Genomic DNA, 44,914 nt, shown 5'->3' on the forward strand with positions numbered 1-44,914 from the left:
AGGTTTAGAAATATCGTAATAAAACGGGAAGAAATGCCCAGCAATAAAAATTGCCAAACTTAAAACCTGCCAGACAAACATATGTTTGTTTTTGTTTCTCTTGATTAAAAGTACGAGGGAGACAACCATACTGGTTATTGGCGGGAAAAAATAAAGGAGATATGATATTACATTATTTCCGGTGAATAATCTTATATTAAAGAATTCGAATACAAGATAGATGAAAGATACGATCAGTGAATAAATATAAACGCCCTTCTCGAAGGAGGGTGAAAAGAAAGTATCTATGCCGCGGATATTTAACTTTTTCATATTCTACACTATTATCCTGGGCAGCAGGGGGTTGATCCTGGTGACCACCTCGTAATTGATGGTGCCGATCCATTGTGCCAGCTGTTCGGCGCTGATTTGCTCCTTGCCCTGCCTGCCCAGCAGTATCACTTCATCCTCCAGCCTAACGCCGGGGATATCGGTGATGTCGGCCAGGCAGAGGTTCATGCAGACCCGGCCCCTGATGGGCGCCCTTTTGCCCTTTATCAGCACATGGGCGGTGTTGGAGAGCTTGCGGTCATATCCGTCGTAATAACCCACCGGCAGGACCGCCAGCCTGGTCTTTCGGGTGGTGCGGTAGGTGCAGCCGTAGCTGACGAAGGAGCCGGAGGGAACGGTCTTGACCTGGGCCACCCGGGTCTTCCATGACAGCACCGGTTCCAGCCTGAACCCGGGATCGCGGTCCCGGACGGCCAGCATGGTCTCCCGGGAGGGCCACAGCCCGTAAAGACCGATGCCGATCCGGGCCAGGTTCTTGTGGGTATCGGGGAATATCAGGGCGGCAGCAGTGCAGGCCACATGGTTCACCGGGGCGGAATGCCCCAGCTTTTCCAGCCTGGCGATCATCTTGAGATATCTATCCTTTTGGCTGTCCGGGTAGCTGCGGTCGGTGGTATCTTCGATGTTGGCAAAGTGGGTGGAGTAGCCCTCCAGGAAAAGATGGGGATATTTTTTTATCAGGGCCGCCAGGTTTATGGCTTCAGGCAGGTCAATTCCTTGGCGGTTGGTGCCGGTCTCCAGTTTTATATGGAGGCGGATCTTTTTTTGAACTTTTATTTTAGCCAGGGCCAGGACGGTCTCTTTGTTGTATACCGTCAGCCGGATGTCGTCCCGGGCCGCTTCGCCCAGGCGGACCAAGGGCACATAGCCCAGCAGCAACAACGGTTTCCTGATGCCCTGTTTTCTTAAGGCCACCGCCTCATCCAAAGAATTCAGGCCCAGCCAATCCACCAGTTTCGATCTGGCCAGTATTGACGCCACTTCCGGCAAGCCGTGGCCGTAGGCGTTGGATTTTATCACCGGCATGAATTTGGCCTGCGGTTCCAGCAGCTTTCGGAAGGCCCGGACATTACTGATCAACGCTGGCCGGTCGATCTCGATCCAGTTGATATTTTTATTCATATAACCGTATCCTATTGGCAAGTTTATGTTATTCTACTACTAATCGCACATGGGTTGCAAGTTTTTTTAAAAAAAATATTGCTTTTTGGGTAAAAATATGGTAAAAGTATAAGTATAGTATAAAGGTAAAGCATTATGGCTGATGAAATTAAACAACCGTTGCCGCCGGCCAGCATAGAATCCCTTTTCTATATGCTGGGCACATCGGCGATGGTAAATTTGGGACTGGTGCCAGACCCCACAAATCAGAAGACCACAACCAACCTGGAGCTGGCCAAGCACAATATCGACACCTTGGGGATAATGCAGAAAAAGACCGCCGGAAACCTTACTTCGGATGAATCCAGGCTGCTGGACGAGCTGCTGTACGATCTGCGCATGAAGTACGTCCGGGCGACATCCCAGAACGAGAAAAAATAAACTTTTTTGGAAAAGGAGCGGAGCATGTTTAAGAACAGGTCACTGTTGGCGTTGATGGTTATAGCCGGATTTCTTTTCAGCGCGGGGATCATTTCCGCCCAACAGGGCAACGTGGTCCATAAAGTTGTGGAGGGCGAAACCCTGTGGGAGCTGGCCGGGAGATATATGCAAAATTCCTTCTCCTGGCCCCTGATCTGGGAGGCCAACAAGGAGATCATCGCCGATCCCCACTGGATCTATCCCGGCCAGGATCTGGTGATCCCTCCCCAGACCCTTTCGGAGCAGGTGACCGCGCCCGACACTGCAGTCGCTCAACCCGAGATGCAAGCCGAGGTCCCGGTCGAGGAGATGGTCTATGAACCGGAGCCCATGGAGGAGACCCCGGCTGTCTCGGTAAGAAAAACCCAGGCTATGGGATATGTTAAAAGACCGACCCCGGTGGTATCGGAGCTGATGGCCTTCGAGGCCGGCTTCATCAGCGATGAACTGGACAAGCCCACCGGCCATATCATCGGCAGCGACCGCAAGGACATCGAGGCTCTGATGTCAAACGATCCGGTGTATATCAACCTGGGCTCGCGGGACGGCGCCAAGCCGGGCGATAAGCACGCCCTGTACCGGGTGGGCCAGAAAGTGAAGCATCCCCAGAACGGAAAGAACCTCGGCAGGATCATCAATATAGTAGGCGTTCTGGAGGTAACCGATATCGAGGAGAAAACCTCCCGGGCCAAACTGATAAAGACCTTTGACGGCATATCCCGCAAGGAGGCCTTCAGGCCTTACGTCCAGATAATAGTCCCCAAGGATGTGTCCCCGCTGCCGGTGCAAAAATCCAACGAGGGATGTATCGTGGCTTTCAAACAGACCAACACTTCGGCCACCGAGTATAAGACGGTGTATATCGACAAGGGCCTGGCCAACGGGATCATGCCGGGCGACGTTTTCGAGATTTACCGCACCGGAACCAAGGCCAGCGATCCCGACCGGGGCGGCAAAAATGTTCTTCCCGAGCTTATAATCGGACGGCTGCAGGTGTTATCGGCCAGGAACAATACCGCGGCTGCGGTCATCACCAATTCCAAGGTCGAGGATATTGTGGTGGGGGAGAAGATCAGGCTCATCAAACAGGTCCCCACCAGGTGACCATTGTTGAACTGACGCAGGATAGTTGAAGAAAATGGGTCGGAAAAAATTGATCGGAGAAATAATGGTTTCTCTGGGCCATGTCTCGCTGGAGCAGATCAATCAGGCCAGAAGAAGCCAGATGGACAATTCCGCCAAGCGATTGGGGGAGTGTCTGGTCGATCTGGGGTATATCTCCAACGATGATGTCAACCGGGCGCTGGATATCCAGAAGATGGAATGATTTGCCCTGACGGGCGGGAAGGCAGCAACATGGGAGCATCCAATAAAAACCCCGATCTGCTCAAAAAAGTTTACCTGTTCAACGATCTGACCCAGCCGGAGCTGGAGAAGATCCTGACTTTGGCCTATGAGAAAACATATGAAAAAGAGACGGCCGTCTTCCAGGAGGGCGAGATAGGAGACGCCTTCTATATCGTCGACCAGGGTCAGGTTCGGATATCCACCATGGTCCCGGGGGTTGGGGAGGAGGCCCTGAAGATCCTGCGGCCGGGGGATTATTTCGGGGAGATGGCCCTGATCGACGACTTTCCCCGTTCGGCGGCCGCTATCGCCCACGAGGGCGAAGTCAAGCTGTTGGCCATCTACAAGCGGGATTTCAAAAAGCTGATGGCCGAGGACAAAGAGATGGCCTACAAGCTGATGGCGGTCTTCATAAAAACCCTCTCCACCCGCCTGCGGGACACCAACGACAAACTGAAGAACATCTTTGCCATAGCCAAGTCTTTTTAATTGGCCCTGCCGGAACGAGGTTGGATATTCCAACCTCGTTCGTCTGTTTTTCGGAGTGGATCTCAATTTCATTAATCGGGAGAAAATGATGTCTAAAATCACAGGCTTTGTAGCCATCTTGTTCGTGCTATCCGCTGCTTCATGCTGTCACCAGAAAACTGTTGTTCCGGTGGGAACGTCTCTCAAGATTGAAGTTGAAGTGATTGCCAAAGATCCCGGCAAATTTTCGGATCGGCTGCTGGAAACCGAAGGGGTCCTGAAAAATGCTGGCGGCAATTATTTCACGGATCTTAGGCTGGTGCTGACTGGAAATAAGGGGGGGGAGATCGAGGTGACTGCCTGGGCTCCTCAGGGGGTTCCACCGCCCAGGCCGGGCCCCAACCAGCCCCGCCGGCCCAAAGTGATGTCCGATTTTCTGGGGAAGAAAATGAATCTTACCGGGCGGCTGGAGGTCCAGTCCGGAAAAATAATCCTCCGGGTGGAGAAGGCCGAAGAAGTTATTGACCGGGAGGGGAGGGATAAGAACTAAAATTTGCTTCTGTTTGCTGTTGGCTCCATGCTGTAGGCGGTCAGGAAGATCGACCCCCTGTTCACGGTGGCTGATGTCAACACTTCCGAGGGGCAGTCCGAACTGCTGATGAAGATCGAGAGCCTGGGGTCAACGATATAACATTGTGGTCTTATCCCCTTGGGTTTTCAATTGACTATGGCGGGCAATTATTGTATCATAGCTTCTGACGGAGGGCACTATGGATATCCGATATTCCGCGGCCATTCTTCTGGGTGTTGTGATGCTGGCCGTCTCCGGTTGCTCTTCATCGGCCGATGATAACAATCGAACGACTTTACGGAAGGCCAAAGACCTGGGGCGGGTGGAGATAAAAAAATACCAGGGCCAGAGGCTGACCGATTTCGAGAAACTGCGGGACAACTCCATTCAGGGGCCGCAGGAGGTGGATACCGCTAAATACCGCCTGACCATCGACGGCCTGGTGTCGGTCAAACAGGAATTGAGTTATCGCCAGGTGCTGGGGATGGATCAATATCAAAAACTGATTACCCTGCACTGTGTCGAAGGATGGAGCGCCAAGGGGCTTTTCGAGGGGGCGCTGGTGGGGGACATTTTAAAACTGGCGGTTGTCAAGCCGGGGGCCAATACCCTGATATTCCATGCCGCTGACGGGTACACCTCTTCCCTGCCGCTGAAAGCCGTGCTGGACAAAAAGATCCTGCTGGCCTATAAGGTAAACAATAAAACCCTTACCGCCAGGTCGGGCTTTCCCTTTCAGCTGATAGCCGAGGATAAGCTGGGATATAAGTGGGTAAAATGGCTGCGGCGGATAGAGGTCTCCAGCGATTCCACCTACAGGGGTTTCTGGGAGAGCCGGGGCTACGACAATAAGGCGGATTATTGAAAAGGAAAAAGATATGAAAATCACAAAAAAAGCCATGCCCAAAGCCCTGCAGGCCGCCCTGAAGCTGGAACGCAAGGGCACCGCTTTCTACCTGAAGATGTCGGAGAAGACCGGCAACATTCTGGCCAAGCGGCTGTTCGACCAGCTGGCCATGCAGGAGGTGGAGCATATCGGCCGGATAAACGAGATCTATTCGGCCATCACCCAGGGGCAGAGCTGGCCCGAACCCAAGGGAAAGAAGATCGGCTATCTGGAGGCCGAGATGAAGAAGGTCTTCGCCCGGATCAACCACAGCAAGTCCCGGGAGAAACCGGACAATATCTCGGGCATGAAGGTGGCCATGGATATGGAATGGTACAGTTATAAGATGTACCAGAAATTCTTCGCCGCCGCGGTGGACGGCCCGGAGAAGGAATTCTTCAAGCGGATGCTGGAGGAGGAGACCAAACATTACGAAGCGCTGTCCAACGTCTATGCCTACCTGACCAGCAGCGGGGACTGGCTGGAGCGCTCCGAGAGCAATACCTGGAACTGGATGAACTCATAAATGCAAACGGGGAAGATATAATGCAACATCTGGCAGTGGAGAAAAAACAGGTTACGGTCACCATGCGATGCCGGGATCAGCAGGTGATCAAAGGTGATCTTTTTTTGAGCCTGATGGCCAAGAACCATATCGGTCAGGAGACGGTGCTGGACTTCATGAACGAGCCGGAGGAATTCTTCGTGCTCAAGGTGGCCACCGCCCCAGCCATCAACATCATCAACAAGGCCAGGATCATGGAGGTGGCGGTGGCCCTTGAGGTGGAGGCCGCCGATCTGGACCGGGAGGCTATGGGCATCAAGGAGGAGCCGATGACGGTGGTATTCAACGACAACTTCAAGCTGAGCGGAAAGGCCTATATCGACCTGCCGCCGGAGAAATCCCGGGCCATAGATTTTTTAAACCAGAGCGAGAGGTTCTTTTTGCTGGTCACCGATCAAACCGCCCACATAGTCAACCGCAGACACATCAGTTATGTAATACCAGGGAGATAAGAATGGCAAAGATAGACGTATTTTTCAAGGCAATGAACGATTACCGGGCCACCGAATTTTACCTGGCCAGCGAATCGGAGCCGCAGTTCAAAACACCATCCGGCATCCAGGCCGTCTCCAAGCAGAAGTTTTCCAACCAGGAGGTGATGGGGCTGCTGTCGGAGATCATGTCCCCGGCCGAACGGGAGAAGCTGATGGACCAGCCGACGGTGGAATTCACCTATAAGAGCCCGGGGTTGGGAGAATACCAGGGAACGGTCAGCATGCAGGGCCAAAGCATCAAGGCGGTGTTCCTACCGGCCAGCGCCGCGGCGCCTCATCAGGAGCAGTCCGCCGCAGCGGCCGCTCCGGGGAACCCGGCCCCCTCGGCCACAGCAGACTCCCCGGCTTTCACTGCGGCCCACAAGGAGGCAGAGATAGACAAACTGCTGAGACTGCTGGTGGAGCGCAAGGGCTCGGATCTGCATCTTTCGGCCGCCGAGAGGCCCTGCTTCCGGATAGACGGCGAGATCAAGAAACTGATGGAATTCCCGGTGATGTCCCCGGAGGACACCAAAAAAATGCTGAAAGAGATCGCCGGGCCCCGCTACCGCCAGCAGTTTGAGGAACGTAACGATACCGATTTCGCCTACGAGATACCCGGGTTGGCCCGTTTCCGGGTCAACTTCTTTTCCGATCGCAAGGGGATGGGCGGCGTGTTCCGGGTGATCCCCACCAAGACAGTGACAGTAGAGGACCTGAAGCTCTCCCCGGCCATCCAGAACCTGTGCTACCTTTCCAAGGGGCTGGTGCTGGTGACCGGGCCGACCGGGTCCGGCAAATCCACCACCCTGTGCGCCCTGGTGGATCTGATCAACCGCACCCGGTGCGACCATATTATCACCCTGGAGGATCCCATCGAGTTCGTCCATGAGAACAAAAAGTGCTTAGTCAATCAGCGGGAGATCGGCAGCCACACCGATTCCTTCAAGAACGCCCTGAGGGCGGCCCTGCGCGAGGATCCGGACATCGTTCTGGTGGGCGAGATGCGCGACCTGGAGACCATCTCCATCGCCATCGAGACCGCCGAGACCGGGCATCTGGTGTTCGGCACCCTGCATACCTCCACCGCCGCCAGCACGGTGGACCGGGTGATAGAGCAGTTCCCGCCCGATCGCCAGGAACAGATCCGGATGATGCTGTCTGAATCGCTAAAGGGCGTCCTATCCCAAACCCTGTGCAAGAAGATCGGCGGTGGACGGGTGGCCGCCATGGAGGTGCTGTTTGGGATTCCGGCGGTCTCCAACCTGATCCGGGAGGGCAAGACCTACCAGCTGCCGTCCATCATCCAGACCAACCGCAAGATGGGGATGGTGATGTTGAACGACGCCCTGATGGAGATCGTCAAAAAGAAAATGGTGGAGCCCAAGGATGCCTACATAAAATCCATGGACAAGATAGATTTGCTTAATCAGCTGAAGCGCGACGGCTTTGATACATCGTTTATTGATGAGGTAAAATAGGGACCTCCCATTATCAGATTGACCTCACCCCACTTCGAAGATTTAGCTTCGGGGCCATTCTCAGTGCATGCTTTGTCCCCTCTCCTGGTAAACCAGGAGAGGGATTTTTGTATGCCCGGCGGTCCGACCCCTCCCCGCCATTAGCAAGCAGCCCATATAGGTAGGCAGGCCTTAATCCCCCCCCAAAAAAAAAATGGGAGAGGGATTGTCAGGCCTGCACTTCATTGCATTCAGTATAGACTCCGGCAGGAATTCAGAATTCCCTGCTTTGCCGCATATTATTGGGGCGATTCAGACCGGCTGACAGCCGAGCTCCCATGATAATTCCGGCCAATACGGCACCGGGGGAACGAACCATTTTCTGATCAACTCTCTTGACAACCATCCTCCAATGCTATACAATAAAATAAATGAAATTAACCTTAACGGGGAGGATCAGCCATGACGGGAACAATAGAAAAAATCATCACCCTGGGTCTGGGCACCATCGCCGTCACCAAGGGAAAGGCCGAGGAGGTGGTCAAGGAGTTGATGAAAGAGGGCCAGATCAACAAAAAGGATGCCGACCTGATGGTGAAGAAGCTGATGAAAAAGGGCGAGGCCAGCAAGAAGGAGCTTAATACCATGGTGGAGAATGCCATCCATACCGTGATGAAGAAACTGAACGTGCCCACTCGCTCCGAGATGAACAAACTGCGGGCCGAGATCGCCCAGCTTAAGAAGGCCAAGCTGGCCAAGCGCAAATAGGTTTTCGGAAGTGACGACCGGGCCGGAATATCATCGCCGATATCCGGCCTTTGCGTTCCTTCGATCATGAGAACAAAGCGACATGAATTATAAGAACATCAAACGCCTGCGCCAGATATTGCGGGTGCTGGCCAAGCACGGCTTCGGCTATCTGGTGGACAAGCTGAACGCCGAGCAGAGGGTGCTGGGCCGTCTGCTGACGAGCTTCCAGCCCATCAAGAAACGCCAATTCCTTCATATGGTGGAGCCGGTGCGATTAAGAACAGCCCTGGAGCAACTGGGTCCGACCTTCATCAAATTCGGCCAGGTGCTGTCCACCAGGCCTGACCTGCTGCCGCCGGAATTCTGCCGGGAGATGGAAAAGCTTCAGGACAACGTCCCGGCCTGCCATTTCTGCGACATGGAGGGACAGGTGGAGGCCGAGCTGAAGCGCCCGATAGGCGATATTTTCTCCAGCTTCTCCAGCGGGCCGATGGCCGCGGCCTCGCTGGCCCAGGTGCACCGGGCCAGGCTTAAGGACGGCCGGAGGGCGGTGGTCAAGGTACAGCGTCCGGGCATTGAGCAGATGGTGGAGAACGATTTGGAGATACTGGCCTTTCTGGCGGCCAAGATCGAGCAGTATGTGGAGGAAAGCCGGGCCTACAATCTGATCGGCATGGTGCGGGAGCTAAAAAAGTCCCTGGCCCGGGAGCTGGATTTCAACATCGAGGCGGCCAACGCCCAGAGGTTCAGGGAGATGTTCGCCGACGACCCCACGGTCTACATTCCCCAGGTCTTCCTGGAGCAGTCCGGCGCCAGGGTGCTGACCATGGAGGAGATCCAGGGCATTAAGATTACCGACATGGAGGCGTTGGAGGCGGCGGGACTGGACCGCCCCACCATCGCCGTCAATGGGGCCAACGCCTATCTTAAACAGATATTCGGGAAAGGCTTCTTTCATGCCGACCCCCATCCCGGGAACCTGTTCGTTTTGAAAGAGAACAGGGTGGTTTTTCTGGATTTCGGGATGACCGGCCGGCTGCACCCCCACATTAAATCGCAGATCATCAAGATCCTGCAGGGCATAATTCATGGCGACATGGCCATGATGAGCGAGGCGGCGGCTGCCCTGGGCACCACCGATGAGCACACCGACTTCCGATCCCTGGAGCTGGAGCTTTCGGACTTCGTGGACCGCAACTATGTCACCTCGCTGAAGGACGTCAGGGTGGGCGAGAACTTCGCCCAGCTGATGAACATCCTCACCGGGAACAAGGTGAAGCTGGCCCCGGAACTGTTTCTGCTGGCCAGGACCCTGATGACCATTGAGGGGGTGGGGAAAAAGTTGGACCCGGATTTCAACCTGATAGAACTGCTGGAGCCTTACATCAAGCAGCTTTTAAGGGAGCGGCGCAGCCCCCGCAAGATAGCCCAGGACCTGATGAAGTTCCTGGGCTGGGCTTATAATTTCGTGATCGCCCTGCCCCGGGACATGCGGGAGATCGTCACCAAGCTCAAGAAGGGGAAGCTGCACATCGAATTCGAGCACAAGGGGCTGGAGGATCTGATAGCCGAGCTGGACCGGGTGTCCAACCGCATCGCCTTCAGCCTGATCATCGCCGCCCTGATCGTGGGTTCGTCCATCATCATGCACGCCGACAAGGGGGTCAAGATTTTGGGCCACCCGGTGCTGGGGGTGCTGGGTTATCTGCTGGCCGGGTTTCTGGGGTTGTGGCTGGCCTGGTCGATATTCCGGTCGGGGAAGCTGTAGGGACCTACCGGGACGATCGGCGCATATACGGCATAATATTGCAGGGGCACGGCATGTCGTGCCCCGACCGCCTCATGCGGGGCGACCCCTCCCAACCTTCCACCAAACTGGAGAGGGGTTTTTTTATTGCTAAAATCATCTGTTTGATGTATCATTAATTATATTATACTCATTAATAAGATATGAAAAATCTGGATATAAAGTACATCCAAAAGAACCTGAAGACCCGGGAATTCGGCCGGAAGCTTTTCTATTTCGAGCAGCTGGATTCCACCAGCAGCCACCTGGCAGAGCTATCAAAGGGTTCCGCCGGGCAGGGCACCGTGGTGATCGCCGAACAGCAGACCGCAGGGCGGGGCCGGCAGGGCAACAGCTGGCACTCGCCGCCGGGCCCGGGGCTGTATTTCTCCCTGCTGCTGAAGCCGGAACTGCCGTCCATCAAACTTTCCGGCCTGACCCTGGCCCTGGGCTGTTCGGCCGCGGAGACCATCGAGGGGATCACCAATTGTCCGGTGACGGTTAAATGGCCCAACGACCTGTACTGCAATAATCGCAAGGTGGGGGGCATGCTCACCGAGATGCAGTCCCACGGCGGACTGATAGATAACGCGGTCATCGGGATCGGCTTGAACGTCAACAACGAGGCGGTCCCGCTGGAACTATGCGATACGGCCTCCTCGCTTTTTCTAGAGACCGGAAAGGCCACCTCCCGGGAGGACCTGCTGGTGGGGCTGCTGTCCGGGCTGGAGGACGATTACCGGCTTTTCCGGGAGCAGGGTTTTAAGTCCTTTGCCGGCCGGCTCACCGCCAGGTTCTTTCTCCAGGGCAAACAGGCCTCGGTCCAGGACGGGCTGGGCATCAGGCTGAGGGGAGTGGTAAGCGGGTTCGACAGCGACGGCTGCCTGTTGCTGACCGACCAGCAGGGCCGGACCGTAAAATGCTGTTCCGGAACCGTCACGGAGATGGAGCCATGAACCTATGCCTGGACATCGGCAACAGCAAGATCAGGGCCGGAGTATTCTCACAAAAGCGATTGTTGGCTGAGGGGGTCATTTATTATGAGCGGGATATCAGCGCATTAAAGATCAGGGCCTTTATCGGTAAATTTGCCAGCCGCTATCCCATAGACCAGGCTGGACTGATCTCGGTCTCTCCGCCGCTTACGGCAAGGGTTCGAAAAGCTTTCAAAGAACTGCCGGATATTCGGTTTAAGGTGATCAACTACTCGGATTTCAAAATAATGAATATCCGCTATCGCAATCCTGGGAAGCTGGGGATTGACCGCCTGATCAATGTTTATGCCGCTTTCAGCATCTATGACGGCCCGGCACTGGTGGTGGACATCGGGACCGCCGTCACCTGGGATGCGGTCACCGCCAAGGGAGAATATATGGGCGGGGCCATCGCCCCCGGCCCGGGCACCATGGCCGAGGCCCTGCATCAATATACTGCAGCCCTGCCGCTGGTCAAGCTAAAAAGGAAGCCCCGGTTCGTGGGGCGGGATACAGGGGAATGCATTCAGGCGGGCCTTTACTGGGGGACCGTGGGGATGATCAAAGAACTGATCGGCGGAATATCCCGGGACACCAAGCGCAACCCCCGGGTGATCTTCACTGGCGGGTTGGGTACGCTCTTCGCCCGGGAATTCAGGGGATGCCTGGCTGATGAACTGCTGACGCTGAAGGGAATCGACCGGCTCCTAAAGGAAATGAAAAACCAAAAATAAAAAAGCAAAAAACATCGGTTGCTTTCAAACACCATTGAATCCGGCCGATATCAAATTATAAGAAATGGAAGAAAATTATGGCAACAGATATTATTATCAACACTACTAGCCACGAAACCAGGATCGCTCTGATGGAGGAGGGCAAACTGGTCGAACTATGGCTGGAGCGCACCGCCGAACAGCGGATGGTGGGCGACATCTACAAGGGCCGGGTGGAGAAGGTCCTGCCGGGACTGCAGGCGGCCTTCGTGGACATCGGCTTCGGCAAGAGCGGATTCCTGGCTTTCTCGGATACCGCTTTCGATCTGGGCGATTTCGAGACGGAGGATGGGCCCAAAGCCAAACCCGCCCGGCGGATCGAGGACGCTTTGAAGAACGGCCAGGAGGTGATGGTCCAGGTGTCCAAGGAGCCCATCGGCAGCAAGGGCCCCCGGCTTACCTCCCATGTCTCCTTTGCCGGGCGTTTCTGCGTGCTGGTGCCCAATGAGGAGAGGGTGGGCGTCTCCCGCCGGGTGGAGGACCGGGCCGAGCGCCGCCGGCTCAAGGAGGAATTCTTGAAACACCTGCCCCAGGGCTACGGCCTGGTGATCCGAACCGCCGCCGAGGGCGAGGATGAAAAGGGCTTTGGCCGGGATCTTAAAATTTTACTTAAAACCTGGCAGCAGGTCAAGCGTGATTACCGTAAGGCCAAGATATCATCCCGGGTTTATTCGGAGCCACCAATGGTTATCAGTTTCCTGAGGGAGCTGGCGGCCATGGAGATCGGCAGCCTGGTGGTGGACGACAAAAGGACTCATGACCAGATAGCCGAATACGTCAAAAACCTGGACCCGGCCCTTAAGAAGCGCCTGCTGTTGTACCGGGAGGACATTCCGCTGTTCGAGGCCTATGATATAGAGGCCCAGATCGAGAAAGCCCTGCAGCAGAAGGTATGGCTGAAAAGCGGCGGACGGATAGTGATCGAGCAGACCGAGGCCCTGGTGACCATAGATGTCAACTCCGGCCGGTACACCGGCAAGCGGGATGCCGAGGGCACCATCACCCGGGTCAATATCGAGGCCGCCCGGGAGGTAGCCCGCCAGCTGAGACTGCGGGATATCGGGGGCATCATCGTGATAGATTTCATCGACATGGACCGGGAGGCCAACCGCCGCAAGGTGCTGGCCGAGCTGAAGGAGGCCCTCAAGGACGACCGATCCAAGCCCAAGGTCTACGAGATCTCCCCGTTGGGATTGGTGGAGATGAGCCGCAAACGGGTTCGGCCCAGCCTGTGGCAGGCCTTCTCCCACAGCTGCCCCACCTGCCATGGCACCGGGCGGGTGCTGTCGCCCGAGACCATGGCCGCCAGGCTGGAGCGTTGGTTCCTGCAGGCCGACCGGAATATCCGGAACCGCCGGCTGGAGGTGTCGGCCCACCCCCTGTTCATAGACTACCTGGAGCGGCAGGGCCGGAAGCTTGCCGACGACGTCAAAAAGCGGTATAAGGTCGACCTCCGCCTGAAGCGGGACAACCTGGATAATGTCTCCCAATTCAAGATAACCGATATCGCCAACGGCCGGGACATCACCCGGGAATTTTCTGTTGACAGATGGGTCGATTTAGATTAAAATAACAGCTTGCCGACAAAAGCGGAACTATAATCGGCATATTGCCTTAGTCAGCAAAATAGCCGGGATGGTGGAACTGGTAGACACGTACGTTTGAGGTGCGTATGGCGCAAGCTGTGGGGGTTCAACTCCCCCTCCCGGCACCAGATAATCAATCTTTTCCTTTCCCTTCTATCAACCCACGTTTAAAAATCAATAGAGCAGGTGCGGTATGGCTTTTGTCCGGGAGATTTTAGATCAACATTGCCTGAACCAGTTCCTTAAACTGGCGTTGAAATCATTCAACGAGGGCAATTATCACCAGACCATCGAATCGCTGGAGATGATCCGTCAGCACAACGAAACGGTGGGCCATAAATGCAGCGACGTGGTCACCTTCTACCTGATCGAGGCCAGGGTGGCCCTGGCCAAGCTCTACTGGAAACAGGGCAACGCCATTGCGGCCATCGAGGAATACCAGGAGGCCATCAAGCTAGCCCCCAAATACGCCGATCTCTACCTGTCTCTGGGCCGCATCTATGCCGGGCGGCATGAATACCCGCTGGCCGAAAACTCCTTTAAAAAAGCCCTGGAGATCAATCCCAATTATATTGAGGCCATTCTTTCCCTGGCTTATCTGGCCGCCGAGCAGAGCCTGCACGAAAAAGCCGTGGAACTTTTCATCGGGCTATCTGCCAAGACCAATTTTTACAAGCAGGAGCTGTACGACAAAGCCCTGGCCGAGGTCAACAAGGGAAATCTAGGCAAGGCTGTAAAGGATTTCAACCTGGCTTTCAAAACATCGCCCGACCGGGCCGAGGCTCTGTGCGCCCTGGGACAGGATGCATTGCGGGACAACAGCTGCCAGGAGGCGGTCAAATATTTTCTACAGGCTAAAAAATTAAAACCGGGCTATGCCGATATCTACAACCTGCTGGGGGTTTGTTACACCCATGCCGGGGAGTGGAGCAAGGCCGCCAGGTCCCTGAAGCAGGCGGTAAAGTTGGCCCCCCATTTCACCCGGGCCTGGCTGAACCTGTGCATAGTCAACGAGCAGCTGGGCCGGAATGCCCAGGCGCTGGCCGCCTGTAAAAAGGCCGCCAAGCTGGAGCCGAAGAATATCCTGGCGGCCGAGACCCTGGAAAGACTTTCCCTGAAAGCCCCCCTAAAAAAAGCAAGGAAGAAATAAAAAATGACCCAACTGAAGGATTATTATTCTATTTTAGGGGTGGACCGCCTGGTCAGCGAGGCCGAGATAAAACAGGCCTACCGGAAGCTGGCCATGCAACACCATCCCGACAAGAATCCCGCAGAATCCAAGGATGGGCTGGCCAATTCCGCCTTTCAGGACATCAACGAGGCCTACCATACATTGATAGATAAGAACCGGCGGGCCCAGTACAACAAGATGCTGTCCGAAAGGGCTTCCGGGGTCCAGGCCCACTCGGTTCAGGACAATCAGGCGGATATGGCCTACCGCCATGGGGTGGAGGCCTATAAGGCCAATGAATTCAAACGGGCGGTGGAGTACTTCCGGGCGGCTGCCAAGCTCAAACCCAAGAAGGCCATCTATTACGACCGGCTGGGAATAGCCGTTATCAAGGCCGGCGGCCCGCTGGAGGAGGCCAAAATGTACTGCGACAAGGCCATTCAAATGGAGATATACAACGCCGAGCATTACCTGAGCCTGGGCATAATCTACCAACTGGCCGGAATGGCAGAGAAAGCCAAGGAGCAGTTCAAGGAAGCCCTCAAATGGGACCCCAACAACAGCCAGGCCAAGCAGCGGTACGCCATCGTGGAAAAGGAGACCAAAAAGGGCCTGTTCGGCAAGCTGTTCAAAAAATAGATCCGTCTCTTGTCCGGTTCAGTTTAAAAATTTAGGGAGGGAGAGCAGACCATGACCCAGGGATACGAACAAAGGATAAAGGAGCTGGTGGATAATATCCCGGGGGCCTTGGGCGCCAGCCTTACCGGGACCGACGGCATCGGGATAACATTCTATCAGTCCGGGCTGGACCTGGACCCCACCCTGGCCGACGCCGAGTTTGCCACCATGCTGTCCGCCTCCCGGCGGGCGGCCGAGAGCCTCTCGCTGGGGAGTATCTCCGAGCAGACCATAGCCACCGAGAAACTGACCGTCCTGATCAAGTTGGTGGGGACGGATTTCTATCTGAGCGTGATTATGCAGCAGGGCGCCGGAAACCTGGGCATGGCCCGGCTGCTGCTGAGAAGGGCCTCCGAAGAATTCAAAAACATTTTATATTAAACGGGAGCAGATTGTGTCATCGGAAAAGCATAATGATCACCAGGATCAGGCACAACAGATAATCCGCAGCCTGGCACACAGGGAGCAGGAACTTCAGAAGAAAACGGAAGAAGCCAAAGCGGAGGCCGATGGGATAATAGAGAAGGCCAAAGCCGAGGCTTTCTCTATTATGGGCGATGCCCGTTCCCGCATAGAGGAGAGAACCCTGGTTGGCAAGAAGGATATTGCCCAAAAATCCCTCCAGCTGATCGAACAAAAGAAAAAAGAGGCCGTCGCTCAGGCCGGCCAGCTGGAGAAACAGGCCGCGGCCAAACAGGGCCAGGCCGTGGACCTGATCATCCAAAAGGTTTTTCCGGAGAACCGATAGATGATCGTTTCCATGAGCCGGGTGCTGATCGTGGGCCCGAAGATAATAAGCGCCGAGGTTATCCGCTTGCTCCATAAAATGGGCCGGCTGCATATTGCCCCGGTAAAGAATCAGGGGACACTTCATCCTGCCGTGCTGGACAGCGGGGAAGCCGACGTTAAACACACCATGGAAAGGCTGCAGCAGGAGTTGGACGGCCTGCTGACCATTCTGGAGTTTCACGGCCGCCAGGCCCAGGCGGTCATGCCAGCCGATTGGGAAAAGCTGCTGGCCGATCTGTTGGTTCAGCGGGTCGAAATCAACCAGCTGGTCAAACAAAAGCTGGATTTTAGCGACGAGCTGGCGCTGATCGAGAACTACCGGGCGGCCTTCGAGGCCCTATCCCCGCTGATGTCAAAATTGGAGCCCAGCCGGAGGATCAAGGCCTTTGGTTTTATGGCCAAGATCCAGGAATCGGCGGCGGTGGATGCCCTGCAAAAGGAATTGCGAAAACTGACGGAAGGGCGGGTTGAATTCTACCGCCACCAGATCGATGAGAAAAAATTAGCCGTCCTGGCGGTCTTCCATATAGACGACGAAGAAAAAATAAAAGGCTTCTTTACCAAGGCCGGGGTCAACGAGCTGAAGCTGCCCTCGGCGGTGGCCTCGCTTAATATGGCGGAGGCGGTCAGTCAGCTTAAGGGAAAAAGCCGCCAACTGCCGGAGATGATCTCCGAAATAAGCAAAAGAATTTCGGATATCTCGCGTCAGCAGGGACCGGTGTTGGAGGCCTACCGCCTGATGGTGGGGGACGAGCTGGCCCGGCTGCAGGCCAAGGAGGAACTGCCGGAGGGGCGGTTCACCTTCTATCTTCAGGGATACCTGCCGGCCGAGGATCTGCCCGGTCTGAAAGAGATGCTGTTTAAAAAATTCGGCGACAAGGTCACGGTCCAGGTTTTAGAAATTGACCACCACGACGCTCCCAATGTCCCGGTGATCCTGAAGAACCGCAAAATGATCAGACCCTTCGAATTGGCACTTTCCATTTTCAATCCGCCCCAATACGGCACGGTGGATCCCACCCCATTCATCGCCTTTTTCTTCCCACTGTTCTTCGGTTTCATCGTGGGCGATATCGGTTATGGTATCGTACTTTTAATCATCAGTATATTGATGTTGGTGCAGAAAAGCAGATTTTTCTTATTCAAACCAGTTGAAATACTCTTCAAGGTAAAAGTTACAGACAACCTCGCGAAACAACTGTCAATAATTATTTTATACTGTGCGTTCTGGACGTTTCTTTTCGGGGTAATCTACGGCGAGTTGTTCGGCGACCTGGGTGAGCATATGCACTGGATCAAACCGATGTCGGAAAAACTCAACCGGATGAGCAGCGAATCCATCATGACGCTGTTCAAAATCGCGATAATTTTCGGAGCGGTTCAGGTGTACGTCGGGTTCGGCATCATGCTTCACACCGGCATCAAGCACCGCGACCTGCACCATATCCTGGAGCCGGTGGCCTTTGCCCTCGGGGTCCTCGGCGTTTTCGGCATGTTCTTTACCACGATGGTCAATATGCTGCCAACCTGGCTGATGTGGCCCTCCATAATCCTGACCGGAGCCAGCGCGGTGACCCTGGGGATACTGGCCGGAGTGGCCGGCCCCATCGAGATCTTCGGGGCGGTGGGCAATATCCTGTCCTATGCCCGTCTGTTCGCCATCGGGCTGTCGGCGGCCTATCTGGCCTACGCCGCCAACCTGATAGGCCGGACCATCGGCGGCCTGCCCGGGCTTCTGGTGGCGGCCCTGATCGTGCACCCGCTGTTCTTTGCCCTGGGCCTGATCAGCCCCATCATGCAGTCCTTCCGTCTCCAGGTGGTGGAATTTTTCACCAAGTTCAAATATCACGATTATTCCGGTAAAAAATACAAACCATTAAAAACATTAGGAGGTAAGTAAATGAAAAAACTTCTGGCTATTGCCCTGTTGACCTTAGTATTGATGCCGTTGGCCACTTTGGCCCTGGCCCAGGACCACGGCGCGGCCGTTCCCGGCGAGACCACCCAGCAGCCCGCCCCGTTCTCCCAGAACATCGTGATCTGGAAGGCCCTGGGGGCCGCGTTGGCCATCGGCTTTGCCGCCTTCGCCACGGCCTGGGCCCAGAGCAAGATCGGCGCGGCCGCGGCCGGAGCCATGGCCGAGAAGCCCGAGGTGGGCGGCTTGATGATCGTGTTGGAGGCCTTGCCCGAGACCATCATCATTCTGGGATTCGTCATCGCCATCATGATAATCGGCATGAAGTAATAAAAGATTTTAAGGCGGGCGGCCCTTCAATTTTTTTAAAGGGCGCCCGCCTCCGGAAACCTTTCCCTGGTTGGTTTTGTATTCAATGAAACTAAAATTATAAAATATATTCAAAAAAATGAATTCCGAACTGATAAAGGTCATCGAGCGGGAGGCCGAAGCCGAGCGCCAGAGGATACTGGATGCTTCGCGAAAGAATGCCGGCGAGATAATCGAGCAGGCCAAGGCCCAGGCTGCGGAGCTGGAGCAGAAGTTCCAGGCCGACAGCCAGTCTTTGGAAAGGACCGAAATGGCCAAGGCCAACAGCGCGGCCAATCTTCAGGCCATGGCCATCCTGCTGGAGGTCAAAAGCCGGATCATAGACGGGATATTTCAGGCGGCCTACCAGAAGATCAAAAAAATGCCCCAGGAAAAATACCGGCAGGCCTTAAAGAGCATGTTGCAGGAGGCGGTGGCAGATCTGCCGGGGGAAACGGTGGTGCTGACCAGCCCGGGCGACCTGAAGATGGTACAGGAAATAGTGAAGGCCGCCAAACTGAAGGCCGAGGTGAAGCCGGACCCCCAGGTTCAGGAGGGGATCATCATGAGCGATAAAAGCGGCAGCCATTCGGTTCTCAACCGGTTCTCCGACCGGATGGAAAGGGCCCGGCCCTCACTGGTGGCCCACATCTCTGAAACATTGTGGGGATAAAAGATGCCCAGCGATTACGGATACATCAATGCCAGGCTTAAAGGGCAGCACAGCAGACTGTTGAAACCGGGAGCCTATGAGGAGCTGCTCGGCCTGTCCGGTTTTGATGCCTTTGCCAAGTGGCTGGCCGGCAGTTCTTATTCCAAGGAATGGCAGGAGGCCCAAACCCGCTTTGCCGGGCTGGCTGCGGCCGAGGAGGCCCTGTCGGCCAACTTCAATTCCTCGACCAGGCTGATGCGGAAGATCTCCGACGGCAGCCCCGGTAAATTGATCGGCCTCATCCTCCGGAGATGGGACCTGGAGAATGTCAAGGCGGTGATCCGGGGCATTCACCACCGCTGGGAGACGGATGAGATCTTTCGGGCGGTGCTGCCGGCCGGTAATCTGGATAAGATAAAATTGATGGAGCTGTGCCGGAAGTCCGATCTGCGTGAGTTGGCCGATACCCTGGCCACCTGGGGCGAGGAACTGGCGGTGCCCCTTACCCGGGCCATGCCCGAATACCAGAAGGAACATAAACTGGCCGGTCTGGAGCTGGCCTTGGACCAGTTCTACTATGGTCAGTCTTTGAAGGGCCTGACCGGCTTGGGCTACAACAAAAGCCTGGTCCGTGACTTTCTGCGCCGTGAGATCGACCTGTTGAATGCCAAAGCGCTACGGCGGCTGATGGCCCGGGAGAAGATCGACCTGCCGGAGGCGGCCGGGTATTATCTGCCGGGCGGCAAGCTGCTGACCAGGGAAAAATACGCGGCCCTGCTGGATCCCAAGGAATCCAAAAGAGCCCTGCGCTCCGTCAGGGGAACGCCCCTTTACCGGCTGTTGACCGCCGACGATAGCCAGGGAGGCCGGGAGGAGAAGCGAGACAAGGAGGAATGGCGGCGGAAGGCCCTGGCCTACCGGGGGGACCCGCTGGGGATCGATGTGGCGCTGGGCTTTTTGTGGCAGAAGTATTTCGAGGTGGTTAATTTGAAACTTATCGCCCGGGGAAAGCATTTCGGGCTTCCTGCCGAGGATATCAGATATCAGCTGTTGACGGCTTAGATATCCCCGGACAAAATATAAAACGGAAACACAAAGATAGGTGTCCTATGAAAAAGTTATTCATGGTTCTGACGCTGGCCTGTCTGCTGTCCCCGGCCCGGGCCCTGGAGCCGCCGGTGGATGTCAAGGCGGTGGACACTCCCAACGACGAGGGGAGCTCCATCACCGTCAGCTGGGGAAGATCGCCCCGGGACCAGGGGGATGCCACCGTCTTCAAGGGCTACCAGGTCCTGAGGGCCGAGAATGCCAAAGGGCCCTTTGCCGAGGTGGGTTTTGTCATCTGCGGCAAGAACGATTACCGCGACAATGTGGAGAGCCACAAGAACTACTATTACCAGGTCCGAGCGGTCGCCTTCCCGGATTCTTCGGAGGCGGTAACAGTCGGGCCGGCCACCGCCACCGCCCAGTGGTTTGATCGCAGCCGGGGAAATGTGCTGATACTGACCATCATCATCTGTTTTCTGATTATCTGGTATATCGAGCGGGCCAAGAAGGGCGAAGAACTGTTCATCCGAAAGATCCAGGGGCTGGATGCCATTGACGAGGCGGTGGGCCGTTCCACCGAACTGGGCAAGCCCATTATGTTCTCCTTCGGGCTGGGCGAGATCAAGGATATCGTGACGGTGGCCGCCCTGGCCATCCTCCGTCAGGTGGCGGTGCGCTGCGCCCAGCACGGCACCGAACTGCTGGTCCCCAACTGGGACCCGCTGGTGATGGCCGCCGCCCAGGAGACGGTGCAACAGGCCTATTCCGAGCCGGGCCGGCCCGACCTCTACAAGGAGGGCAATGTCAGCTTTTTGACATCCGACCAGTTCGGCTACGCCGCCGGGGTGGACGGGATGATGCTCCGGCAGAAACCGGGGGCGATCTTCTTCATGGGCTATTTCTACGCCGAGGCCCTGCTGATGTCCGAGACCGGCCATTCCATCGGGGCCATCCAGATAGCCGGCACCACCGCCATCACCCAGCTGCCGTTCTTCATCGCCTCCTGCGATTACACCCTGATCGGCGAGGAGATGCTGGCGGCCTCCTGTTATCTAAAAAAAGATCCCCAGTTGCTGGGCAGCCTCAAGGGAGAGGATTTCGTCAAGGCCTTCCTGATAATCGGGTTTGCCCTGATGGCCGTCTGGGGCACGGCGGGATACATCCTGAACAATGCGGGAAACCCCTGGATGATGGATGTCTTCCAGGCCGTCAAAAACTGGTTCATAACCGGTTAGCCGAAAGGGAAGGAGATATAAAATGAAAAAAGAGATACCTTTGGCCATAACCTTCATCACCGGGCTGATAATCATCGTCACCTTCTTCATCCCCCATCAGCCGCTGGGAACCATGCAGCAGAGGCTGTTGTTATGGTATTCCATAGTGCTGGGCTTCACCATGCTGCTGGGGATGGACAGCCTGCTGCGCAGCAACATCCAGAAGATAGTCCGCAAGGCCCCGGGCTGGCCCTTCGCCTTGGTGCTGATCATCGGTTTTTTGGGGACCATGATCGTCGGCATCTACACCTGGGCCACCAGTGAATCCCTGTTGAGCCTGGGGTCCTCCTTCATGTACGTCTATACCTATTTCATCATTCCCCTGCAGGCCACCATGTTCTCCCTGCTGGCCTTCTTCATCGCCTCGGCCGCCTACCGGGCCTTCCGGGCCAGAACGCTGGAGGCCACGCTGCTGCTGATAACCGCTGCCATCGTGATGCTGGGCCGGGTGCCCATCGGGGCCGAGATTTGGGACAAGTTTCCGCTGATCCAGGACTGGATCATGGAGGTCCCCCAGATGGCCGCCAAGAGGGGCATCGTCATAGGCGTGGCCCTGGGGACCATAGCCATGTCCCTCCGGGTCATCCTGGGATTGGAAAGAACCTACCTTACATAAATTAAGGTAATAAAGGAGATGGTGAAATGAAATTCTTCGAAAAGATAGCCAATATAGACAGCCGGATCATCTATCTATTGCTGTTCATCGTAGTGCTGATTCCGGTGGTGTTTAAAATGGTCCTGCCGGTAAGGGTTTCCGAGCCCGTTCAGACGGCCTATGATTCCATCGAGAAACTGCCGGAGGGTTCGGTGATACTTTTCTCGATCGATTACGACGCCTCCTCGGCGCCGGAAGTTCAACCCATGCTGTTGTCAACCCTTCGCCATGCATTTACCAAAAAGCATAAGGTGGTAATGATAGGACAATGGGCATTGGGCCTGCCGTTCGGCGAGATCGGCCTCAACGAGATCGCCCCCCAGTTCGACGCCAAATACGGGGTGGATTACGTCAATCTGGGCTACCGCCCGGGCTACCGGGCCCAGATGGTGGGGATGGGGCGGGAGATCCGCGACTTCTTCGCCAGCGATTACCGGGGCACTCCGGTCGACGATATCCCCCTGATGAAAGGCATCCATAATTACAACGACATAGACCTGCTGGTGGGCCTGGAGGCCGGGCAGGCCGGGGATGAGTGGATCCAGTTCGCCGGGGCCAGGTACGGGATTAACATCATCATCGGGGCCACCGGGGTCGTCGCCCCCGACATGTTCCACTATCTGCAGGCCAAACAGATCAAGGGCCTGATCGGCGGCCTGCAAGGGGCGGCCGAATACGAGACCCTGGTCAAGCACGCCGGGACCGGCATCGCCGGGATGGTGGCCCAGTCTTACGCCCACCTGCTGCTGTTGGGGTTCATCCTCATAGGCAATGTGGGCTATTTCGTGATCAGAAGGAGGAAACAAGCATGATGCAGATAATCGGAACCTGGATAGCGGCCGGGCTGACCCTGGCCATATTCTCATTTCTCTATAAGGACAACCCCTTCTACAAGTTCGCCGAGCACCTCTATGTGGGGATCTCGGCCGCCTACGCCATACTGTATGTCTTCTATTTCGACGTCAAGCCGCTGTTGATAGAGAAGTTCATCACCGAGCAGGGGGCCGAGCGCTGGATCTTACTGATTCCGGCGGCCTTCGGCCTGATCATGCTGGCCCGCTGGATACCCAAGATCTCCTGGCTGTCCCGCTGGTCCATCGCCCTGACGGTGGGGATTGCCGCCGGGCTGGGCATTACCGGGCAGATCCAGGGGATCCTGCTGCCCCAGATCCGGGGCACATTGGTTCCGCTGACCTCCATAAATAACGTCATAATGGTGATCGGGGTAATAGTCACCCTGATCTACTTCTATTTCTCAATCGCCCACAAAGGCGCCGTCAAGATCGGGTCCAGGCTGGGAATGGTCTTCATCATGGTGGCCTTCGGGGCTAGTTTTGGCTACACCGTGATGGCCCGCATCTCGCTGCTGATCGGCCGCCTGCATTTTCTGGTCTACGAATGGCTCCATCTGGTGAAGTGATGTGCCGGATCACGAAATTTTAAGGGGGACAGAACGATGGAAGATCTAACCGGAATAAAAGGGGTGCTGGGCTTTGCGGTCTACGTTAGCGACAGCCAGGTGTCCGGCTCGGCCAAGGGGAAGCTGGGCGACAAGGCCTCGGAGATAGTGCAATTCTGGGTCAACGCCGCCTCGGTAATATCCAACAATCTGAACCTGGGGGAGGTCAAAGAAGTGGCGGTCGGCGGGAAGGACCGTCAGGTGCTGATGGTGATGTCCTCCGACAAGACCGTCCTGTGCGAGCTGGATCCCAAGGCCAACTGGAAGAGCATCTCCGCCGAGGTCAGGAGGAAGATGTGATGTCGTTAAATGACGCCTTAAAATCAAAAGTGGTTGGACAGAAAGCTGCTTTCGCAATAGATCAATCAGGCGCTTGCCAGTATCACGGGGACGAGGGGGGCATAGTACAGAGCGCCCAGTTTGCCAGGCAGATATACGATATCGTCGGGCTGTCGTCGCTGGACACCCTGTGGGTCAGCGCCGGGAACGGAACCTTTGTCACCAGGATAACCTCCCAGGGGCAGGCCGGGTTGATACTGGACCAGAATCCGGACATACCATCGGCCATAAGTTTTTTGGACAAAGCCCTATCCTCACCGACCGACGGGCCGGCCGCCGGGACCGGGGATGTGATGGGAAAGGTGCGGAAGATAGCCACCGAATACCTGACCGACTTCGCCGACACCGCCCTGATGATCCAGATCAAGCAGGCCGGGCTGGACGAGAAAAATCCCCAGCCGGACCAGTTAGAGAAATTAGCCGCCGGGCTGGAGAAGGCGGCCCCGATGATCATCGGCCCAGAGAAGGCCAGGGAGATGGCCGAACAGATAAGGAAAGCAATCAAATAGAATATGGAAAGATTAGCCGTAATAACCGACCCCGGAACCGCCACCGGATTCCGGATGGCGGGCATAGAGACCCACGAGGTGGCCGACATCCACGAGATGCGCAGCAAGGTGCTGGAGCTGATGAAGAGCGACAGCTACGGCATGATAGCGGTCAACGAGGACCTGGGCGGGGACCTGGGGGATGACATCAACCGCCTGATCAAGGGCCGGGCCCTGCCGGTGATCCTGCCGTTCCCGGTTCCCAAGGGCGGGGTGGTGGAGTCGGGCGAGGCCTATCTTTCAAAATTGGTCAAGCAGGCTATCGGGTTTTACGTCAAGCTGAAATAAACCTTCTTAATTAGATGAGGGAATATTATGCAAGACAGTAAAAGAATTATAATATCTTTGCTGACCTTTATAGTAATGTTATTTATTACGAAATTTAGTTTTGCTCAAAGCAATTCATGTTGTACGATGGTTGATACAAATGGTTATATTAAGCACTATCAAGAAAAGACGCTCAAACTGCATTCAGATTTTTGGGGTAACTATCAAGTATTATTAAATGACAAACGTTACTCAACTTCAAAAATTCATGATTTAGGATATAAGTTCCCTTCTGTCATGCAAGAATATAAAACCTATTGTCAAAAGAAAATTACAAGTTATTGTTTGATTGGTGCTGGTGTTGGGCTTTTTATCGGAGGAGCCAAACTTACACAAGTGACTGATAAACCGACATATGCGGATATAGGCTTTTTTACTTGTATGGGTTCAATATTAGCGTCGATATATTACTATAACTCATCGTATAACAATCTCTCTAACTCAGTTTGGTTGTACAATCAGGAAATAATAAGACCAGATGTTTCAACTTGTGACTCGGTACAATAACGTTCGTTTTTATTTGTGTTAATACATCGATTTTGTTCAAAATGAAAAGAATATATAGCATTGTTCTTTTAATATTATTTGCCTGTCCCGGTTTTGCCATGGTGGTTCCCGGCCTGGACCTGCTGAAGCGGGTGCTGGACAGGTTCGAGTTCATGCCGGAATACCATATGGTGGGCGACGTGATGGCCTTCGCCAATCACAAGGATATCGAATACCGCCGGCGATATTTCATCGAGACCAATTCCGACCTGGAGTTCGTGTTCTTCTCCTACCGCGGCCTGATTTACTCCGACTGGTTCCTGTACATGAAGACCGGAATGGGGCGCCAGGACGGGGCGGTGATCTTTGATCCCCGGGATGTCCGTTACGGCATCACTCCTTCGCTGGAGATCCGGCTGAAACGGGCCAACCTCAGGGCCGGACTGGAGCACTTCTGCTTTCACGACATCGACCGGAACGACGGGGTCACCGAATACTGGAACAAGGAGTTCCTGGAGGTATTCTCCAAGAACTACCGCCTGGGGGAATACCGTCGTCGCTTGATAGGGGAGAACAGCTGGGCCCCAGGCAACCGGTTTTCAAACAACACCCGGCTGGGGTTGTACATCAAAAGGGCTTTCGGGTTGCTGCCGGAGGCGGTGCTGGGCGGAGGGCATAACTACCGCTGGGAGCTGACCCAGGAGAACCGCTGGGCTTTTTTCCGGAGCCACGACTGGATGGTCAATATTAAAAGCTTGGCCAATGCCAATGTGCGGCGGGACGGCCGTGTCCTGCAGACATACGTCCTGGGGCTGGAGGGGCACTTCCGGCGCGGGGCCGGCGGGTCGATGCTGTTCCTTAATTACAACCTCCTGGATCAGCTGGAGGTCCGGCCCAAGGATAAGTTGCTGGAGGCCGGGATAAGGTTTTATAATTGAACGTCGATCGTCAGGGTTTTTCTGGAAAAGGTTAGTTTTACTAATTACCAAGGGAGAACAAGTGAAAGGAATCAACGCGGTTGTTTTGCCCACGATAACCATTATTTCTTTATGTTTTCTGGGGTGCAGCAAAAAAACAACCGAACCGGAATTGATCCCGGAAGTTACAATAACTTCTTTGACAGACACGTTGTGCATTTCTTACGGTAGTTGTATGCTAAATTCTACCCTGATCTATCAGGCGGTTAATTACTCAAGCATTAAATCCGGTTCTGATTCCGATAAGGTGGATATTTTTTTGAGTAGTAATAAGAAACTTTCCAGTCCGGGCAATGGAGGTGGGTGTAAATCTGTGGAAACTAGTGTTAATACTGCGAAGATAACCACAACTGATACTTGGCTGCCCGATACAATTAGCACAGGTTTGGAAATATCAGATACATTGTCTGCCATTGACAGTTCTGTTGTGCTGATTTCTTGGTGGTACAATGGCAAACGATATCAAATGGTCAAAAAGTATTAATTCGTAAATTGTTTGGAAATAAGCCAGGTGGGTTATATTTAAAGTGAAAAATAACATCTTTATATAAATCGTTCCAGGAGTTTTTATGCAGGGAATCATCCAGAAGATATCCGGGCCGGCGGTCATTGCCAAGAACATGATGGGCGCCCGGATGTATGACATAGTCAGGGTGGGCAAGCTGGGCCTGGTGGGCGAGATCATCCGGTTGGACGGCGACACTTGCTTCATCCAGGTTTACGAGGATACCTCCGGCCTGTTCGTGGGGGAGAAGGTGGAGACCACCGGCCAGCCGCTGAAGGTGGAACTGGGGCCAGGCCTGCTGGAGGCCATCTTCGACGGCATCCAGCGTCCCCTGGACCAGATCAAGAAAAAGGAAGGTGACTTCATCGCCCGCGGTGTGGAGGTGCCCAGCCTGAATCGCGACAAGAAATGGCATTTCCAACCGGTGGCAAAAAAAGGAGACGAAATCTCCGGCGGCGACCTGCTGGGGAAGGTTCAGGAGAACGAATGGTTCGTGCATAATGTGATGGTGCCCCCCAAGGTCAAGGGGAAGATAAAGGACATCGTCAAAGAAGGCGATTACACCGTGACCGGCGATATCGCTACGCTGGAAGACGGAACCAAACTGCAGATGATGCATGCCTGGCCGGTGCGCGAGCCGCGGCCCTTCAAGAAAAAGATGGATCCCAACGAGATGTTCATCACCGGCCAGCGGATATTGGACACCCTGTTTCCGGTGGCCATGGGCGGGACCGCCGCCATCCCCGGGCCCTTCGGCTCCGGCAAGACGGTGGTGCAGCAGACCCTGGCCAAGCATTCCAACGCCCAGGTGATCATTTACGTGGGCTGCGGCGAGCGGGGCAACGAGATGACCGAAGTGTTGACAGAATTCCCGGAATTAAAAGATCCCAAGACCGGACGCCCCCTGATGGAGCGGACGGTGCTGATAGCCAACACCTCCAACATGCCGGTGGCGGCCCGGGAGGCCTCCATCTACACCGGCATCACCCTGGCCGAATATTTTAGGGACATGGGCTTCAGTGTGGCCATGATGGCCGACTCCACCAGCCGCTGGGCCGAGGCTTTGCGCGAGATCTCCTCCCGCCTGGAGGAGATGCCCGGCGAGGAGGGCTACCCCACCTACTTGTCCAGCAAGCTATCCGCTTTCTATGAAAGAGCCGGACGGACGGTCTGTCTGGGCTCGGACGGCCGCATCGGTTCGGTGACAGTGGTAGGCGCAGTGTCGCCTCCGGGGGGCGACTTCTCCGAGCCGGTCACCCAGAGCACCCTGCGGATCGTGGGCACCTTCTGGGCACTGGATGCCTCGCTGGCCCAGCGCCGGCACTTCCCGGCCATCAACTGGAACCGGTCATATTCGCTGTACGCCGAGATGCTTACCGGCTGGCTGAAGGAGAACGTGGTGGGCGACTACGACGTGGTCCGCAAGCGGGCCATGGAATTATTGCAGAAGGAGGCTGAGCTGCAGGAGGTGGTCCAGCTGGTGGGGCCGGACGCCCTGCAGGACAACGAGCGGATGATCATCGAGGTGGGCAAGATGCTCAGAGAGGATTTTCTACAGCAACACGCCTTCTCCGAGGTGGACGGCCACTGTACTTTGGAAAAGGGCTACTGGATGCTGAAGGCCATCCTGGCCCTGTACGACGAGTGCCAGAAGGCCATCTCCCAAGGCAAGATGCATATCAACGATATTCTCAACCTCCCGCAGATAGAGCAGTGCGCCCGGTTCAAGGAGGTCCCCCAGAAGGAATTCAAACAACATATGGATAAGTTCATGGCCGGCCTGGCCGACACCTTCGCGGGAAAATAAACCCTCTCTCTGAATTGTCACCCTGAGGGGGCAAATATGTCCGGCAGGTTGAACGGGTGACAATATCATCCTTCAACTTGTGTGGCTTCGAAGTTTTCTCAGGATGACAGGGTGTTTATAAAATAATCATTAAATATAGGTGAATTATGCGTCTGGTAACACGTTCCGATTTCGACGGATTGATCTGCGGCGTCCTGTTAAAGGAGGCCGGCATCATCGACAATATTCTGTTCGTCCATCCCAAGGACGTTCAGGACGGCAAGGTCGAGGTCACGGCCGATGACGTGCTGGCCAACGTGCCCTATGCCAAGGGCTGCGGGATGTGGTTCGACCATCACATGTCCGAGCTGGAACGCAAGGCTTTTCCGGCCGATTACAAGGGCTGGTCCAGCCCGGAGAAAAGCTGCGCCCGGGTGATCTACAAGCACTACAATGGGGCCGAAAAATTCCCCCGCTTCACCGAGATGATGACCGCAGTGGACAAGTCCGACTCCGGCGATCTGACCATCGAGGAGGTGGCCGAGCCCCGGGGCTGGCTGCTGCTGGCGGTAGTGATGGATCCCCGCACCGGCCTGGGCCGCTACAGCGACTACCGCATCAGCAATATGCAGTTGATGCAGGACCTGATGGAATCCTGCCGGACCATGCCCATAGATGAGATCCTGGAGCAGCCGGACGTCGTAGAACGGGTCAAGCGCTATCACGAATCGGAGTGGATGTACAAGGAGATGATCAAGAGCCACTCCCAGGTGGAGGACAAGGTGCTGGTGGTGGACCTGCGCCAGATGGAAGAGATCCCCAGCGGCAACCGTTTCGTGGAATACGGCATGTTCCCCAATATCAACATCTCCATTCGGGTGATGTGGGGCCTCAAGAAGCAGAACGTGGTGTTTGCGGTGGGCCACAGCATCATCAACCGGAGCTCCCAGACCAAGGTGGGCTCGCTGATGCTGAAGTACGGCGGTGGCGGCCACGACAAGGTGGGGACCTGCCAGGTGCCGACCGAGAAGGCCGAGGAGGTGCTGGCCGAGCTGGTGAAGCAGATCAAAGCCGACGGGTAAAAATGCCAAGTGCAACAATCAAAATATTTTTGGTGCATGGAGACGCGAAACGACTCCGTGTTGCCGAAATATCTAATTGGACCGGGAAAGCAATTGCTGCTCCAAGGAGTGAATACGACAATTTGCTTTCAAGGGATGAATCTAATAATTCAGGTATATATTTTTTAACGGGCTTTGACATAAATACAGGTAAATCTGCTGTCTATGTTGGGGAAGCAGAATGTATAAAGGATCGATTACGGGGGCATCTTGATAAAGATTTTTGGAACAATATTATTTTCTTTATAAGTAAGGATGAAAACCTTACCAAAGCACACATAAGATACCTTGAAGGGCGGCTTATTGCACAAGCTAAAGAGACTGGTAGAGCGTTGTTGATAAATGGCCAAGCAAGCGGATCGAAATTGCCTGAATCGGATCGAGAAGATATGGAAATATTCTTGGAACGTATTCATCAATTATTGCCAGTTTTGGGAGCTGATTTTCTTCTCCCTGTCAAGTTTAACAAATCAGAAAAATCGGAAAGCAAGCTATTATACTGTAAGATTAAAGGTTTAACCGCTACAGGTTCACGTAGCCCTAACGGATTTTTAGTATTTAAAGGCTCGGAGGCTGTACTAAATGAACGTGAATCTGCACACGAATATCCTTACACAATAGCTTTGCGCGAACGTTTAAAAACAGATGGGACTTTAGAGGTAAAAAAAGATAAATTCATCTTCACGAAAGATACGGAGTTCTCCAGTCCTAGTGCTGCAGCGGTTGTCGTCCATGGGGGTTCGGCCAATGGATTAATGGCTTGGAAAAATAAAGCAGGCAAAGTGCTAAAAGAGATTGAGTCCGACTGAGATTAACAAGGCCGCTGGTGCGGCCTGGGGGTGTAGGTTCGATAGAACCTTGAAAACCTCCCCTTAATCCCCTCCTTGATCAAGGAGGGGACGAGGGGTGGTCTAAAAGTAAATAAATTCATTTTGATATATTAAATTACGAGGCATTCATGGACTTAACCACCAAGAAATACCAGAGCATTTCCTACATCTCCGGGCCGTTGCTGTTCGTGGACAACGCCAAGGGGCTGTCATACGGGTCTATCGTGGAGATAGAACTCCCCGACGGCAGCAAAAAGGGCGGGCAGACCATCGAGGTCTCGGAGAAATACGCCGTCATCCAGGTGTTCGAGGAGACCCGGGGGCTGGACCTGGCCAAAAGCTCGGTCAGCTTAAAGGAGGATGTGGCCCGGATCCCGGTGTCGCGCGACATGATCGGCCGGCGCTTCAACGGGCTGGGCGAGCCCATAGACGGCCTGCCGCCCATCATCCCCGAGAAACGGCTGGAGATCATCGGACAACCCATGAACCCCACCTCCCGGGCCAAGCCCGAGGAGTTCATCCAGACCGGCATCTCCACCATCGACGGCTTTGCCACCCTGGTGCGGGGCCAGAAACTGCCCATCTTCTCCGGAGCCGGACTGCCGGCCAACGAGATCGCCGCCCAGATCGTCAAGCAGGCCAAGGTGCTGGGGACCACGGAGGAGTTCGCGGTGGTGTTCGCCGCCATGGGCATCACCTCGCGCGAGGCGGCCTTCTTCATCAACGAGTTCGAGGAATCGGGCGCCCTGGCCAAGACGGTGGTCTTCATGAACAAGGCCGACGACCCCACCATCGAGCGCATTCTGACCCCGCGCTGCGCCCTGACCTGCGCCGAGCATCTGGCCTACGACCACGGCATGCAGGTGCTGGTCATTTTAACCGACATGACCAACTACTGCGAGGCCCTGCGCGAGGTGGGCACCGCCCGCGAGGAGATCCCCGGACGGCGGGGCTATCCGGGATACATGTACACCGACCTGGCCCAGATCTACGAGCGGGCCGGCCGGATCCACGGGCGCAAAGGCTCCATCACCCAGATCCCCATTTTGACCATGCCGGACGATGACATCACCCATCCCATCGCCGACCTGACCGGATATATCACCGAGGGCCAGCTGGTGCTGTCCCGCCAGCTGCACCGCATCGGCTGTTACCCGCCCATCGATCCCCTGCCCTCGCTGTCCCGCTTGATGAACAACGGCATCGGCGAGGGGCACACCCGCAAGGACCACCGGGAGTGGGCCAACCAGTTATACGCCGCCTATGCCTCGGGCCGCGACCTGCGCAAGCTGGTGGCCATCATCGGCGAGGAGGCCCTCACCGAGATCGACCGCAAGTACCTCAAGTTCGCCGAGGGCTTCGAGAAGGTGATGATCAATCAGGGACAGACTGACCGTAGCATCGAAGAGACATTGCAGATCGGCTGGGACCTGATGTCCGATCTGCCGGCCAAGGAGCTCAAGCGCATCAGCAAGGACCATATCCACAAGTATTACCACGGCGAGACCATGGAGCAGATGTACGGCAAAGAAGAGCGGTAGATAAGTATCAAAGTAATAAGCTGGATCGGAGAGGTATGATAAAGCGGCATTCTTTATACAATCACGCAGGTCTTTATTTCTTTACTATTTTACTACTCAGTACTACAGCGCTATGCGAAACCATTGACGTTACCATCAAGGGTCTGGACGACGGCAAAAAAACCAGCCGCCAGCAGGATTACAAGGAGGCGGTGCTGGATGCCAAGCGCCAGGCCATCGAACAGGCGGGGGTGACGGTGGAATCGAAGTCCACCGTCAGGAACGCAGTGCTCCAGGAGGATTTCATAGAGTCCAATGCCAAGGCGGTCCTGCTGCCGGGATTCCAGATCATGGACATCGGCTACATGCAGGACGGCACCTATCAGATAGTGCTCACTGGCAAGGTCCAGGTCCAGCCCAAACAATCGATGGCCGAAGCCGACAGCGGGGCTTTGCTTCTGCTGATGAACATCTACAGCGTGCCGGTGACCTTCCAGCTGGACGGCAAGCCTCTGGACGCCGCCGGGAAATTCGCCGCCTTGGTCGCGATGAAGGATAGTTTGGATTTTTCCGTCCTGTCCAATATCAGGGAAGTGAAAAAACGTTACAATAACCTGCCGAAGTATTTCCTTTATTTGCTGAAGCTTCCGGCCGGCCGGCACAGCATCAGGATCACAGCGCAAGTCATCTCCGGCACCGGCCCCGATAAGAACGGCAATTTCGTGGACGCCGAGATAATCCCCGGCCAGGCTACTTTCTACGAATACCGGGCCGATCCGGAATACAATTTTATCCTGGCCGACAGCGGGTTTGTGTTTGAAAAACTGGCGGCAAATAAAAAGCCGGCCGATACCACAGGCGCATACGGGCGCAAGCTGCGTCTGGACATGATTGCCCAATACCAGAAAATCACCGGCTTTAAATTCTAATGTTACCCAGAGCACATAATTGATTGAAAAAAGCACCAAAGGCAAAACAATTTATTTTATAAAGAAACCAGGAATACAGGAATCTATAATGTTTCCAGTTTTTATTCATGGTTTCATGGATTCCTAATAAAAAATCTTCCTGTCTACAGTCATCGTAATATTATTTAACTATTTTCAATAAATGGAAAACGTATCACCAACCAGGATGAACCTGTTGGCCCGCAAGGCCCAGGTATCTTTGGCCAAACAGGGGGTGGACCTGCTGAAGAAGAAACGCGATGCCTTGGTGTCGGAATTCTTTGGGGTGGTCCGGAACACCCTGGAATCGCGCAACAAGCTCAATGCGGTGTCCCAGGAGGCCGTCAACCAGCTTAATATTTCGGCCTCCATAGAGGGCAAGCCCCTGCTGGAATCGGTGGCTTTGGCCGGAAAGCGCCAGGTGATGCTGGAGGTGGCCGAGAAGAACGTCTGGGGCATCAAGATCCCCGAGGTCTCCACCGCCCGCAGCTTGAAACGGGATCCCTTCGAACGGGGATACAACGCCGCTATCGCTCCGGGCCGGGTGATAAAGACCGCTGATAATTTCGAGGAGATGATAGACCTGCTGGTGGAGGTGGCCGGGCGGGAGACCCGCCTTAAAAAACTGGGCCAGGAGATAAAGAAAACCACCCGCCGGGTCAACGCCCTGGAACAGATCGTGATTCCCCGGCTGTACCGCCAGATGGCCTACATTAAAAGCGTTCTGGAGCAGAGGGAGAGGGAGGACATATTCCGACTAAAACTGATAAAGAACAAAGGCGAATGAACCGGGTTCGCCTTTGTTCCCATCTGCTGGCAGGCCTTTCCTGCTGGCTTTTTTTATCCGGCTGCATATCGGTGGACATCCAGACCAAGGCGGGAAGGGACCTCTCCGGCAGCCGGACCTATAGGATAACCCTGGAGCCCATGCTGGCCAGGTTTTACCGGTCGGGGGCCCCGGGCAAAATGTTCGATTTCCCCGGGCAGGACCTGGAGAAACAAAAAGGCGTCAGCGCCGTCTCCAAGCAGGAGATCGAGGCAAAGGACGGATCGCTGGAGCTGGTGTGGTCCTATAGATCTTCGCGCCTGGATAATTTCTCCAGCGAAACCGACACGGTGATCTTCTCCAAGAGGGCCGTCAAATGGTGGATATATTACAGCTATTACGAACGCTACCTGCCCCGCCGGGATACCAGCAATATTCCGGCCGCCGGAAGCACCTGGCTTAAGAACAGCCTGACCCTGCCGGGGCAGGTATATTCCAGCAACGGGGACTCGTTATCAGGCTCCCAAATCGTCTGGCTGCGGTCCATGGATGCTTCGGCCCGGGGCGGGCTGATGATGACCGCCCAGAGCCGGGAGATCAATCCCCTGCTGCTGGTTTTATTGCCTGTTTTTCTGGGCGTCATATTTTACTTCCTGCTGAAATACCGGATAAAATCAGTTAACCGATCCCCCTCCGCCGGCACTTGATAATATGATCAAAATGGATTAAACTAAAATGATGAGAATAAAAGCCAAACATATAATGGTCCTCCTCGGTTTTTTGATCATAGCTGTTCCATCTGCCAGGGCCATGGGCAGCCGGCCGGAGATGATGACCGAGTATACCGAGGCCAGCCAGGGAACCCTGAGATTCTATCTGCAGAAGGTTCTGTTCAGGGACAGCCTGGGCCGGAGCAATATTGAATTCTCCTATTCGCTGGCCATGGACCAGCTGCAGTTCATAGCCGACGGAAAAAATTACCAAGCGGGATACACCATCGCCATCATCATCTATGACCAGGACGGCCGGCAAACGGCCGGCGATAGCTGGGAGCGGACATTTAATATCCCAAATTATCACCATCTACAGAGAGGCGACAGTATTTTGGCCGACACCCTGGTCCTGCCGCTTCCCCCCGGCGTGTACCGGGCCAAGATAACCTGCCGGGATGAAAATTCGGACCGGGTGGGCCAATTCGACCAGCAGTTGACGATCCCGGCCCTTTCCAGCGGAAATTATATCGGCGGGGTGAGGTTTGAACGCGATTACAACGGCAGTCTGATCCCCTGGCCCAACCGGATTTACGGCGATGGTGCCGGGCCGATAATCTTCCGGGTGGATCTTTATCTCAAAGGTTCCGACAGCCTGGATTTGAAAGCCAGCCTCAGCGACCCCCGGACCCAGAAGACGGTATGGGAAAGGTCCCAGGGGATCCAGGAGCGGCCTGGCCGCGAGGCCAGGATGATCATCCCGGTCGACAGCTTTCCGGACGGCAATTACCGGCTGGGCCTGGTTCTTAACGACCAGAAAAAAAACCTGTTATGGCAGAGCCAATATAAAGTGGTGGTGCAAAACCCGGCATTGCTCACCAGGGGCGATTTCGAGGAAAAGATCGCCCAGGTGGAATACATTTCCAGGAGGAGCGAATTCGACAGTCTTAAAAAGGCCGGGCCCGAAGAACGGGACAGCCTGTGGAGGGTCTTTTGGAAGTCCCGCGACCCCACCCCAGACACCGATAAAAACGAATACCGCGATACGCATTATGAGAAAATTAACTACGCCAACAGTAGTTTCGGCTCCAGCATCAGGCCCGGCTGGAGGACCGACATGGGACGGATCTATATAAAATACGGACAGCCTGACGAGATAGAGAAGCATCCCTTTGAAATTGATTCCCCGCCCTATGAAGTCTGGTATTTTTATCAGGAGGGGCTGAAGATAATTTTCCTGGACCGGCACGGGTTCGGGGATTACCGGATAGTTTACGCTAACAAGGAGATTTAGAAATGAGACAAATGAGACGGGCGAATATTCCCGCTTTGGCAGTTGGTATCCTGATTTTCATTTTCGGCCTGGCCGGGGCCTTCCCGCTAAAATCCAAGGGGGCGCTGGAATTCTGGGTGGACGGGGCGTCCTTCGCCAGCGACAGCGGCCAGGCCTGGCAGGAAATCTACTGGAGCTTAAGGGCCAGCGATTTTACGGCCATGGACACCCTGGGGCGTAAAATGGCGCGGTTCCGGACCGAGATAATGCTTAAAGATCAGAAAGGCACCCTGGTACTGAACGAAGGCTGGAATTCATTATCCCCCATGCCCACCGAGCAGATGATGAAGCAAAAGGACATGGTGATGCTGGACCAGATCGAAGCCCGGAGATTAAAGCCCGGCAGTTATCATCTTATAATGACAATCAGCGACCTGGCCGGTAAAAAACAAGGCACCATTGACACGACCTTCGATGTGCCAGATTTCAGCATGCTGAGCATCAGCCAAATCGAGCTATCTTCCGGTATTTCGGTGGATTCGGCCAAAAGCCGGTTCAGAAAGGGAAGCCTGACGGTTAAACCGTGGCCCGGTAGGGCCTTTGACGATGGATTGTATTATTATTACGAGATCTATAACCTGGCGGCAGCTGCCGACACACTGAATAAAAGGTATCTTAGGGTTTTATATTTTTCGGAAAAGGACCCTGCCCAGAAGATTATCAGCAATAAGGAGATTTCATCGAGCAGCGGACAGCTCTCTGACTATGGAGGGATGAGGACCGACGACCTGCCGGAGGGCAGGTATCGCTTACGGGCTCAACTGATTGAGGGCTCAAGTGTCCTGGCCAGCAGCTACGCCAATTTTGAGATCACCCACCCCGGAATGGTTATGCTGGCGGAGAAGGAGAAGATTGCCGCGGAGATAGGACAGATGATGCTGGACGGCGGGGACTATTACTCAAGGATAGAATATATCGGGACCAAGCAGCAGATCGATCTGTTGAATAAGTTTGACGAGAACGGCAAAAAAGAATTGTTGAGAAGGTTCTGGAAACAAAGGGATCCTGTTCCGGAAACAAAAGAAAATGAGGCGCTGATTGCCCATGCCCAGCGCTGTAGATATGCCGATCAGAACTTTACCGAGAACTTTGCCGGTGGTCTTAAAGGCAGCCAGTCCGAAAGAGGACGGATCTACATAAAATACGGCCCATGGGACGACCGGGAGATCACCACTAATGCGCTCCAAACCAGACCGACGGATATTTGGACATATGATAATGGAAGGCAGTTCATCTTCTTTGATAAGGCGGGAATAGGGAAGTTCGACCTGATTTATTCCAAAACCTCCGAGGAAAAGACAGACCCTGGGTACCGGCAATATATCAGTGGCTATTAATTTGTCTTTCCAAAAAGAGCCTCCCGAAGAGAGGCTCTTTTTTATTTGACTTCTCTTTGACTTTGGGCTAAAATAAACAATTAACTCATATTATTTGAAATGGCTTATGAAATTTAAATTCGTCATCACCGGCAGCAATCTGAGCCTGGAATTGGTGGAGAAAATTGCCCATAATCCATCAATTATCACCATTGCTTCCCAAGCCTTAAGTCGCATCAAGTCCGGACGGGCGGTGGTGGAGAAGATCGTAAAACAGAACCGGACGGTATACGGCATCACCACCGGGTTCGGCAGGTTCGCCGAGGTCAGGATATCCCTGAATGAGATCGACCAACTGCAGGAGAATTTGATAAAAAGCCACGCCACCGGCGTGGGCCAGGTGTTCCAGCCGCACCAGGTGCGGGCCATCATGCTGCTGCAGACTAACCAGCTGGCCAAGGGGGCTTCCGGCGTTCGGCCGATCGTGGTCCAGCAACTATTGGGGCTTATAAACAACGATATAATTCCTCTGGTTCCCCGGCAGGGCTCGGTGGGGGCCTCCGGCGACCTTTCGCCCCTGGCCCATATCGGCTTGGTGATGATCGGCCGGGGGCAGGCTTTTTATAAGGGTAAGATCGTCAGCGGGGCCGCAGCTCTGAAAAAAGCCGGGATGAAACCATTGATCCTTAAAGCCAAGGAAGGGCTGGCCATCACCAATGGCACCGAGGTGATGACGGCCATCGGAATATTGAATCTGCTGGAGGCCGAGCGTTTGTGCAAGATGTCCGACATAGCCGGGGCCATGTCCTTAGAAGCTTTAAGGGGAACCAATGTGGCCTTTGACGCGGAGATCCAAAAATTGAGGCCGCACCGGGGACAGGGAGGCTCGGCGGACAATCTTCGGCGGCTGATGACGGGCAGCCAGATCCGCCGGTCCCACAAGGAGTGCCTGAAGGTGCAGGACGCCTATTCTCTCCGCTGCATGCCGCAGGTCCACGGAGCCACCAAGGGAGCCTTGCAGCATATCCGGCAGGTTTTGGAAACGGAGCTTAATTCCGTAACCGATAATCCGCTGGTGATCGTGAACAAAGGCCAGGTGCTTTCGGGCGGGAATTTCCACGGCCAGCCGGTGGCCTTGGCCATGGACTATCTGGGCATCGCGACGGCCGAACTGGCCGATATCTCCGAGCGCCGCATCTCCCGGCTGCTGGATGTCTCCCTCTCGGGGCTACCAGGTTTCCTAACCCAGCACGGAGGCCTCAATTCGGGCTTGATGATAGTGCAGAATACAGCGGCATCCCTGGTCTCCGAGAACAAGGTGCTGGCCCATCCCTCTTCGGTGGATTCCATCCCCACCTCGGCCAATCAGGAGGACCATGTCTCCATGGGCACCATCGGGGCTCGCAAGGCCGGACAGATTTGCGACAATGTTCGTTATGTGCTGGCCTGCGAACTATTATGCGCCTCTCAGGGATTGGAGTTTCATAAACCGTTAAAACCAGGCAAAGGGGTGAATGCGGCCTACCAGGCCATCCGGGCCAGGGTAAAATCATTTAAATATGATCGGGAATTTTATCGGGATATCGAGGAAATCAACGATTTGATCGGGGCCAACACCATACTACACGCCGTGGAAAGCAATATAGGAAAATTAAAATAACAAATAAACTATTACGAAATCAATTTACAATTTAAAGGAGCTTGTTATGCCGGTAATACTTAGCGGAGCGGGATTGACCGTTGAAAAATTGGTGCAGATCGCCCGCCACAATGAAAAAGTCGAGTTGGCCCCGGAAGCCCTGGAGCGCATCAAACAATGCCGGGCAATGCTGGAGGACAAGATCAAGGCCCGGGAGATCATGTACGGCGTCAACACCGGCATCGGGGAGTTCTCGGAGACGGTGCTTACCGACGACCAGGTGAAGGATTTCCAGAAATACCTGATATACAACCATGCCGCCGGCATCGGCGAACCGGTCCCCATCGAGCAGGTGCGGGCCGCCATGGCCGGGCGGATCAACGTCCATGCCCACGGCAACAGCGGCTGCCGGCCGGAGATAACCCAGACCTATATCGATATGCTGAACAAAGGGGTCACCCCGGTGGTCTGCCAAAAGGGATCGGTGGGAGCCTGCGGCGACCTGGCCCCCATGTCGCAGATAGCGCTTCTGTTGATGGGCGAGGGCGAGGCTTTTTATAAAGGCGAGCGCCTGCCGGGCAAGAAGGCCATGGACAAGGCCGGCATCCCCGTTCCCGGTTTGCAGGCCCGCGACGGTCTGGCTGCCATCAACGGCTCCAACCTGCTTACGGCCATGAGCGCCCTGACCCTGTACGATTTTAACCGCTGGCTCAAGCAGGCCGAGATCGCCTGCGCCATGAGCTTAGAATCGCTGATGGCCAACCTGAAGCCCTACGACATCCGGCTCCACCAGGTGCGCGGCTTCAAGGGCGCCCAGCGAAGCTCCAAGGCCATCCTGGCCTGCATCCAGGGCAGCGACCTTCAGACCGGTAAGATCAAGACCAAGGTGCAGGACGCCTACTCCATGCGAAGCACGCCCCAGGTCATCGGCGCCGCCCATGATGCCATCGCCTATGCCAAATCCCAGGTGGAGATCGAGCTGAACGGGGTGGGCGACAACCCCATCTTCCTGCCGGAGTTCAAACTGACCCTGACCGGGGCCAATTTTCAGGGCTCGCCGGTCTGCCTGCCCATGGACATGGCCGGTGCCGCCATCACCATGGTTTGCGTTCTCAGCGAGCGCCGCCTGAACCGCCTTACCAACCCGGCCTTAAGCGTGGGCCTGCCATCATTCCTCACCAAGGGAGCGGGCATGTTCAGCGGGATGATGCTCAGCCAGTACACCGCCGACATGCTGATCGTGGAGCAGCGCATCCTGTGCATGCCGGCCAGCATCCAGTCCATTCCGGCGGCCGCCGACCAGGAGGACTTCGTATCCATGGGCATGAATACCGCCCTCAAGAACAACCAGATACTGGACAACGCCTACGGCATATTGGGCATCGAGATGATGGCGGCCGCCCAGGCCCTGGATTTCAGGGATTTCAGCTTCGGCCAGGGCGTAAACAAGGCCCGGGAGGTAATCCGCAAACATGTGCTGCATCTGGAGGAGGACCGGCCCCTGTATTCCGATCATAATATCATGAAGGATCTGGTGAAATCGGCCGAGGTGCTGGAGGAAGTTGAGAAAGCCATCGGAAGTTTGGAATAACCCCACCCTATAATTCCCTCCCCTCGAGGGGAGGGAAAGGGAAAGGCCATAAAATTATAACAACCAACGTGACAGCGATTATCAAAATATGATTTTAATAATCGGCATCCTGCTTTTCGGATTTATTGTTTCCAGCCTGCTGTCGGGGCTTAATCTGTCGTACCTCCGAGCCAGCATTAAAAAAGGATTGCCCCCGGAGGTCTCGGACCTTTTTGACGAGCAGAAGATAGCCCAGATCGCCCGCTATACTGCGGACAAGACCAAACTGGGGTATTGGAGCGAGTTTATTTCAACCGCTGTGGTGGTGATCCTCTTTGCGGCCGGCATCGTGCCACAGATCACGCTGTGGGCCGATGCGCTGAAGGTCGCGCCGCTGCTGCAGGGGCTGGCGGTGATACTCGTTTTATTGCTTATAGGCTACTTGTCCGGCATACCGGCCTCGCTGTATTCCGATTTCAAGCTGGAGAAAAAATACGGCTTCTCCACCATCACCCCCAAGACCTGGATAGGCGACCAGATAAAGAGCCTGCTGGTCTCCGCTCTTTTGATGGGCCTGCTGTTCTCCGGTTTCTATCTTTTCATCAACTGGCTGGAGAGCTGGTGGTGGCTGGCAGCCTGGGGCCTGGTGGTAATCTTTTCCCTGCTGATGATATTCATCGCCCCGGTGTTGCTGATGCCGCTGTTCAACAAGTTCGTGCCGCTGGAAGATGAAGAACTGAAGAATAAGATACTGGAAATGGCCAGGAAAGCCGATTTCCCCCTGGCCGGGGTTTTCCAGATGGATGCTTCCAAGCGCAGTACCCACGACAACGCCTTTTTCACTGGGATGGGCAAGACCCGCCGCATCGTGTTCTACGACACCATGGTAAAAAACTACAGCCACCAGGAATTGCTGTCAGTAATGGGCCACGAGATCGGTCATTGGAAAGAGAAACACGTCTTCAAGCTGATATTCACGGTATCGGTTTTCTCCGGGATATTGCTGTTCCTGGCCTCTCGCATACTGGCCCACCCCTGGATATACAATGCCATCGGCCTGGGCGATCTTTTCGGGCGGGCAGGTTTCAGCGGGGCCATAGTCGGCGTGGCCTTGTACGTGGCGGCCATATTGTTCGAACCGCTGAATCTGCTTCTGTCGCCGTTCATGAACTGGCTGTCCCGAAGATATGAATACCAGTCCGATGCCCACTCGCTGAAGCTCAATCCCTCGGCCGCTGACATGAAAGGGGCGCTGATAAAACTGAGCCAGAAGAACCTAAGCAACCTGTTCCCGCACCCGCTGTATGTGATATTTCATTATTCCCATCCGCCTCTGCTGGCCCGGTTGAAGGCGATAGATGACCAAGTCCGGCGTAACGTATAACACGTAGGCACAAATTCTATTTGTGCCTAAATAATCAACGATGGGTGTTTTGTGAAGACGGAAGAATGTTGATGCATCACGTAGAATTAAAAAGGTTTTATTTGCCGGGAGCAATTTATTTTATCACCAGCGTAACGGAAGGCCGCATCCCATTATTTGTAAATGAGAAAAATCTCATAATATTGGCAAATATCATTGTTACAGAAAAAGAAAGATTGGGCTTTCTTGTTTCTGGTTATGCATTGTTGCCCGATCATATTCATCTAATTATAAAACCCGGCGAAAGTGCCAATATCTCAAGAATAATGGCAACGATTAAAGCTCTTTGTGCAAAAGCTATCAATGCTCGGTTGAACACGACAGGCAAGGTTTGGCAACACCAGTTCATGGACCATATAATCCGTACATCTAAAGATTACCAACGGCATATTGAATATATTCATCGCAATCCCTTAAAACACGGCTTGGTCAATGACATCAAAGAGTACAGATGGTCAAGCTGGCATCAATATCAGGGAACACCGCCGGAAGATATTAAGGTTGATGTATTGGATATTAAACCCGGTCGGATGTTTTGATTCATTTAGTTAAGGCACAAATAGAATTTGTGCCTACAGGGTAAACATACATAAACGAGGTTTATAAATTTATGTCTAAAATTATCCATTCCCCCCACGGCACCAAGATCTCCTGCCAGAGCTGGCAGCAGGAAGCCGCCATGCGGATGCTGATGAACAACCTGGACCCGGCGGTGGCCGAAAGGCCCGATGACCTGATAGTCTACGGTGGCAGCGGGAAGGCGGCCCGTAACTGGGACTGCTACCATGCCATCATCAAGTCGCTTAAAAAATTAAAATGCGACGAGACCCTTTTGGTGCAGTCCGGCAAGCCGGTGGGCGTTCTGCAGACCCACCCCAACTGCCCCCGGGTGCTGATCGCCAATTCCAACCTGGTGCCCCATTGGGCCAACTGGGATTATTTCCGCAAGCTGGAGGCCTTAGGCCTGATCATGTACGGCCAGATGACCGCCGGCAGCTGGATCTACATCGGCACCCAGGGAATCTTACAGGGGACCTACGAGACCTTCGGAGCATTGGCCCAGAAGCATTTCGGGGGCACGTTAAAAGGCAAGTGGGTGCTGACTGGCGGCATGGGCGGGATGTCCGGGGCTCAGCCCTTGTCGGTCACCATGAACGAGGGCGTCATCCTGGACGTGGAGGTGGACCCGGCCCGCATTCAAAAGCGTTTGGATACCGGCTACTGCGATATGATGGTGGACGACCTGGACAAGGCCTTAAAGCTGGTCTTTGAGTATGTCAAGAAAGGGGAACCCCTTTCCATCGGATTGGTGGGCAACTGCGCCGAGGTGCTTCCCGAATTAGTGCTGCGGGGCGTGATCCCCGATGTGGTCACCGACCAGACCTCGGCCCACGACGAGCTGAACGGCTACGTACCGCATCGCATGACCCTGGCCCAGGCCAACGAATTACGCCAGAACGATCCCGAAGCGTATAAACAGAAATCCTGCGAATCAATGGCCATACACATGCAGGCCATGCTGGACATGCAGAAACAGGGCGCCATTGCCTTCGACTACGGCAACAATATTCGGGGGCAGGCGGTAAAGCACGGGATCAAGAACGCCTTCGACGTGCCGGGCTTCGTGCCGGAATACATCCGCGACCTGTTCTGCGAGGGTAAGGGCCCGTTCCGCTGGGCAGCGCTGTCCGGCGATCCCAAAGATATAGCTGTGACCGACGAGGCAGTGTTAAAATTGTTTCCCAAGAATCAGCACCTGGCCCGCTGGATAAAGATGGCCCAGAAGAAGGTCCATTTTCAGGGCCTGCCGGCCCGCATCTGCTGGCTGGGCTACGGCGAGCGCGACAAGGCCGGTTTGCTGTTCAACGACCTGGTGAAGAAGGGAAAGATAAAAGCTCCCATCGTCATCGGCCGGGATCATCTGGACTGCGGCTCGGTGGCCTCACCCAACCGCGAGACCGAAGCCATGAAGGACGGCTCTGACGCCATCGCCGACTGGCCATTGCTGAATGCCATGGTCAACGTGGCTTCGGGTGCCTCCTGGGTCTCCATTCATCACGGCGGCGGAGTGGGGATAGGTTATTCCATCCACGCCGGGCAGGTGACGGTGGCCGACGGGACCAAGGAGATGGCCAAGAGGATCGAGCGGGTGTTGACCAACGACCCGGGGATGGGCATCCTGCGGCATGTGGACGCGGGGTATGATATTGCCAAGCAGGTGGCGAAGAAGAAGAAGGTCAAGATCCCGATGATGTAGACCGTTCTTTGACCTCACCCCAACCCTCTCCTAAAGCATTAGGAGAGGGAGAAAGGGAGAGGTCAAACGCATTTGGAGAGGGAAGAGTGAAAGTAATAATATATGAACGTTACTAAAGGCATAGGTGTTAGTACTGGTCGCCGGATAAAGAACGAAAAACTTGAGTTGGCCAAAAAGATGCGGCGGGAGATGACCTTTGCCGAGAAATGCTTCTGGAATGGGGTCAGGAACCGAAAAATGCACGGGTTAAAATTCCGTAGGCAGCAGGTGATAGAGGGATTTATAGCAGATTTTTATTGTAATGAGCTTAGACTGATTGTTGAGGTTGACGGCGGTATTCATGAGACCCAGAAGGATTATGACAAGCTGCGTGATTGGATAATCAGCCGGAATGATATAACTGTTCTTAGATTTTCCAACGAGGAAGTTGTAAACCAGTTTGATATTGTTGCAAAACGAATTGGTGAACTCCGGCCTCCCTCGCCAGATTTATCTGGAGAGGGGTAGGGGTGAGGTCGGAACCACGTGGACGCGGGGTATGACATTGCCAAACAGGTGGCTAAAAAGAAGAAGGTCAAGATTCCGATGATGTAGGCCGCCTATGGTTACGATAACTATAGAAAATCGGAGGGTAAATGTATATTAAAGGTATTGACGTAAGCAACTTCAAATGTTTCCAATTTGTGGATGTTGGGAATCGTAATTTGAGGATTGAAGATTTATCTGGTATAAATATATTTATTGGGAAAAACAATGCTGGTAAATCAACAATTTTACAGGCATTATATTATGCACTTAATGATATACCAAATAAAAACGAATACAATATAAACAATTATAAAAATAATATCGATAAAGATGTTTGTATTTATATTAAATTTAGATTGTCAACAGAAGATATTGATACCATACCAAGAGAAATTTTACCTAGTTGGGAAGAAATACTTAATATTCTAAAAAATAATGATATCTTAAT

50 protein-coding genes and 1 tRNA gene are annotated in these 44,914 nt (G+C 54.5%); 49 read left to right on the forward strand and 2 right to left on the reverse strand.

The features are described from left to right. Together KJ869_05430 and alr are read right to left on the reverse strand one after the other, a co-directional pair. A partial coding sequence (locus tag KJ869_05430) for a hypothetical protein (GenBank protein MBU1576631.1) occupies positions 1 to 312 on the reverse strand: 312 nt, incomplete at its 3' end. Positions 313 to 315: 3 nt separating this feature from the next. Beyond that, a complete protein-coding gene (alr, locus tag KJ869_05435) occupies positions 316 to 1,452 on the reverse strand; it encodes an alanine racemase (protein MBU1576632.1) in 1,137 nt (378 codons plus the stop codon). A 135-nt stretch (positions 1,453 to 1,587) separates the two neighbouring features. Between alr and KJ869_05440 the strand changes: the two genes are divergently transcribed. From KJ869_05440 to KJ869_05680, 49 genes are all read left to right on the forward strand, one after another. Then, positions 1,588 to 1,872: a DUF1844 domain-containing protein gene (locus tag KJ869_05440; GenBank protein ID MBU1576633.1), complete on the forward strand. Its 285-nt coding sequence runs from the start codon at positions 1,588 to 1,590 to the stop codon at positions 1,870 to 1,872. Between the two features lie 24 nt (positions 1,873 to 1,896). Continuing rightward, a complete protein-coding gene (locus tag KJ869_05445) occupies positions 1,897 to 3,015 on the forward strand; it encodes a LysM peptidoglycan-binding domain-containing protein (protein ID MBU1576634.1) in 1,119 nt (372 codons plus the stop codon). A gap of 34 nt (positions 3,016 to 3,049) precedes the next feature. Further along, positions 3,050 to 3,238, forward strand: a complete 189-nt coding sequence (locus tag KJ869_05450) for a hypothetical protein (protein MBU1576635.1) — start codon at positions 3,050 to 3,052, stop codon at positions 3,236 to 3,238. A gap of 29 nt (positions 3,239 to 3,267) precedes the next feature. Next, positions 3,268 to 3,747: a cyclic nucleotide-binding domain-containing protein gene (locus tag KJ869_05455; GenBank protein ID MBU1576636.1), complete on the forward strand. Its 480-nt coding sequence runs from the start codon at positions 3,268 to 3,270 to the stop codon at positions 3,745 to 3,747. Between the two features lie 88 nt (positions 3,748 to 3,835). Further along, the gene (locus tag KJ869_05460; protein MBU1576637.1) at positions 3,836 to 4,276 is read left to right on the forward strand and encodes a hypothetical protein; all 441 of its coding nucleotides are present in this window, start codon (positions 3,836 to 3,838) and stop codon (positions 4,274 to 4,276) included. A gap of 220 nt (positions 4,277 to 4,496) precedes the next feature. Further along, complete coding sequence (locus KJ869_05465) at positions 4,497 to 5,162, forward strand: molybdopterin-dependent oxidoreductase (GenBank protein MBU1576638.1); 666 nt, start codon at positions 4,497 to 4,499, stop codon at positions 5,160 to 5,162. A gap of 13 nt (positions 5,163 to 5,175) precedes the next feature. After that, a complete protein-coding gene (locus KJ869_05470; GenBank protein MBU1576639.1) occupies positions 5,176 to 5,709 on the forward strand; it encodes a ferritin family protein in 534 nt (177 codons plus the stop codon). Positions 5,710 to 5,729: 20 nt separating this feature from the next. Then, positions 5,730 to 6,200 (forward strand): hypothetical protein, encoded by a 471-nt coding sequence (locus KJ869_05475; GenBank protein MBU1576640.1) that lies wholly within the window; start codon positions 5,730 to 5,732, stop codon positions 6,198 to 6,200. A gap of 263 nt (positions 6,201 to 6,463) precedes the next feature. Beyond that, the gene (locus KJ869_05480; GenBank protein MBU1576641.1) at positions 6,464 to 7,702 is read left to right on the forward strand and encodes a type IV pilus twitching motility protein PilT; all 1,239 of its coding nucleotides are present in this window, start codon (positions 6,464 to 6,466) and stop codon (positions 7,700 to 7,702) included. A gap of 441 nt (positions 7,703 to 8,143) precedes the next feature. After that, positions 8,144 to 8,449, forward strand: coding sequence for a phasin family protein (locus tag KJ869_05485; GenBank protein MBU1576642.1), 306 nt, complete (start codon positions 8,144 to 8,146; stop codon positions 8,447 to 8,449). Positions 8,450 to 8,531: 82 nt separating this feature from the next. After that, a complete protein-coding gene (locus KJ869_05490; protein MBU1576643.1) occupies positions 8,532 to 10,199 on the forward strand; it encodes a ubiquinone biosynthesis protein UbiB in 1,668 nt (555 codons plus the stop codon). A gap of 182 nt (positions 10,200 to 10,381) precedes the next feature. Continuing rightward, the gene (locus KJ869_05495) at positions 10,382 to 11,173 is read left to right on the forward strand and encodes a biotin--[acetyl-CoA-carboxylase] ligase (GenBank protein MBU1576644.1); all 792 of its coding nucleotides are present in this window, start codon (positions 10,382 to 10,384) and stop codon (positions 11,171 to 11,173) included. Next, positions 11,170 to 11,925 carry a type III pantothenate kinase gene (locus tag KJ869_05500; GenBank protein ID MBU1576645.1) on the forward strand — a complete coding sequence of 252 codons (756 nt, stop codon included), beginning with the start codon at positions 11,170 to 11,172 and terminating at the stop codon, positions 11,923 to 11,925. Before KJ869_05495 ends, KJ869_05500 begins: the two co-directional genes overlap by 4 nt. 77 nt (positions 11,926 to 12,002) lie before the next feature. Beyond that, complete coding sequence (locus KJ869_05505) at positions 12,003 to 13,532, forward strand: Rne/Rng family ribonuclease (GenBank protein ID MBU1576646.1); 1,530 nt, start codon at positions 12,003 to 12,005, stop codon at positions 13,530 to 13,532. A 61-nt stretch (positions 13,533 to 13,593) separates the two neighbouring features. Next, a tRNA-Leu gene (locus KJ869_05510) sits at positions 13,594 to 13,678 on the forward strand. 65 nt (positions 13,679 to 13,743) lie between these two features. Next, the gene (locus KJ869_05515) at positions 13,744 to 14,700 is read left to right on the forward strand and encodes a tetratricopeptide repeat protein (GenBank protein ID MBU1576647.1); all 957 of its coding nucleotides are present in this window, start codon (positions 13,744 to 13,746) and stop codon (positions 14,698 to 14,700) included. 3 nt (positions 14,701 to 14,703) lie between these two features. Beyond that, a complete protein-coding gene (locus KJ869_05520) occupies positions 14,704 to 15,360 on the forward strand; it encodes a DnaJ domain-containing protein (GenBank protein ID MBU1576648.1) in 657 nt (218 codons plus the stop codon). Positions 15,361 to 15,411: 51 nt separating this feature from the next. Beyond that, a complete protein-coding gene (locus tag KJ869_05525; protein ID MBU1576649.1) occupies positions 15,412 to 15,780 on the forward strand; it encodes a roadblock/LC7 domain-containing protein in 369 nt (122 codons plus the stop codon). A gap of 13 nt (positions 15,781 to 15,793) precedes the next feature. Then, positions 15,794 to 16,147: a hypothetical protein gene (locus KJ869_05530; protein ID MBU1576650.1), complete on the forward strand. Its 354-nt coding sequence runs from the start codon at positions 15,794 to 15,796 to the stop codon at positions 16,145 to 16,147. After that, positions 16,148 to 18,088 (forward strand): hypothetical protein, encoded by a 1,941-nt coding sequence (locus KJ869_05535; protein ID MBU1576651.1) that lies wholly within the window; start codon positions 16,148 to 16,150, stop codon positions 18,086 to 18,088. It abuts the gene before it with no gap. A gap of 42 nt (positions 18,089 to 18,130) precedes the next feature. Next, positions 18,131 to 18,433 carry a hypothetical protein gene (locus KJ869_05540; GenBank protein ID MBU1576652.1) on the forward strand — a complete coding sequence of 101 codons (303 nt, stop codon included), beginning with the start codon at positions 18,131 to 18,133 and terminating at the stop codon, positions 18,431 to 18,433. Positions 18,434 to 18,551: 118 nt separating this feature from the next. Further along, on the forward strand, positions 18,552 to 19,124 hold the full coding sequence (locus KJ869_05545) for a V-type ATP synthase subunit E (GenBank protein MBU1576653.1): 573 nt from the start codon (positions 18,552 to 18,554) through the stop codon (positions 19,122 to 19,124). Between the two features lie 3 nt (positions 19,125 to 19,127). Next, a complete protein-coding gene (locus KJ869_05550; protein MBU1576654.1) occupies positions 19,128 to 20,165 on the forward strand; it encodes a V-type ATPase subunit in 1,038 nt (345 codons plus the stop codon). Between the two features lie 47 nt (positions 20,166 to 20,212). Further along, positions 20,213 to 21,385, forward strand: coding sequence for a fibronectin type III domain-containing protein (locus KJ869_05555; protein MBU1576655.1), 1,173 nt, complete (start codon positions 20,213 to 20,215; stop codon positions 21,383 to 21,385). 22 nt (positions 21,386 to 21,407) lie between these two features. Then, complete coding sequence (locus tag KJ869_05560; protein MBU1576656.1) at positions 21,408 to 22,040, forward strand: hypothetical protein; 633 nt, start codon at positions 21,408 to 21,410, stop codon at positions 22,038 to 22,040. A 26-nt stretch (positions 22,041 to 22,066) separates the two neighbouring features. After that, entirely contained in the window at positions 22,067 to 22,891 is an 825-nt protein-coding gene (locus KJ869_05565; protein ID MBU1576657.1) for a hypothetical protein, read from the forward strand. Beyond that, positions 22,888 to 23,499, forward strand: coding sequence for a hypothetical protein (locus tag KJ869_05570; protein MBU1576658.1), 612 nt, complete (start codon positions 22,888 to 22,890; stop codon positions 23,497 to 23,499). Before KJ869_05565 ends, KJ869_05570 begins: the two co-directional genes overlap by 4 nt. 36 nt (positions 23,500 to 23,535) lie before the next feature. Next, complete coding sequence (locus KJ869_05575) at positions 23,536 to 23,838, forward strand: hypothetical protein (GenBank protein MBU1576659.1); 303 nt, start codon at positions 23,536 to 23,538, stop codon at positions 23,836 to 23,838. Further along, the gene (locus tag KJ869_05580; GenBank protein ID MBU1576660.1) at positions 23,838 to 24,386 is read left to right on the forward strand and encodes a hypothetical protein; all 549 of its coding nucleotides are present in this window, start codon (positions 23,838 to 23,840) and stop codon (positions 24,384 to 24,386) included. Before KJ869_05575 ends, KJ869_05580 begins: the two co-directional genes overlap by 1 nt. Positions 24,387 to 24,389: 3 nt before the next feature. Then, positions 24,390 to 24,713: a V-type ATP synthase subunit F gene (locus KJ869_05585; protein ID MBU1576661.1), complete on the forward strand. Its 324-nt coding sequence runs from the start codon at positions 24,390 to 24,392 to the stop codon at positions 24,711 to 24,713. Between the two features lie 27 nt (positions 24,714 to 24,740). Continuing rightward, a complete protein-coding gene (locus KJ869_05590) occupies positions 24,741 to 25,259 on the forward strand; it encodes a hypothetical protein (GenBank protein ID MBU1576662.1) in 519 nt (172 codons plus the stop codon). A 41-nt stretch (positions 25,260 to 25,300) separates the two neighbouring features. After that, a complete protein-coding gene (locus KJ869_05595; GenBank protein ID MBU1576663.1) occupies positions 25,301 to 26,176 on the forward strand; it encodes a hypothetical protein in 876 nt (291 codons plus the stop codon). Positions 26,177 to 26,237: 61 nt separating this feature from the next. Continuing rightward, positions 26,238 to 26,699: a hypothetical protein gene (locus tag KJ869_05600; GenBank protein ID MBU1576664.1), complete on the forward strand. Its 462-nt coding sequence runs from the start codon at positions 26,238 to 26,240 to the stop codon at positions 26,697 to 26,699. A gap of 85 nt (positions 26,700 to 26,784) precedes the next feature. Beyond that, positions 26,785 to 28,527 carry a V-type ATP synthase subunit A gene (locus KJ869_05605; protein ID MBU1576665.1) on the forward strand — a complete coding sequence of 581 codons (1,743 nt, stop codon included), beginning with the start codon at positions 26,785 to 26,787 and terminating at the stop codon, positions 28,525 to 28,527. 146 nt (positions 28,528 to 28,673) lie between these two features. Continuing rightward, positions 28,674 to 29,588, forward strand: coding sequence for an exopolyphosphatase (locus KJ869_05610; GenBank protein ID MBU1576666.1), 915 nt, complete (start codon positions 28,674 to 28,676; stop codon positions 29,586 to 29,588). 2 nt (positions 29,589 to 29,590) lie between these two features. Next, the gene (locus KJ869_05615) at positions 29,591 to 30,436 is read left to right on the forward strand and encodes a GIY-YIG nuclease family protein (protein MBU1576667.1); all 846 of its coding nucleotides are present in this window, start codon (positions 29,591 to 29,593) and stop codon (positions 30,434 to 30,436) included. A gap of 149 nt (positions 30,437 to 30,585) precedes the next feature. Further along, positions 30,586 to 31,998, forward strand: coding sequence for a V-type ATP synthase subunit B (locus KJ869_05620; protein ID MBU1576668.1), 1,413 nt, complete (start codon positions 30,586 to 30,588; stop codon positions 31,996 to 31,998). A gap of 35 nt (positions 31,999 to 32,033) precedes the next feature. Beyond that, on the forward strand, positions 32,034 to 32,906 hold the full coding sequence (locus tag KJ869_05625) for a hypothetical protein (protein ID MBU1576669.1): 873 nt from the start codon (positions 32,034 to 32,036) through the stop codon (positions 32,904 to 32,906). Positions 32,907 to 33,087: 181 nt separating this feature from the next. After that, on the forward strand, positions 33,088 to 33,711 hold the full coding sequence (locus KJ869_05630; GenBank protein ID MBU1576670.1) for a V-type ATP synthase subunit D: 624 nt from the start codon (positions 33,088 to 33,090) through the stop codon (positions 33,709 to 33,711). Then, entirely contained in the window at positions 33,708 to 34,397 is a 690-nt protein-coding gene (locus KJ869_05635) for a hypothetical protein (GenBank protein MBU1576671.1), read from the forward strand. Before KJ869_05630 ends, KJ869_05635 begins: the two co-directional genes overlap by 4 nt. 754 nt (positions 34,398 to 35,151) lie before the next feature. After that, the gene (locus KJ869_05640; protein MBU1576672.1) at positions 35,152 to 35,694 is read left to right on the forward strand and encodes a GWxTD domain-containing protein; all 543 of its coding nucleotides are present in this window, start codon (positions 35,152 to 35,154) and stop codon (positions 35,692 to 35,694) included. A 2-nt stretch (positions 35,695 to 35,696) separates the two neighbouring features. After that, on the forward strand, positions 35,697 to 37,070 hold the full coding sequence (locus KJ869_05645; GenBank protein ID MBU1576673.1) for a GWxTD domain-containing protein: 1,374 nt from the start codon (positions 35,697 to 35,699) through the stop codon (positions 37,068 to 37,070). 106 nt (positions 37,071 to 37,176) lie between these two features. Next, on the forward strand, positions 37,177 to 38,709 hold the full coding sequence (hutH, locus tag KJ869_05650; GenBank protein ID MBU1576674.1) for a histidine ammonia-lyase: 1,533 nt from the start codon (positions 37,177 to 37,179) through the stop codon (positions 38,707 to 38,709). A gap of 46 nt (positions 38,710 to 38,755) precedes the next feature. Further along, positions 38,756 to 40,279 (forward strand): aromatic amino acid ammonia-lyase, encoded by a 1,524-nt coding sequence (locus KJ869_05655; GenBank protein ID MBU1576675.1) that lies wholly within the window; start codon positions 38,756 to 38,758, stop codon positions 40,277 to 40,279. A gap of 88 nt (positions 40,280 to 40,367) precedes the next feature. Continuing rightward, positions 40,368 to 41,642 (forward strand): M48 family metallopeptidase, encoded by a 1,275-nt coding sequence (locus KJ869_05660; protein ID MBU1576676.1) that lies wholly within the window; start codon positions 40,368 to 40,370, stop codon positions 41,640 to 41,642. A 71-nt stretch (positions 41,643 to 41,713) separates the two neighbouring features. Then, positions 41,714 to 42,220 carry a transposase gene (locus KJ869_05665; GenBank protein ID MBU1576677.1) on the forward strand — a complete coding sequence of 169 codons (507 nt, stop codon included), beginning with the start codon at positions 41,714 to 41,716 and terminating at the stop codon, positions 42,218 to 42,220. A gap of 71 nt (positions 42,221 to 42,291) precedes the next feature. Next, complete coding sequence (gene hutU, locus KJ869_05670; protein MBU1576678.1) at positions 42,292 to 43,938, forward strand: urocanate hydratase; 1,647 nt, start codon at positions 42,292 to 42,294, stop codon at positions 43,936 to 43,938. A 102-nt stretch (positions 43,939 to 44,040) separates the two neighbouring features. Next, positions 44,041 to 44,445, forward strand: a complete 405-nt coding sequence (locus KJ869_05675; GenBank protein ID MBU1576679.1) for a DUF559 domain-containing protein — start codon at positions 44,041 to 44,043, stop codon at positions 44,443 to 44,445. 128 nt (positions 44,446 to 44,573) lie between these two features. Then, a partial coding sequence (locus KJ869_05680; GenBank protein ID MBU1576680.1) for an AAA family ATPase occupies positions 44,574 to 44,914 on the forward strand: 341 nt, incomplete at its 3' end.

Source organism: Candidatus Edwardsbacteria bacterium (genome assembly GCA_018821925.1).
GTDB lineage: Bacteria > Edwardsbacteria > AC1 > AC1 > EtOH8 > UBA2226.

Excerpts from the sequence above, each read along its gene's own strand:
- alr (MBU1576632.1), bottom strand. The coding sequence starts at position 1,452 with ATGAATAAAAATATCAACTGGATCGAGATCGACCGGCCAGCGTTGATC.
- KJ869_05440 (MBU1576633.1), top strand. The coding sequence starts at position 1,588 with ATGGCTGATGAAATTAAACAACCGTTGCCGCCGGCCAGCATAGAATCC.
- KJ869_05445 (MBU1576634.1), top strand. The coding sequence starts at position 1,897 with ATGTTTAAGAACAGGTCACTGTTGGCGTTGATGGTTATAGCCGGATTT.
- KJ869_05450 (MBU1576635.1), top strand. The coding sequence starts at position 3,050 with ATGGGTCGGAAAAAATTGATCGGAGAAATAATGGTTTCTCTGGGCCAT.
- KJ869_05455 (MBU1576636.1), top strand. The coding sequence starts at position 3,268 with ATGGGAGCATCCAATAAAAACCCCGATCTGCTCAAAAAAGTTTACCTG.
- KJ869_05460 (MBU1576637.1), top strand. The coding sequence starts at position 3,836 with ATGTCTAAAATCACAGGCTTTGTAGCCATCTTGTTCGTGCTATCCGCT.
- KJ869_05465 (MBU1576638.1), top strand. The coding sequence starts at position 4,497 with ATGGATATCCGATATTCCGCGGCCATTCTTCTGGGTGTTGTGATGCTG.
- KJ869_05470 (MBU1576639.1), top strand. The coding sequence starts at position 5,176 with ATGAAAATCACAAAAAAAGCCATGCCCAAAGCCCTGCAGGCCGCCCTG.
- KJ869_05475 (MBU1576640.1), top strand. The coding sequence starts at position 5,730 with ATGCAACATCTGGCAGTGGAGAAAAAACAGGTTACGGTCACCATGCGA.
- KJ869_05480 (MBU1576641.1), top strand. The coding sequence starts at position 6,464 with ATGCAGGGCCAAAGCATCAAGGCGGTGTTCCTACCGGCCAGCGCCGCG.
- KJ869_05485 (MBU1576642.1), top strand. The coding sequence starts at position 8,144 with ATGACGGGAACAATAGAAAAAATCATCACCCTGGGTCTGGGCACCATC.
- KJ869_05490 (MBU1576643.1), top strand. The coding sequence starts at position 8,532 with ATGAATTATAAGAACATCAAACGCCTGCGCCAGATATTGCGGGTGCTG.
- KJ869_05495 (MBU1576644.1), top strand. The coding sequence starts at position 10,382 with ATGAAAAATCTGGATATAAAGTACATCCAAAAGAACCTGAAGACCCGG.
- KJ869_05500 (MBU1576645.1), top strand. The coding sequence starts at position 11,170 with ATGAACCTATGCCTGGACATCGGCAACAGCAAGATCAGGGCCGGAGTA.
- KJ869_05505 (MBU1576646.1), top strand. The coding sequence starts at position 12,003 with ATGGCAACAGATATTATTATCAACACTACTAGCCACGAAACCAGGATC.
- KJ869_05515 (MBU1576647.1), top strand. The coding sequence starts at position 13,744 with ATGGCTTTTGTCCGGGAGATTTTAGATCAACATTGCCTGAACCAGTTC.
- KJ869_05520 (MBU1576648.1), top strand. The coding sequence starts at position 14,704 with ATGACCCAACTGAAGGATTATTATTCTATTTTAGGGGTGGACCGCCTG.
- KJ869_05525 (MBU1576649.1), top strand. The coding sequence starts at position 15,412 with ATGACCCAGGGATACGAACAAAGGATAAAGGAGCTGGTGGATAATATC.
- KJ869_05535 (MBU1576651.1), top strand. The coding sequence starts at position 16,148 with ATGATCGTTTCCATGAGCCGGGTGCTGATCGTGGGCCCGAAGATAATA.
- KJ869_05540 (MBU1576652.1), top strand. The coding sequence starts at position 18,131 with ATGCCGTTGGCCACTTTGGCCCTGGCCCAGGACCACGGCGCGGCCGTT.
- KJ869_05545 (MBU1576653.1), top strand. The coding sequence starts at position 18,552 with ATGAATTCCGAACTGATAAAGGTCATCGAGCGGGAGGCCGAAGCCGAG.
- KJ869_05550 (MBU1576654.1), top strand. The coding sequence starts at position 19,128 with ATGCCCAGCGATTACGGATACATCAATGCCAGGCTTAAAGGGCAGCAC.
- KJ869_05555 (MBU1576655.1), top strand. The coding sequence starts at position 20,213 with ATGAAAAAGTTATTCATGGTTCTGACGCTGGCCTGTCTGCTGTCCCCG.
- KJ869_05560 (MBU1576656.1), top strand. The coding sequence starts at position 21,408 with ATGAAAAAAGAGATACCTTTGGCCATAACCTTCATCACCGGGCTGATA.
- KJ869_05565 (MBU1576657.1), top strand. The coding sequence starts at position 22,067 with ATGAAATTCTTCGAAAAGATAGCCAATATAGACAGCCGGATCATCTAT.
- KJ869_05570 (MBU1576658.1), top strand. The coding sequence starts at position 22,888 with ATGATGCAGATAATCGGAACCTGGATAGCGGCCGGGCTGACCCTGGCC.
- KJ869_05575 (MBU1576659.1), top strand. The coding sequence starts at position 23,536 with ATGGAAGATCTAACCGGAATAAAAGGGGTGCTGGGCTTTGCGGTCTAC.
- KJ869_05580 (MBU1576660.1), top strand. The coding sequence starts at position 23,838 with ATGTCGTTAAATGACGCCTTAAAATCAAAAGTGGTTGGACAGAAAGCT.
- KJ869_05585 (MBU1576661.1), top strand. The coding sequence starts at position 24,390 with ATGGAAAGATTAGCCGTAATAACCGACCCCGGAACCGCCACCGGATTC.
- KJ869_05590 (MBU1576662.1), top strand. The coding sequence starts at position 24,741 with ATGCAAGACAGTAAAAGAATTATAATATCTTTGCTGACCTTTATAGTA.
- KJ869_05595 (MBU1576663.1), top strand. The coding sequence starts at position 25,301 with ATGAAAAGAATATATAGCATTGTTCTTTTAATATTATTTGCCTGTCCC.
- KJ869_05605 (MBU1576665.1), top strand. The coding sequence starts at position 26,785 with ATGCAGGGAATCATCCAGAAGATATCCGGGCCGGCGGTCATTGCCAAG.
- KJ869_05610 (MBU1576666.1), top strand. The coding sequence starts at position 28,674 with ATGCGTCTGGTAACACGTTCCGATTTCGACGGATTGATCTGCGGCGTC.
- KJ869_05615 (MBU1576667.1), top strand. The coding sequence starts at position 29,591 with ATGCCAAGTGCAACAATCAAAATATTTTTGGTGCATGGAGACGCGAAA.
- KJ869_05620 (MBU1576668.1), top strand. The coding sequence starts at position 30,586 with ATGGACTTAACCACCAAGAAATACCAGAGCATTTCCTACATCTCCGGG.
- KJ869_05625 (MBU1576669.1), top strand. The coding sequence starts at position 32,034 with ATGATAAAGCGGCATTCTTTATACAATCACGCAGGTCTTTATTTCTTT.
- KJ869_05630 (MBU1576670.1), top strand. The coding sequence starts at position 33,088 with ATGGAAAACGTATCACCAACCAGGATGAACCTGTTGGCCCGCAAGGCC.
- KJ869_05635 (MBU1576671.1), top strand. The coding sequence starts at position 33,708 with ATGAACCGGGTTCGCCTTTGTTCCCATCTGCTGGCAGGCCTTTCCTGC.
- KJ869_05640 (MBU1576672.1), top strand. The coding sequence starts at position 35,152 with ATGATCATCCCGGTCGACAGCTTTCCGGACGGCAATTACCGGCTGGGC.
- KJ869_05645 (MBU1576673.1), top strand. The coding sequence starts at position 35,697 with ATGAGACAAATGAGACGGGCGAATATTCCCGCTTTGGCAGTTGGTATC.
- hutH (MBU1576674.1), top strand. The coding sequence starts at position 37,177 with ATGAAATTTAAATTCGTCATCACCGGCAGCAATCTGAGCCTGGAATTG.
- KJ869_05655 (MBU1576675.1), top strand. The coding sequence starts at position 38,756 with ATGCCGGTAATACTTAGCGGAGCGGGATTGACCGTTGAAAAATTGGTG.
- KJ869_05660 (MBU1576676.1), top strand. The coding sequence starts at position 40,368 with ATGATTTTAATAATCGGCATCCTGCTTTTCGGATTTATTGTTTCCAGC.
- KJ869_05665 (MBU1576677.1), top strand. The coding sequence starts at position 41,714 with ATGCATCACGTAGAATTAAAAAGGTTTTATTTGCCGGGAGCAATTTAT.
- hutU (MBU1576678.1), top strand. The coding sequence starts at position 42,292 with ATGTCTAAAATTATCCATTCCCCCCACGGCACCAAGATCTCCTGCCAG.
- KJ869_05675 (MBU1576679.1), top strand. The coding sequence starts at position 44,041 with ATGAACGTTACTAAAGGCATAGGTGTTAGTACTGGTCGCCGGATAAAG.